Below are 57118 nucleotides of genomic sequence, written 5' to 3' on the forward strand. Positions count from 1 at the left end.
CTTTTAGGGGTCACTTCACAATTAAGCAGCTCTTTTTTATAACTCATAAATTTCTTTATACTTCGCTTCTAAATAATCTGCTAAGTAGTTTGCATTTAATCCTTCGCCTGTCACATCTTCTAAAATTTCAAGTGGCTTTTTCGTTTTACCGTATTGGTGAATATTTTCTGTTAACCATTCACGAATTGGTGTTACGTTTCCTTCTTCTAATAATGCGTCAAAGTTCGGAATGTCTTTTAACATTCTTTGCTTAAACTGTGCTGCATACATGTAACCAAGCGCATAAGATGGGAAGTATCCAAATGAACCACCAGCCCAGTGAACATCTTGCAATACACCTTGTGCATTATTTTCCGGACGAATGCCTAAATATGCTTCCATCTTATCATTCCAAGCTGCTGGTAAGTCCTTCACTTGTAATGTACCATCAAATAATTCTTTCTCAAGCTCATAACGAACCATAACATGAAGCGGGTATGTAAGCTCATCTGCTTCTATACGAATGAATGACGGTTTCGATTCGTTAATTGCATCATAAAACTCATCAACTGACATATCATCAAATTGACCATTGCTATACTCTTTTAATAAATCATAATTCTTCTTCCAGAATGATTTATTACGGCCGATAAAGTTCTCAAAGAATAATGATTGTGATTCGTGAATACCCATAGATGTACCACTGCAAAGTGGTGTACCTTCAAATTGTTCTGCAATATTTTGTTCATATACTGCATGACCACATTCATGAATTGTTCCAAAAACAGCCATACGAAAATCTTTTTCATCATAGCGTGTCGTAATACGAACATCCCCTCTATTTAATGTAATTTCGAAAGGATGTACTGTTTCATCAAGACGACCTGCTTCAAAGTCATAATTCAATTGCTTCAATAATTCTAATGTAAAGTTCTTTTGTTTTTCTTTTGAAAATCGTTCCGATAAAGCACTTGTTTTTAATCCTTTTTTAGACTCAGAGATTTCTTTTACAAGCGGTACGATGCGCTCACGAAGTTGACCAAATACGTGATCTAAAACTTCCACTGTAATACCTGGCTCATACATATCTAATAATGTATTGTATTTATATGTTTCATAACCCCAATATGTAATAAATTTCTTTTTAAATTCCACAATTTTTTCTAAGTATGGGCGGAACATTTCGAAATCAGATTTTTCGCGAGCTTCTTCCCACACACTCTCCGCTTTCGCTTCTAATTTCACATAAGCCTCATATTCAACTTGTGGAATTTTTTTATTTCTATCATATTCTTTCCGGCACTCTTCAACCATTTTCTTCGTCGTTTCAGAAAGTTTATCTTCGCGTATTAAAGCTTCAAGCTCTGTTAAATAGTTTCCCATCTCATCTGAAGTCGACATAGCAAACACTTCTGACGAAAGCATACCAATTACTTCAGAACGCTGATCCACACCTTTTTTTGGTGCACCTGTTCTTAAATCCCAAAACATTAAACTTAATGCTTCTCCATAATTCTGTATCTTCTTCACGTATGTTAAAAATTGTTTTTCTACTTCATATGTAGCAACTGTCATCGTATAAAAGCCTCCTTTTTCTACCTCAAACTTAATTCGACACGGAAACATAAATTCCTTTTATAATAGAAAAAAGCTTGGCAAGCGCCAAGCTTTTTCCTTATAATTCTTTACCTTCTACTGGCAGTACATTTTTCACAGCTGCAACTACTTTCTCATCTTCTGAATCAGATAAGAAGATTGATATAGCACCTTTATCGTCGCTCGTACGAATTAAACGTCCGATCCCTTGACGAAGTCGTAAAATCATATACGGTACATCTACATCCCAGAATGGATCATTTACGTGCTTACGTTTCGCTTCAAACACAGGATCGTTTGGAGGGAATGGTAATGACCAAATGATAACATGTGATAATGATGAACCTGGAATATCTAAACCTTCCCATAAATGAACGGCACAAAGTACAGTCTCTTCTTCATTTTGGAAACGAGAAACGAGCTGACTAATTTCCTGATCTCCTTCATATAGGAACGGAACTGACATTTGTTCTTTACTTACATATTCTTTAAACGCTGCAAGTTCTTGTGTTGTACGGAATAATACAAGCGTACGTCCATTTGTTTTTTGTATATTTTCAAGTGTATATTGACACTTTCTTTCCCATTCATTTTCTTTCGTATGCGATAGTAAGTTTACCGCCATTTGCTCCTCATAATCAAACGGTGAGGCAACTGAGAATGATAAGTAATCTTTTACCCCTAGACTATTTGCTGTAAATGCGAATGAATCGTTGTTCGATAATGTCGCAGAAGAGAAAATATACGGGATTTTCTTCGAGAATACTTTCTCTTGTAACACCTCTTCAACTGCACGCGGCATAATAACTAACGTGAAGGCACCATCACCTTCTTCACCCCATGTAATTACATTTTTCTCGTGCATAAACAGACGAAGTGAATGTTCTAACACATCTAAATGCTCATCAACGATATTTAAGTCATACGTGTTTACTGTATGCATTTCACTTTCAAATACTAATGCATCACCGACTTCACCAATTTTTGCATAAAGTCGCTTCGCTTCAGCTGTTACTTTTTCTGTCACAGTAATTTCTAAACGATCAGAACCGGCAATTTCCTTTTTATTCTCTTGTAACACATCAAAGAATCGCTCTGTTTGCCAAATTGTTTCTTCTACTAAATGCGCAAACTCCTCGCGAATATCGTTTTGTAGCAATCTCGTTAAAAGTTGCTCCATCATCGTTTGCTTTAAACGGTATGTTAAAGCTTTTTGAGCTGCATATTCTACAAGATGTCCTTCATCGAATACAACGCAGCTACTTTCTGGTAATAACGGAATTTGCCCTTCACGCTTACGAGCATCGTACGTCCAAATATGATCCATATAGAAATCTTGAGAACAAATAATTAAATCTGCTGCTTTACGATAATGTTCACGAGAAAGAGTTTGTCCACAGCGATGACGAGAATCACAAGTAAAGCAATCTTGGAAGTAATCCCAATTTACTTTTGACCATTCTTCGTCATTTAAAAGTGGAAATTCTTTTCTGTCACCATAGTGAGTAAAGTTTTGCATCGTACCATGATCAAATACAAACTGTGGTAACTCATAATATACGTCTTCAATTACTTCTGGAGCTCGTCCACTCATAACATCTTCAAGTTTACGTAAGCATAAATAATTATCCATTGATTTTGCAAGCCTTACATCAACAGAGAGCCCTAATGCTTCAGATAACTTAGCAATGTCCCCTTCTTCTTTCACAAGTTGCTCAATTAACGTTTCATCTGCACAAGCAATAATAGCTGGTTTCCCAGTATAACGCGCGTAACAAATTGCATATAGAAGATATACAATTGTTTTCCCTGTTCCTACACCCGCTTCTGCGAACATAACTTTCTTTTCTTGGAAAGCGCGTTCTAACTGAAACGCCATAAAAATTTGTTCATCACGCTCTTCAAAGCCTTTTTCCGGAAGGATGTCGTAAAATACATCTCCAATCCACTCATTCAACTTATCATAAAAATTATCTTGTTTTCCTACTTCAAATGGTAATCTCTTCTCAGTAAACATCCTTAGCCTCCAACCAAAAAGTTTTTCTATAAAAAGATAATAGCAACTGCTACGCATATGTATGCATTTGCTTTCCCCTGTTGCCATACATAGAAATTCACGAAAAAAAATTTTCCTTTCGAAAAAGGAAAATTTTCTTCTATATTAATGACTTTAAATACCGTTTATCAATCGCTGTTTCATGTGAAAGAGCTGACAGATATTCTTCTTGTGCTTTTTGTATTTCATCTACAATCGCACCTTGACTATCCACTTCTTTTCCGAGCTCATCATACGTACGGTGAATAGCTTTTTGAATCATTGATAATTGGAAACTATCCATATCACTTCCTCCTTTACGCATTACATAATAGCCAGTATATGCGCGCTGGAGGAGTTTTATACTATGAATTACGCGGTGGACGTTTTCCGAAGTATTGGTAGTAATCTGTACGGATAAATCCGTTAAACAGTTTACGCTTCTTCGACGCATCTTTTCCGTAACACTTCTCAAATGCTTCGTAGCTTGTTAATACATACGCTGACCATGTATCTAACGGACGGAATACTTGTCCCATTTCTTTATACAGTTGTTCAACGAGTGCTTTTTCACTTAAACGTTCTCCGTATGGAGGATTCGTTACAACGTAGCCATAATCCTCTTTTGTTGTGAAATCTTTTACCTGCATTTGTTTAAATGTAATTAAATCACCTAAACCTACTTCTTCTGCGTTATCTTGAGCAACTCGAATCATACGATGATCAATATCTGATCCTATGATTTGTAATCGTTGATCATAGTTCGCTAAATCTTCAGCTTCTTGACGCGCTTCACGCCAGTTTTGTTTACCTACCCAGCCCCACTCATCTGATGCGAAACCACGGTTAAATCCTGGCGCAATGTTTTGCCCAATTAATGCCGCTTCAATCGGAATTGTACCTGATCCACAGAATGGATCAACAAATGGACGATCTGGCTTCCAGTTTGTTAATTTAATTAAAGACGCAGCTAATGTTTCTTTTAACGGAGCTTCCCCTTGATCCATACGGTATCCACGTTTATGAAGTCCAACACCACTCGCATCAATTGTTAATGTTGCAATATCCTTGAGCATTGCAATCTCGATACGGAATAACGGACCATCTTCTTCAAACCAAGTTGTACGTTTATATGTTGTTTTTAATTTTTCAACGACAGCCTTTTTAACAATACGTTGGCAATCCGAAACACTGAATAATTCAGATTTTAAAGATTTACCGATAACAGGGAACTCGCCATTCTCTGGAATATAATCTCCCCAGTTTAATGCTTTCGTTTTTTCAAATAGCTCATCAAATGTTGTTGCTTTAAATTCGCCAACTTTAATTTTTACACGATCCGCAGTACGTAACCATAAATTCGTGCGACAAATCGCCTTTTCATCTGCTTCAAATGTTACTTTGCTGTTTTCTACTTGACATTCATAACCAAGATCGCGAACTTCTCGGGCAACTAACGCTTCAATACCCATTGCCGCTGTTGCAATTAAAGTAACTTTTCCCATTTGCATTCACCTCTTATGTATATTCAAACAATAATTAATAGCAATTGTTCCTATTAATCATTACATTTTACGAAAAATTTTCTCATTAACCATTTTAACTCATACTTTATAACTTCATACAAATAAAAAGCCCTCCTCTAACAAAGGAGAGCTGAGTTATTTCATAGTTGGTTCATAACGTTCTGTAAGCCATGTTCTGTTCCTTTGTACTACAAACGGCCCACGCCTCGTACTCCGGTGGCAATCATCTATCTACAGGTTATAAAACCTGTCCTTTCCCGTCGTTCATTTCCTTGGAAAAGATTCCCCTACCATTATTTGGGTTTCTCGCTCGTGGGGTTTACCTCGTTCCACTCCTATCATTTCTTCAAGGACTTCGTCACTGTGGCACTTTAAAGGTAGTCAAACCATATCCGAAAGGACTTAGGTTTTTTCCCTGCCGTTAAACCAGCCTTACAGCCAGAATACCCTAGCTTATGAATTGGCTAGGCACGAACACTACAGCCATCTCAGGCCGTGCGAGCATGGACTTTCCTCTACAACGTTGGCGTTGCAGCGATTACCCAAACGTTATGACATCCATTAGTATAGTGGAAACAAAAAGATTTTGCAACGTTTTTTTCTATGTAAAATGCTTAAACCTTTTCCCACCTTACATCATTCGTATAACTTACTTCCAAATACAGCTTTTTCTAAGTTAGATAAGCGTTTTAAAATATCCGTATTCGTGTTGTTATAAACCGGTTGTGCAACTGGTGTTTGTACAGGTTGTTGTGGAACTTGCGTTACTGCTAGTTTTTGTTCCTCTAATTCACGCTTTAAACGAGCATTTTGTTGCTTTAATTGCTCAAACTCTTTGTGGAAAGCTTCATAGTCTTTAATGATCATATCAAGAAACTTATCTACTTCTTCTTGCTGATAACCTCTCATACCTGTTTTAAATTCTTTTTCTAAAATATCTTTCGCTGTTAATTTAATTTTATCCGAAATCATTTTCTTCACCTCAAATTTTTACCAAAACTTTCATTAACTAAATTTTTTCAGAAACAATGCTTTTTGTCAATCATATATACGAGTACTATATTACATATTACTCTGCATTATTCCACTGTTCCTCTTCTATTATATCTTGTAACTCAGAAAAAAGAATGAAATAACTGTGATAATTTTCTATTTCCCCTTTTTTCTTTGCTGTTTCTACAATATATTTGGGACTTCCTGGTTTTTCTTCATCGTATACCGCTAAAAGTGCATCACTTTTTTCAATAAAAAATTGATTTTTTAATTTAAATTGCTCTGGGCTTTCATACTTCCGTTTCGTGATACTATCAACATGGTCTGCTTGAGAAAGAATAAATTCGTAATATTCACGATTATCTTCTTTCCAATTTTCTTCTTGTTCTAAAAACGGAGTGAATACCGCTAATTTTAAATCTGGATATTCTACTTGAATTTCAAAAACAACTTCAGCAGCCCATAATTCTACACCTAACTGGCCGCTTATTATAACCCATTCTAAACCATCTTCTACAAAAGTGGTTAATTTACGGTGTAATGCCTTTTTTATACACCCCACCCCTGGATGATCATTTTTAAATATTCCAAGTTCAAATGGCTTATATCCTGTTACTGCAATAACTTTCATATCAACACTCCAATTACAAAAAAAGAACTAGCATTTCGCTAGTTCTAACATATCATTTACTTTTTAAATATTCCACCAACGTTTGGTCCGATATTTGGACCTACTGGTGATACATTGTTTGGTAAAAACGGTGATACATTTGGTCCTGGTCCAAACGGTGATACATTCGGTCCTGGCCCAAATGGAGATATTTGATGACCGTGGTGATGATGACCATGGCCACACGGTCCACATCCACCGCCGAATCCTGGGTCGATTGGGTCCACAACATTTACATTTGAATTTGTTTGTGGGAAGAAGTTTTGGTTTTTAATTTGTTGATGATGTACATGTGTTGTATGTGTTGGGAAAATGTGTGGCACCACCGTTGTTGAAAAAGAGTGTGTTACGCATTGTTTCGTCGGATGAACGACAGGAGCAGTTGTACAAATAGGTCCTACAGGCTTATGCCCTCCAAAACAAGGATGACAATGATGCATAGTTTTTTCTCTCCTCTCTCGTTAAAAAAATCTGATTACACTTTACAGTATGAGAAAAGAGAGAAAGCCGTTTGTTATATATACCCATTTATTACAAGGAAATTTGTCTAGTCCTTTATTTCATATACCATACTTTCATAGACAACTCTTCAACATTACTTACCAAAAAAGCCTCCAACTTGCTTTACAATACCTGTCACCTGATTCATCGCATTCATCATTTGTCCAGCTGTATTCATCATTTTATTTACATCATAGTTACCATCGGATGTTTTAAATTGAGAAACAAAACTAGAAAACTGACTTGGCTGTTGTTGCTTTTGTTTACTCTGCGTCGGGTACGGCTGTTTTGGTGGATAAAACATCGCTTGTTGATTAGCATAGGGCGATGGTGGTGGCATATAATATTGCGAATTCATATAAGGCTGCTGCTGTTGTTGATTCATGTATGGTTGCTGAGCTTGTGATTGTTGAGCTTGATTCACATAAGGTTGCTGCTGTTGTGATTGTTGAGCCTGATTCACATGAGGTTGCTGTTGTTGTGGTTGTTGAGCCTGATTCACATAAGGTTGCTGCTGCTGTTGTGGTTGTTGAGCTTGATTCATAAACGACACTTCAAACGGTTGATAATAATTTTGATTTCCATAATAAGGCTCGAAAGGATACATATTATACCGTAAATATGTATCCGTATTATATTGGTACATATTTTGCTGTGCATATGGATTTGTTTGCTGATATACGTTAGATTGTTGAAACATGCATTCTCTCCTCCTTCACATAAGTTTCTACATATATAATATGTACCTATAAAATAATATGTGTGATGGAGTATCTGTCTATTTTTGTCGGAAGTTTAAATTTTTAAAAAATTAAAAAAGAAAACCCTTCCATGCTATGATAATTAAGAAGAAGATTCTCATGGGGGAGGAATCAACATGGTATTAGGGGATTTAAAACAAGCGTTTTCTCAAAAAAAGGGGTATTGCACAGAGAATGCAAATGAATTATTAGACTTTGCGAGACATTGGTATCTCGAAGGAAAAATATGCATTTCAGATTATCGAACATTAATAAAAGAATTAGAAATAAACGGCGCAACAAAACCTACAACAATGACAGAAGCATAAAAATAACAAGAGGGTTCTCCCTCTTGTTATTTACATTGCTCAACTATATTTTGCAAAGTATACGAAATGGCTTGGTGTGTTTCAAAGAATCGTTTACCTTTACCTTTATTTACAAAGCATTGTAACACATTCGTTTGTAAATTATCGTATACTTGATCAATTTGCTGTACATGTATATACTTTGGCTTTTCTTCTTTAATCCACGTATAAGCTAATTCTTTCCACTTCTTTAATTCCTCATCTACCATGTCTACAAATGGTTTCATATCCTTATAAAAGTCGTATTCGATTAGTTCTCTTTTTTTTATATTCGCTTCATTATTATACTGCATGAGTTTTTCTGAAGACTGTATTAATGCTTCATTCTTCATCTCTTTCCCACCTTATTATGCACTCACTACGACGTTTTGAAATGTCTTTACCCAATTCCCTTTTTCTTCGTGATGCACTAATTTATTTTCCATATGTTCAATATGCATTTCTGTTATTTCTATCTTATTACATATTTTTTCACTCGCATCCTTTAATGCATGATTCATTCTAATCCCTATATTCATTTCCAGCAAATCGAGAGAACTTAACATTTGATCCATTTTTTTCATTACATCTTCCTTCTGAACCATCGCCATATACAAAACGCCTCCTTCTTTGCTTTTCCTTTGTCATGTAATTTCGCCGAACGATTCACCACTCCTGCCCACATGACAAAACTAGTTGTTATTCGTCAAAGAAATCATTTCGTATGTCATTTATAGAAATGGTAACAATACAAAAAGGAGGTGTAGTACAATGGCAAAGAACAAAAATGAAAAAAAGAAAAACCAAAACAAACAACAAAATAAACCCGAGACTGGCAATCCAAAGCTAGATGGTCCAAACTTCCCTGCTACATAAAGCGAGACTTTATTACGTACGGTTAAATTTCAAGTCACCCTTAATCTCCTACTAGCATTACGTTTTGAGATTAAAGTCGTAGCAAGCATAGCAGGATTATTTCAAATTAAGAAGTCCCGTCTTCAAAATGGAAGACGGGACTTCTTTTTCATTATATCATGAACTCATCCATCCTTTTAACGAAACGATTTACGATAGATATCCTATAGATTTGTTCCCTCTTTCTCCTATACCATTCTGTTATATTAACTTCCTCTTTAGGTTCTTCAAGTACAAATAGCACATTCATTTTCATATTTGCACAAAACCAATCTCTCATTTCTATTTCTTCATGTAAAACAACAGGATAACTATCTCTAAGTGCTGGCGTACACGATTTTCTAGTTTCCTTTGAGTAAAATTCATAATCTTCTCTAGACCCAGTATGTGTAGTTTGCACTGCAAACTTATAAAACGAACCATTATAAATTGGATGAAACAATAACCATGCTAATTTTTTTCCCAGTTCTATACGCTGTTGTAACGTTTCAAATTGATAAACCGAAAATCCATACATCCTCCCTTCAATTGTTGGGAAGATAACTGCACTAATATGAAATCTTTCTTGTACTTTAAAAAGTGCAGTATGGAATACATGTTTTTTAAAATATGTGCTCTCAATGACTGGTTTTTGAATTTTATTTTGTTCATTTATAATAAGGGCTGTTATAAGCCTATTCATATCTCTTTTCTCCCAGAAAAGTAACCATTCTTTTTCCATAAAAATTGATACGCTGAAATATTGCAACAAATGAAAGAGAGGTGTACGTCTCTTCTTACTTTCCTCATACAATAATAGCTGAGGAAAGGCATCTAAGAAAATAATCCAATTAGCTTGTTCGTACAGAAGAAATAAATGTTTTTTTACCGTTTTAGGTAAAACAGTAGCATAATATCTCCCTTCTAAATCGGTCATATTCCATCCCGCATTTCTCGAAACCATACTCGCTAAAAAGGCCCACCTGATTTCACTATTTCTTAAATAATATTCTTGATAAGATTGTGTCCGAGAAATATTGTCCACATTAGCTATTTCTGTTTTCTTTGTAATATTGCGAATGATTGCTTTTTCTTCCTCTGTACAAAACTTTTTTTCTCGATTTTGTTTAATTTTCATATAATCATTCCATGTCAACATAAATAAGTCATCATACCTTTCATCAAAAAGGTCACATCTTTTTTCATTTTTTGATATAATCACCTTTGTAAGTAATTCTTAGTAAGTTGGGAGTGGACACACTATGACCATTCGTTACCCAAATGGAAAAAGGTATAATCAAGCTTCACAACCTCAAAAAACACCTATAAAAACACATACTTATAGCAACAGAGGTATGTCCCTTGAAGAGGAATTGAATGAAACAAATCAATATTACTTAACCCATAATATTGCATGTGTACATAAAAAACCTACACCTCTTCAAATTGTAAAAGTAGATTACCCCGCTCGAAGTGCTGCAGTGGTAAAAGAAGCGTATTTTAAACAACCTTCTACAACAGATTACAACGGTGTATACAAAGGGAAATACATCGATTTTGAAGCAAAGGAAACAAAAAATAAAACTAGTTTCCCACTTCAAAACTTCCACCTTCATCAAATAGAACATATGAAGCAAGTGGTTGCTCATAATGGAATTGCATTTGTCATTATTAAATTTACACTTTTTGATGAATTTTATTTATTAGATGCAAAACATATTATTGCATTTTGGAATCGTCAAAATACTGGTGGACGCAAGTCGATTACGAAAGAAGAAATAGAAGAGCATGGATCCTTATTATCATGCGGTTATCACCCTCGGATTGACTATATCCGTGTACTAGACACGGTTTATTTTTCGTGATAGAGTCATCACTAAGGCTCTTTTTTCGACTTTTGGGGGAGAGAATGAAAGGTAGGAGAAAGTATAATGTCAGATAATTATCGTTCTCGTACAGAACGAAATCATGTGAAAAATCAAGAGAAAAAAACACATAAAGAAGAAAAACCAAAGAAAAAAGGCTCCTTTTTCAAGAAATTCCTTATAGGTTGTCTGCTTCTTGGTATCGTTGGTCTCGTAGCCGGCGTTTCCGCTTTCTTTGTTATGGTAAAGGACGCTCCAAAATTAGACAAATCCAAACTTGTTAATCCTTTATCAACAAAGTTTCTTGATAAAAACGGGAATTTCTTCTATGAATACGGTGCTGAAAAACGAACGCATGTTACTTATGATCAAATTCCAAAAGTAGTTGAAAATGCATTCCTTGCAACTGAGGATTCGCGTTTCTATGATCATAATGGAATTGATTTTAAACGAACTACAAAAGCAGTTATGGAAAATGTCACTGGTGGTTTCGGTTCCCAAGGTGGTAGTACGATTACACAGCAAGTCGTTAAAAACTATTTTCTAACGATGGACAAAACTGCTAAGAGAAAAGTACAAGAGTGGTACTTATCTTATAAATTAGAGCAACAATACTCTAAACATGAGATTTTAGAAATGTACTTAAATAAGATTAATTTAGGTAACCGTTCATATGGTATTGCGACAGCAGCGCAAAAATATTATGGTAAAGATTTAAAAGACTTGCAATTACATGAAGCTGCTATGCTCGCTGGTTTACCCCAAGGTCCAAACATTTATGATCCAACAAAAAAGGAAAATGTTGAACGAGCAACAAATCGTCGTAATGTTGTATTATCATTAATGAATCGACATGGTTATATAACAAAAGAAGAAATGAATAACGCCGTTAAGATCCCAGTAACAGAGGGCCTTCAACCGTCTTCAGAAGTAACTGAGATGAAGTATCAAGCATTTTTAGATGCGGTTGTAAAAGAAGTTGAAAAAGAATATCCTGATGTAAATATCGGTTCAGATGGTTTAACGATTCATACAACACTTGATCAAGATGCTCAAGATTACGCTGACAAAATTATGGATGGCAATCTTATTAAGTATCCAGACGATCAATTCCAAGGGTCATTCGTATTTATGGATACACAGTCTGGAGAAGTTCGAGCAATTGGTGCTGGACGTAAAGAAAGTAAGTCTACTTTCAAAGGTCATAATATGGCAACTGATTTAAAACGCCAAGTTGGTTCAACAATGAAACCAATTTTCGACTACGGTCCGGCAATTGAAAATTTACAATGGTCTACATACCATCAATTAAACGATTCAGAGTATACGTATTCCAATGGTAAAAAAATACAAAATGCAACAAAGAGCTACAAAGGTGACGTTTCACTACGTGAAGCTTTGAAAAAGTCATTAAACATTCCAGCTTTAAAGACAGCACAAACAGTTGGTCTTAATAAGTCAAAAGAATTCGCTGAAGGTTTAGGCATGACCTTTAAAGAAGGAAAAGTCTACGAATCAACAGCAATCGGTAGTAACGAGGGGTCTCCATTGGAAGTAGCAGGTGCATATGCAACCTTCGGTAATAGTGGTAACTATAATAAACCACACTTCGTAAAAGAAGTAACCTTCCCGGACGGGAAAAAGAAAAGCTTTAAACCTAAGGAACAACGCGCAATGCAAGACTATACAGCTTACATGGTTACTGACGTTCTTCGTGACGTAGTAAAACCTGGTTCTGGTGGTACAGGTCCAACAGCATACGTTTCAGGTGTTGACGTAGCAGGTAAAACAGGAACACAAAACTTTGATGCATCAGTTCTTCAAAAATATGATATCCCAGCTGATGCAAACAGAGATAGCTGGTTTGCTGGATATACACCACAATACACAATGGCTGTTTGGACTGGTTACGAAAAAGATGGTCCAAAAAATTATGTTAGTGATCGCTCCACTAGAATTGCACAGCAAATGTTCCAAATAATGATGAGCAAATTCGCTACAGATAAATCACGCTTTGAACGTCCTTCTTCTGTACAAGAAATAAACGGAGAGTTATACGTTAAAGGTGCGAAAAAAGATGCAATTAAACAAATTAAAGTAGATGCCCCTAGTGGTCTGAATGTCACTTTTGATGGCGCTAGCACAGTTACACTAAACTGGTCTGGACCAGCAGAAGTTGACGCATATGCAGCCAGCTATAAAGCAACTGACGGTTCAAGTGGTAGCCTATCAATAAGTGGTACGACAGCTACTCTTGGTGGTATTAAACCAGGTGTTACTTACAGCTTCTCTGTAGTAGCGAAAAAAGGTACTGGAACAAGCCCAGCAATTGGTGCATCCTTCACTGCGCCTGGCGGAACTCCAGATGCGAAAAAAGCTGATGAAGAGGCTAAGAAAAAGGCCGATGAAGAAGCTAAGAAAAAAGCTGATGAGGAAGCCCAGAAAAAAGCTAATGAAGATAAAGTAAAACAAGACGAAGCTAAGAAAAAAGCTGATGAAGAGGCTAAGAAACAACAAGAACAGCAGCAACAACAAGAACAACAACGTAAACAGCAAGAAGAAGCTCAAAAGAAAGCTGATGAGGAAGCTAGAAGAAAAGCTGAAGACGAAGCTAAGAAAAAAGCTGAAGACGAAGCTAAGAAGAAAGCTGAAGAAGAGGCCAAGAAAAAAGCTGAAGACGAAGCTAAGAAACAACAAGAACAGCAACACCAAAATACCGGAGGAGATACACCTCAGGCAGACGGTGCTGTTGTTACAACAGAGTCCTAATAAACAAAAAAAGAAGTCCGTTTCTCTTAACGAGAAGCAGACTTCTTTTTTGTTATCATTTTCTTTACAAACAGCTTTTCTATTTCGATATATAACTGCGCTAATTGAATATAAGAATGATAATTACTCGGTTTCTTTATAATGAATGAATACCTTTCCATAAAATTAACAGGTTGCACTTTTAATTTATTCGTATTTATTTGCATTTCATTCAAACTATGAACAGGTTGCTCATTTAACCAATAGACAACCGATAACAAGTGAGCTGCAAAAAGAATCATTGGCCCCTCAGCCTCTTGCTTATCTCTATTTCGAAACAGTATAGCAATGTCTTCATGCTTATTTTTCCATACATTCAACACTGCTGGAATACTGTTTTCAATTTCCTTCCATGGCTCATACTGTCTTTCAATATCAAATATAAAGTAAGTATTTTGTATTATTTCTTCAAAAGACTCGTCTGTATGATACTCAATTGAATTTACGCTTTCTTTAAAAAATGGTAAGCAATGAAATTCTTTCGGTATTTCTATAACTCGCTCCATCCTTTATTTCACCTTCATTCGCTTCTTTCCTTCACGACATACTTCTAACAGCCTGCACTCCTCACATTGCGGTCGTTGTGCTTTACAGTGATAACGTCCAAAGAAAATCATACGATGATGCGTAACCCCCCACTCATCCATCGGTACTTTCTTCATTAACGTTTTTTCTACTTCTAACACAGAGTCTTTCCATCTACAAATCGCTAATCGTTTACTCACTCGCTCCACATGTGTATCAACAGCAATTGCCGGAATCCCAAACGCTACGGAAACTACAACATTCGCTGTTTTCCTTCCTACACCTGGTAATTTCGTAAGTTCATCTCGATCGCTCGGTACCTCCCCATTATAGTCATCTAATAACATTCGGCATAATTTTTGAATGTTTTTTGCTTTATTTCTATACAATCCGATAGAGCGTATATCTTGTTGTAATTCTTCTAGAGAAACACTTAAATAATCTTCTGGTGTTTTATATTTTTGAAATAAATTTCTTGTCACTTTATTTACAAGTACATCTGTACATTGTGCAGATAACGCCACCGCGATTACAAGTTCAAATGGATTGTCATGAACCAATTCACAATGTGCTTCTGGATACATATCCGCCATTGTGTCTAAACAATAACGGATTTGCGTTTTGTTAAGCATATTTCCCCTCCTATATTACTGCTCCAACCAATTATAAAAAGGCACTTTTCCAGTAAATTTCGTCTCTTGTTTTGTCATTTGTTGTGCTCTTTGTTGATTCGCTCTAAATTTTTGACCTTGATTTTGAGCCTGATCTACCGTTTTAATTCCATTCTTTTTCCACTCAAATAAAATACGATCAATATATCGGAAATTTAGTTTTCCACTCATTACAGCTTCTCTAAGAGCCGCTTGAATTAAATTTGGATGATGTTGATCTTGGTCCTCCCACATTCCTAACGTTTCACATTCGAACGGCGAAAGTGGTCTTCCAAATTCTTTTTCGAATACTGTATATAAATTTACTTGCAGCTGTTTTTTTTCTTTTTGCTCTTCCTCTATTGATTCATCCATTAAGAAATGTAATATTTTTTCCCATAACGGTTGTAAAGAATAACTTTCGCACATCATCGCTTCTGATCTTTGTCCACCTTCTAGTGATAAAAAACCTTTTTGAATCAACGCTTGAATTATTTCCATACATTTCATTTCTGTTATCGTCATCCGTTCAGAAATCTCTGAAGGAGTCGGAAACGAATTACCTGATTCTAAAAATGTATGTATATGAAGTACAACCATAAATTCCGTCTCATTTAAACCTAATTTTTTATAATGCATCATAAGCAATTTTGGAATTGCAATGCTTCCCTGCTCAAACCACTGTAACATCATTTTCTTTTTCATCACCAAACACCTCGCTCTCTAGTATAACACACCTTTAGCTATTTCTTTTTGCCACAATTCGTCAAAAAAACCTCCCCATTAATAGGGAGGTTTTGTATATTACATAAATGAAATATACAATTAAGCTTGCACTTTACTTTTCATAAATGTATGGATGCGTTCCAATGCTTTCTCTACTTGTTCAAGAGATGTCGCATATGATAAACGAACATTATTTGGAGCACCAAATCCTGTACCTGGTACAAGAGCCACTTTTTCCTCTTCTAATAGAGCTTTTGCCCAATCATCAACTGTTGCATATCCTGATAAAGCTACAGCTTCTTTTACGTTAGGGAATAAGTAAAATGCACCTTGCGGTTTAATACAAGTAAAGCCAGGGATTTGAATTAATTTATCATAAATGATGTTTAATCTCTCTTCAAAGGCTTGACGCATTGTTTCCACAGGTTCTTGTGAGCCTGCATATGCCGCAATTGCGCCGTATTGAGCGATTGAAGTAGGGTTTGACGTACTATGACTCGCTAAGTTCGTCATCGCTTTAATAAGCTGCTTATTTCCTGCAGCATATCCAATACGCCATCCTGTCATAGAATGAGATTTAGATACACCATTAATAATAAGTGTTTGTTCTTTTAATTCATTAGAAAGCTGGGCAATTGAAATATATTCTACGCCACCATAAATTAATTTTTCATAAATTTCATCAGAAACGATTAAAATATCATGTTCTAAACATACTTCTCCAAGCTGTTGTAATTCTTCTTTGCTATAAATCATTCCTGTTGGATTGCTCGGTGAATTAATAATAACTGCTTTCGTTTTCTCTGTAATTGCCTCACGCAGCTGCTTTGCTGTAATTTTGTACTCATTGTCTTCTAAACCTTCTACATAAACCGGCTTACCGCCAGCAAGCTTTACTTGCTCTGGATAGCTTACCCAGTAAGGAGTTGGGATGATAACTTCATCTCCCTCATCAAGTAATACTTGGAATAATGTATATAATGCATGCTTTGCGCCATTACATACAATAATTTCAGATGGATCATACGCAATACCTTGATCGCGAGTAAATTTCTTCACAATTTCTTGTTTTAACGATTGTAATCCACCTGTTGGTGTATACTTCGTATGCCCTTCTAACATCGCTTTATGTGCAGCATCCATAATATGCTCTGGTGTATTAAAGTCAGGTTCCCCTGCCCCTAATGCAATTACATCATGACCCTCTGCTTTTAATGCTTGTGCCTTTGCTGTAATTTCTAAAGTTGAAGACGGTGTTAAAGCAGCTACTCGCTTTGCTAATTTCATTTGTAGTTCCCCCTACATCTATTTTTCAATGCTATATCGTCTTAAAAATTTTCCATCTTTAAATTCAAGATAGTAATAACTATAACGATTGTCATCATCAATATATGTAACTTCCCATAGTGGTACATCATTTTCAAAGCCTAATTTCACTTTCATAATCTCTTTCGGCTTACTTTTTGATTCCTTACTTTCATTGCCGACTTGCTCTATTGTTCTTTGTATAGCCTCTTTTTCAGAAATACCTTCGCTCTTTTTCCTTACTACAGTATCCCCTTTTTTCTCAGGCACCCAAACGATAAGTTGTTCTCCCTTTTCATCTGTACCTTGCACGACTATATATGCAGATTTTCCGTTGTAATAATCAACAGATTTCACCTTTGTAAGCTTTGCTTTTTCTTTAGCAATTTCTACAAATTTCGACTCTTTTGGAATTTTCTTTCCCATCGCTTTATTATAAACATACGCCCCATATATTCCGCTAGCAACGATAACAATAATGATTGCAAAAATCCACTTTTTCATTGTATCGCTACGTTCTGTAAATCGTAAATACAGCTGTTTCTTTATCTTTTTCGTCTAATGCTAGTCCGAACATGAGGTCCTGCTCTTTTAACGTACGATTCAAACTATCAACAATTTTATACAAATCAGACGAATATTTAATACGCGTCGTTGATAGTACTTCGATTTTCTTCTCCATGAAAAAACTCCTCCGTTACACAAAAATTTCTAATTATAGAAGAACGCAATGCGGTTACAATAAGAGTACATTCTTTACAACCCCTGCTTCATCACCCATCTATTATAGCAGGACATGTACAGCAAAAAAAGGTTTCAAGTCGAAAACCAACACATTTTGTATACAAGAAGTAAGAAAAATAAAATTCCTCCTACCCACATTTTTTACGCCTGAAGTTTATAAGTACTTCAGGCGTATTTTTCTTCCATTTTTATTCATTTAATGGTTCTTCTAATTGTACTAATAATTCTTCTAATGGCCCTTCATAAAGAGGTACGTTAGGGATCGATTGTAGAAATCGTTTTCCATAGGAAGAACTCGTCAAACGACGATCTAACACTACTACCGTTCCTGTATCTGTATTCGTTCGAATTAAGCGGCCGAATCCTTGTTTGAAACGTAATATTGCTTGTGGCAACGCTAATTTAGCGAATACATCCTCACCTTGATTTTTTAGCCACTCACCTTTCGCTTCCATCATAGGTTGATGAGGAGGCGTAAATGGTAGACGGACAATAACAAGACAACTTAAGGCATCTCCTGGAATATCTATCCCTTCCCAGAAACTACTCGTCCCTAATAAAATTGATTTGTCGAACTCTTGAAACTTTCGAATTAAGCGGCTTCGACTTCTATTATTCACACTTTGTGTGAGTAATAAATAACCCTCTAATTCATCATTATTTTTTAAATTCGCATACGCTTCTTTTAACATTTCATACGAAGTGAATAAAACAAGCATTCTGCCTTTTGTGGCTTTCGCTATCTTTGCAATATGTTCCGATACAGATTCAATATATCGCTCATTACTTACTTGCTTAATAAAAGGTACATCCGTTGAAACCATTAATTTCATTTGTTCATCATAACGAAATGGCGACGGAACCTTTAAAGTATTTGGAGCGAAATCATGTAAACCAAGTTCCTCTTTTATATAATCAAACGTATCGTTAACTGTTAGTGTTGCGGATGTAAAAATAACACTCTTTTTTTCTGTTAAAAATTTATCAGCAAATCTTTCACCAATATGAACAGGCTGTGCATATAGAACTGTTGAATGAATCGTCCCTTTCGTTTCAGTCTCCATCCAAGTTACATACGAATTCTTTTCTAATACGAGTAACTGTAATGATTCTGCCATCTTTCTCAGCAACTCAATTAAATGCATAAATTCACCTGTTACAACATGCATCTCCCATTCTAACTTACTTTGCAATATATCCACTTGCTTCTCAAGAGCAGTTACTACCCTTCTTAATTCATATATAAAACGATTTGTTAATTCGACGATACTATCCCACAACTTACCTTTTTCTAGTTCTGCGTTATACCTATAGATGAGCGGCATATTATTTGTTCCTTGTTCTTGCTTTGTTTGTTTAAATATAAAAGTACGTAACATTTGGAAGAGTTCATCCGCATCAAACTTAAGTTCCTTCAAACTATAACTTATCATACGGAAAGTTGAACGAGATGCTTGCTCTGATTTTTTCATCATTTTATATACTTTGGAGAGTACATCTTCTGTTTCTAGCGTCCCAAGACGAGATATAACCAATTGAAAATACATACAAGAGAACTGTTCACCCAATGTTCTACTCGCAGCTTCTTCAATATGGTGAGCTTCATCAAAAATAATATGTTCGCATGAAGCAAACAGCGGTTCTTCACTTGAAAAATCTTGAAATAATAACGCATGATTTGTAATAACGATATCTGCAAATAAAGCTTTATTCTTCGCTCGCTGGTAAAAACAACGACTAAACCAATTACTTTGCATACCGCCTGGACTATACGCATCACTACAAATACGATTCCAAAGTAACTTTCCGCCCTCAGGAATATTTAATTCGTCTCGATCACCCGTTTCAGTTTGCAATAGCCAAACTAAAATCTTCGCTTTCGTAAGTGCCATATCATAATTTTTTTCTTCCTCTTGTAAAGCATACTCAAATTTGTGTAAGCAAAGATAATGCTTTCTTCCTTTTAGAAGAGCTGCATCAAATGAAAATGGCATTATTTTTTGTAATAACGGAATTTCTTTTTCTAATATTTGTTGTTGGAGTTGTACCGTTTGTGTACTTATAATGACAGGTTCTTCTTTTCTCTTTGCAAAATAAAGACTAGGAAGCAAATACGCAAGAGTCTTTCCTGTTCCTGTACCGGCTTCAATTAGTGAAAAACGAGAATCTCTTAACGCCGTATATATCTCTTTCATCATCAGTTGTTGACTTTCTCTTCTTTCAAACTTTGGCATATGTGATTCCAATTTATCCATCGTTTTATTCAAGAAAGCATCAAACTTTGATGAACACGTTTCTCCAAGGTTTAAGGAATAGTTCCGCTTTTTCAGCGCAATATTTCGATGTATTTCATACTCCGCTATATCTTCTTTACCATGCATTACTTTCTTTAAAATATTTTCAGAAAGCACATCAGCTATATCACTTTGAAACACGTCGCTTAATTCATAAAGCGATTGCAACGTGACAAGTGGTAACTTTTCAATTTCATTTAAAAATTGTAAAAATAATTCCGCTGTTGCAAGAGCATCACTATCCGCACGATGTGGTTGATCATGTTCTAGTTCGTGCTTCTTAGCTAAATCACGTAATTTATAACTATCAGCTGTCGGTAAAAGAATTTGAGCCAATTCAACCGTGTCGATTTTAGGACAATGTATTTCTGTATATCCAGCCTGCCTTAATTCTTCATTTAAAAAATTCCAATCAAAGTGAACATTATGCGCAACGAAAGCCGCACCTTGTAATAGCTCAACAATCATCGGGGCTACATCTTGAAATAACGGGGCTTGTTTTACAAGACTTTCATCAATCCCTGTTAATTCTGTAATAAATGGTGGGATCTCTCTCTTTGGGTTAACAAAAGACGAAAAAATCTCCAATATCTCTCCATCTTCTACTACAACAGCTGCAATTTGGGTAATTTTATCCTTCCCATCTTTCCAGGAGTTCCCTGTCGTCTCTAAATCAACAACGACATAACGCTTACTCATATATGTAACACCTCAATTTCTTACCGTTCAAACAACAATAATTTATATAATGTTACTATACCACGTTTTATCTCATCTTAATGAAAAGATGCACAAAAAAGCTATCTCCGCAATGGAGATAGCTTTTCTACTTATAATATCGTACCCGCTTTTTCAGCACCTAACATTTCAATAATTTGATTATTGTCGTCTAGTACTGCAATTTTTGGTTCTTGTTTATGAACCTCTTCTTCCGTAACTAGCCCATAACAAATAATAATTACTTTGTCCCCTGGTTGTACAAGCCTTGCCGCAGCACCGTTTAAACAAACAACACCACTACCGCGTTCCCCTTTAATAACGTATGTCTCTAAGCGAGCACCATTATTATTATTTACAATTTGGACTTTTTCATTTTCTACAATATTTACTGCATCCATTAAATCTTCATCAATTGTAATACTACCTACATAATTTAAATTTGCCTCCGTTACAGTTGCACGATGTAACTTTGCTCTCATCATTGTGCGAAACATAGATGCTCCCCCTTATTTAACCGTTAATGTTATATTGTCAATTAATCTTACATTTTCAAATTTAACTGCAATAGCTAAAATGATTCGTCCTTCGACTTTCTCTACCATTGTTAATGACGGATATGCATATAAATCCGCATAATCTACAGTGCCTTTCGTATGCGTCTCAATATACTCTTTCACAAGATTTGTAATGATTTCTGGATTACGTTCACCTGCCTCAATTCTTTCTTTCGCTATACATAGACTGCGGTATAAATGAAGAGCCTCTTCACGTTCATCTTGTGATAGGTACACGTTACGAGAACTTTTCGCTAATCCATCTTCTTCCCTTACAATATCAACTGGTACGATTGTAACTGGAATATTGAAATCAGTTACAAATCCTTCAATTACTGCAACTTGTTGAGCATCTTTCATACCGAAATAAGCACGCGTTGGCAGCGTAATATTAAATAGTTTCATTAGTACAGTTGCAACACCAGCAAAATGACCAGGTCTTTGTTTACCGCATAATACGTCCGTGCGTTTCACAACTTCTACTGTTGTTGTTTGTTCTGATGGATACATTTCTTCTACACTCGGATAAAATAAATAATCTACACCGTTTTCTTTTGCTACATTTTCATCTCTATCAATATCACGAGGATATCGATCTAAATCTTCATTTGGGCCAAATTGCAGCGGGTTTACAAATACACTTAAAACTACAATTTCATTTTCTTCTCTTGCCTTACGTAATAAGGTAGCATGCCCTTCATGTAAATAACCCATCGTTGGAACAAAACCAATACTTTTTCCACTTGCATGCAGTTCGTTTGTAATTTGCTGCATCTCTTGCACTGTAGTTACGATTTTCATTATTGTTTTCCCCCGTATAACGCTAAGCGGTCTTCTTCTTTCATTGTGAACGAATGTTTTTCTTCAGGAAATTGCCTTGTCTTTACTTCAGTAACGTATTGTGAAATCCCGCGCACAATCTCCTCTTGAACAGAAGTATATTGCTTCACAAATTTTGGAACACGATTTACGCCATATGAGATAAGATCATGATAAACAAGCACTTGCCCATCTACTTTTTGTCCTGCACCAATCCCGATTGTTGGTATTGTTAGTTGTTCTGAAATAAGTTCTGCTAACTGCATTGGTACACATTCTAACACAAGCGCTATTGCACCAGCTTCTTCACATTTCTTTGCATCTTCTATTAATTTTTTTGCACTCTCCGCATCTTTTCCTTGCACTTTATATCCACCCAACACTCCTACAGATTGAGGTGTTAAACCTAAATGCGCTACAACAGGAATTCCTGCGTTCGTCAAATATTGAATCGTTGATATAACTTCTCCAGCACCTTCTACCTTCAATGCGTGCGCCCCGCTCTCTTGAACGATGCGGCGTGCATTCATCATCGTTTCTTGTAATGATACGTGATACGACATAAATGGCATATCAGTTACAATAAACGTCTCTTTCGCTCCGCGGCGTACAGCTTTCGTATGATGAATCATATCCTCTACTGTTACAGGTACTGTTGAATCGTATCCGAGTACAACCATTCCAAGAGAATCTCCAACTAAAATCATATCAACTTCAGCTTCTTCTGCTAATTTAGCAGATGGATAATCATACGCCGTTAGCATTGTAATCGGCTCACCTTGCTCTTTCATCTTCAAAAAATCTGTTTTTGTTTTCAAAAACTACTCCTCCTTTATGCAGGAGAGAGGAGATGGCCGAAATCATATAAAAAACCCCTCTGGCCATAAAAGGGCAGAAGGGTTGTGTGTTAGTCGGCATTATTCATCCCTCTGTCCCAGTCCGTTATTGGATCAAGGCAGAATCCAAGTTATTATTTTTCATATTACTTCGAATCATGGTGCAGTTCACTCTGATACTGCCCACATTCGAACTAATTATAGCAAACTACAAAAAGGAATTACTACATTTTTTTGAAAAAATAATTTTTTATTCTTATTACGGTATATGAAATTTAACAAGAGAGTATATATGCTATAAAGTGAAAATTTAATCAGCCCGACAAATAGCGGGATAAAGTTTTTATAGATAATTCAATCTTGAAAAGATACATGTTTTTTCAACGCATGTTAAAAAAATCTAAGTTAATTTCTTCTATAATCAATTGAACTGTATAGTATAACTCTTAAACTAATGATGCAGGTTAATTGAGGAAAAGTACTTAACAAAGGAGAATTGCAGATGTCTATGAACAGGTGGTTATTTCGATTCAGCAGTTTGCTTGTAATGATTGTATGGTGGATGTCTTTAGGATCCTTTCATGTATTTGCCTCAGTTAATGTCGTAACACAACCCACCGATTTAACGAACGTGATTGAGGTTGAACTAAATGATGATTACTTTAATCCAAATGTCATCACGATTCCGCTTGAAGGATCTACAACATTACTATTGAAAAATAAAGGTAAAAACGAGCACACCTTTACAGTGAAAAAACTCGGCATTGACGTCGTAGTCGAGTCAGGAAAAGAAAAGAATATTACCGTGAAACCTAAAAATACTGGTACATATGAATTAATATGTCGATACCATCTTCTTAAAGGAATGGAAGGCAAAGTAATCGTCAAATAACATGCCAGGCCAACTAGACGGAAGATATTTTGAAGTGAACTTTAAATATGAAAAGAATTTATTATCATGTTACAAATTCAACTCAAAAATATTGAAATAAAAAGAAGTTCCAAAAGAGGAACTTCTTTTACTTAATTTCGATATCTGCAGAATGAATATGATGTACTTTCCCCTCATGATCCTCCAGAAGTAATACACCATCCTCTGTGATTCCTTTCGCTAACCCCGTAATCGTCTCTCTCATCGTTCGAGCAGTAATTTCTTTCCCGATGCTCACAGCGTAACTTTCCCAAAGAATTTTAATGACAGAGAAACCATTTTGTAAATACTCTTCATATAATTTTTCTAGTTGTAAATAGATTTGTTGCATAAGTTCTGCACGAACAATCGGCTTACCTGATTCAATCGCTAATGAAGTAGCAATGTGCTGAATTTCTTCATCAAAATGTTCTTGCTTTTGATTCGCATTAATACCGATGCCCATAATGACAGCATTAATTTTATCAGGATCCGCTTGCATTTCTGTTAATATACCTACAGCCTTTTTACCTTGAATTAAAATATCATTTGGCCATTTTATTCCCACGCCTACACCTGTACATTTTTCAATTGCCTGTGCAACACTAACAGCCGCTAACAAAGTAAGTTGCGGTGCATGATGAACTGGAATCGATGGGCGTAAAATAATACTCATCCAAATTCCTGTTCCTTTTGGTGAATGCCATTTTCTGCTTAAACGACCTCTTCCCGCTGTTTGTTCTTCTGCTACAACGATAGTTCCTTCTTCTGCACCTTCATAAGCCAGTTTTGCTGCAATGTGCTGCGTTGATTCAACAGTTTCTTCAAAATACACTGTTCTACCAATTCGCTTCGTTTGTAGCCCTAACTGAATTTCATTAGCAGTCACTTTGTCTGGCTTACTTGCAATTCGGTAACCTAATCGACGCACAGCTTCAAGTTCATATCCCTCACTCCGGAGATCTTCCATATGTTTCCATACAGCAGTTCTTGAACAACCAAGTTTATCACTAATCGTTTGGCCGGATACAAACTCGCCATCCGCTTCAGAAAAAACTTGTAATAACTGCTTTCTTATAGTAGATTGCATCCTTGCAGCCACTCCCTTATACGCTCTTTCTCATTAACTATGTTCCCTTGTACGATTGCTTCCTCGATTTTCTGAAGCATTTCAGCAACCCACGGACCAGGCTTTTTGTTTGCCCAGTTTAATAAATCATTACCAGTCACATTCATTTCTTGACGCTCCTGGATTGGCAATACATGAAACATTGATTGTACTCGTTTAACAGATGTAGGGTCATAGCTTTCAATCATCGCTTCATATACTCTCTCTGCCATTTCAGCGATATGAATTCCCGTTTTATAAAGAAGGACTGTATCCCAACCCCTCTCCTTTCTAGTACGGATTGCCAATAAAACTGCAACAATATCTTTTATTTTTTTATTCGAAAACTTCCATTGACGTAAAAAGACAGATGGATGTTCTTCTCCGATACAATATAAGAAAAATGCCCACGCCTCAATATCCGTTTCGAAAGAATCCCATTTATACCGCGTAGCTGTTAAGAGTCTTTCTTCTGACATTTGTAAATATGGCAAATGAGAAAATAGCTTCGTCTCTACTAATTCTTTGAGACCTTTCACACAATATGTACCAGTTAACAGTTTCTCAAACTCTACTGTAATGCGCTCAATTGCTATATGTTCTAGCAAATGCCCATACGTTTCAATCGCTTGCTTCGTTTTCGTTTCTATTGAAAAACCTAACGTGCTTACAAACCGAATACCACGTATCATTCGCAGGGCATCTTCTTGAAAACGATCCGCAGCATTTCCAACTGTCACGATTTCTCTCTGTTGAATGGCTTCCTGTCCAGCGAATAAATCAACCATTTCGCCTTCTTCTGTCATAGCAATTGCATTCATAGTGAAATCACGACGTTTTAAATCCTCTTCTAATGAACGAACAAATTGAACACTACTAGGTCTTCGAAAATCTTCATATTCGCTTTCTGTTCGAAAAGTAGTTACCTCATAAGGCTCACCATTTTCTAAAACAATTACAGTTCCATGCTCAAGACCAACAGGAACATTTCTTGGAAATATAGCCATCACTTCTTCTGGTAAAGCAGATGTCGCAATATCAATATCTCCAATCGGCCTATCGATAATAAGATCTCGTACGCTCCCACCAACAAAGTAAGCCTCATGTCCTTGTTGCTTTAATGTCTCAATAATAGAACTAGCTTTTTTAAATCTTTCCATTTTTGTCATCCCTTAGTACGTCATAGTAAATCGTTTCATATTGTGAAACAATTTTTTCTGAGCGAAATTGCTCATAAACACTTTCTCTTGCTCGTTCTCCCATATTACGATGAAGTTCCTCGTCCTTTAATAGCTGAGTAGCTTGATTTGCCACTCCTGTTGTATCGCCAACTTCACATAAATATCCTGTTCCCCCGTGTTGAATAACCTCTGGAATACCTCCGACCCGTGTTCCGATACAAGGTACACCACACGCCATTGCTTCTAATAAAACAAGACCAAAACTTTCCTTCTCTGATAGAAGCAACATTAAATCACTCATCGCAAGTAGTTCTGCAACATTATCTTGCTTGCCTAGGAATAAAACGCGATCTTCAATATGTAAATTCTTCACTATCTGTAAAATCGTACAGAATTCTGGTCCGTCTCCAACAAGAAGCAACTTCGCATCTACTTCTTTAACAATTTTAGCAAATGCCTGAACAACATCCTGCACACGTTTCACTTTACGGAAATTCGAAATATGAATAAGTACTTTTTCGCTCTCACTTATACCGTATTCTTTCTTTAATTGAGACATATTACGCTTGAAATATACACGTTCGTCTATAAAGTTATATACCGTTTGAATTTCTTTACTTGGTTTTACAAGCTCATGCGTTTCGTTAATTAATGAATGCGAGACAGCAGTTACAACATCCGATTGCTCAATACCAAAACGAATTAAATTATTTAACGAAGGGTCGGAACCTAACACAGTAATATCTGTTCCATGCAAGGTTGTAACAATTTTAATACGCTCTCCGATCATTTGTTTTGCTAAATATGCACAAATCGCATGTGGTATTGCGTAATGCACATGTAAAATGTCTAGATTTTCTCTTTGTGCAACCTCTGCCATTTTACTTGCTAACGCTAAATCGTATGGTGGATATTGAAATACAGAGTATTGGTTTACCGTCACTTCATGAAAATAAATGTTTGGATATACTTTATTTAACCGGAATGGTAAACCCGATGTAATAAAGTGAATTTCATGCCCGCGTTCCGCCAATTGCTTTCCTAATTCTGTTCCAACAACTCCAGAACCACCTACAGAAGGATAACATGTAATACCTATTTTTAATTTCATTTACATCCCCCTAATAAATCAGCATGTAATAAAACCGGTTTCTTACTCATAAATCCCTCGGCATACAAGACTCCAACTTCTTTTCCAAACATCTTCTCACGAGCAATCACCGTTTCAACGTATCCTTCTGTTAACGGTGTCTTAACCCCATCACTCCCTGTTGAAAACTGACTTTCATACGATTCTAATGCTTCCACCTTTATAGAGAGGTGCTCACTTATATCTATACAAAAATTCGGTTTATGAAAACCATTAATCATATAATTATAAAAAGACTCCACACGATGTGGTGCAAGTTCCGGCATATATTTACGGATTCCTGCTGAAAAAATAGCCTCTTCCACAAGCTTTGCACAATTTGCATGATCTGGATGGCGATCTTCATAGTACGGCGCAAAAACTAGTTTTGGTTTATATGTACGGATCACCTTGACAATTTCACGTATATACTCTTCTTTCATATACAAACCACGGTCTGGCATCGCTAAATTCAGTCTCGTTTTTACTCCCATTATACGAGCTGCAACCTTTGCTTCTTCTTTTCTCAACTCTATCGTTCCATTTGAAGAAAGATCAGCTTCTGTTAAATCACAAATACCTACTTCATACCCTTGCTTTGTATATTTAGCGATGGTACCAGCCATGCCGATTTCAACATCATCGGCATGAGCACCAAACGCTAATATATGTAATCCACTCATAATTGTTCCCCTCATTTTCTTAACTTACGATAATCTAAATCTCCTCGCTCTAATGCGTGCATTAACATTTCAGCACTTGCCATATTCGTTGCAAGTGGAATCGCATATACATCACATAAACGAAGCAATGCATTCACATCCGGTTCATGCGGCTGTGCTGTTAATGGATCGCGGAAGAAAATCACCATATCTAAATCATTTTTTGCAATCATTGCACCAATTTCTTGATCTCCACCAAGAGGGCCAGATTGATATCTTGTTACAACTAATCCAGTCGCTTCCATAATGCGAAGCCCTGTCGTTCCTGTTGCAAATAATTCATGTTGTTCAAAAATTGGTTTATATGCGTATGCAAACGAAACCATATCATTTTTCTTTTTGTCATGTGCGATTAAGGCAATTTTCATCCGTTGTCTCCCCTTTAGTCGATAATATTTTCTAAACCGTACACAAGATGATCCAGGTTCATTACTGTCTCAATTGATAGTTTTACACCTGACATAAATGATGCACGATTGAATGAATCATGACGAACTGTTAACATTTGTCCATCTCCACCGAACATTACTTCTTGGTGTGCAATAAGCCCTGGCAAACGTACACTATGAATGTGAATACCGTCTACATTTGCACCACGTGCACCTGCTAGTTGCTCTACTTCATTTGGATGACCTTGCTGCTTTGATTCACGATTTTGACGAATTAATTCTACCGTTTTTACAGCTGTACCAGATGGTGCGTCTAATTTTTGATCATGATGTAATTCAATTACCTCAACATCTTGGAAATATTTCGCTGCCATTTGTGAGAATTTCATCATAAGAACTGCACCAATTGCAAAGTTTGGAGCAATAATTGTTCCTACTGCTTTTTCTTTTGCATTCTCTGTTAAACGTGCCAATTCTTCTTCTGTAAATCCAGTTGTACCAATAACAGAACGAAGTCCACGCTCAACTGCAAGTGTAACGTGTTGTTTCCCAACTTCTGGTGTTGTTAAATCTAACAACACGTCTGCTTCTACTTCATCTAAACAAGTATGTAAATCAGCGTAAATCGGTGCATGTAATGCTGGCATGCCAGGTAAATCAGAAATCTTCTCACCACCATGCTTATAATCCACTGCTGCTACTAAATTTAAATGTTCCGTTCTTTCCATAAGAAGGACTGCTTCATGTCCCATACGTCCTCTTGGTCCGGCGATAATTACTTTAATTTCTTTCATTATTCTTTCTCTCCCTCATCAATACGTGTCCAGCGATCTTTATCACGTGTATTAAATTTGTTCATTACAATGTTATGTGCTGTCTCTAAATCAATATTTAAACTATTTGCCATACAAATCATAACAAATAATACATCTCCAAGCTCTTCTTCAATACTATTTTCTTTTTCAGTTGTTTTCTTCGGTTTCTCACCATAATAATGATTTACCTCTCTTGCAAGCTCTCCCATTTCTTCCGTTAAACGAGCCATCATTGCAAGCGGACTGAAATAACCTTCTTTAAACTGACCAATATATGCATCTACTTCTTTCTGCATATCTTTCATCGTTTTTGCTTCCATACTATTCACCTCTAATCCTTCCTCTTTCATGTTAGCCAATTCATCGCGATTTGACAAATATTATTCCCCGCCAAACACCTATTTGCGACCCTTTTTTGGATAGACTATAATAAAGTGAAACTTCTTTTGCGATTTTTGCAAAAGATCAGCCCGAACTAATCGGGTTCCTACGGCTGGTTCGCCTTTCTTCAGAACTTTATCTCCTACAAGCCGTTGGTACGGGGTAAAGTGAAACTTCTTTTATGTGCTTTTCGCAAAAAATCAGCGCACACCAATCGGGTTGCAACTAGAAATTACTTATTATTATGTTTTACTGTTTCAGCGGAGCAATGCAATCATTACATAATTAGGGGGATTTCTATATGACATCAAAATTGAAGATGCGAAATATTATTTTTATTTTAATCGGTTCCGCTATATTTTCTTTCGGTATTGTCAATATCAATATTGAAAACCACCTTGCAGAGGGTGGGTTTACTGGTATTACACTATTATTGTATTTTTTATTTAAGTTTGATCCTTCCTACTCAAACTTAATTTTAAATATCCCTATATTTTTTATTGGTTGGAGGTTACTTGGCAGAACGACATTTTTATATACATTAATCGGCACCTTTAGCGTATCTTTATTTCTATGGATTTTCCAGCGTTACGAAGTGCTAAACTTACATTTAAACTTGCAAAATGATATGACACTCGCAGCTTTATTCGCTGGGGCATTTATAGGTATCGGCCTTGGAATAATATTTAAATATGGCGGGACTACTGGCGGTGTAGATATTATCGCACGACTAGCTCACAAATATGTTGGCTGGAGTATGGGAAAAACAATGTTTATGTTTGATGCTGTCGTTATCGTAGTCTCTATTCTTACCTATTTATCATACCGCGAGGGCATGTATACGCTAGTTGCTGTTTTTATCGGTGCTAAAGTCATTGATTTTATGCAAGAAGGGGCTTATGCTGCAAAAGGAGCGACTATTATCTCAGAGAAAAACGATGAAATTGCTGCCAAAATTTTATCTGAAATGGAGCGCGGAGCAACCTTTTTAAAAGCCGTTGGATCGTATACAAAAGTGGAACGTAACGTATTGTATTGCGTTGTTGCTAAAAATGAAATCGTGAAATTAAAAAATATTATTACGTCTGTAGATCCTCATGCTTTTGTCGCTGTAAGTGATGTACATGATGTAGTTGGTGAAGGATTTACGTTAGATGAAAATAAAAACCCTTTACATAATTAAATGTAACTAGAAAAGCACCTTAGCTTTTCTAGTTTTTTATTACAAGTCTTTTAAGCTTCTCCAAATCCTCATAAATAAGCTCCAATAAACTCCGATTATAAAAAATAGAAGCTGGATGAAAAGTTGGAAAAACATGATATTCATTCTCTGACCATATAAACTCTGCACTTTGCATATCCTTTAATTTTTGAATGGGCTGTTTTAATAATTGCCCATGTACATCTGTGATTTTTTTATTTTTTCCTGTTAAACGTTGAAGACCGATATTTCCAAGCGTGACGATAAGCTTCGGATTTATTTTCTCTAATTCATAATCTAATAAAGGCGCATGGGCAACTATTTCTCCTTGATTTGGCGTTCTATTATACTTTTTTTGTATGATTTCACCATTTCGTTCTTTTTTCTCTCGCCATTTATAAGGTCTACTCCGAACAGCGCTCGTAATATATACTTCTTCCCTTGTAACGTGAATACGCTCTAAAAAACCCATTAATTGTTTTCCCGCCCTCCCGCTAAACGGAATCCCATTATGAATTTCTGTTTCACCAGGCGCTTCTCCTAACAACATAAATTTGGGATTTTCAGGGCCTTGTCCACTTAAAAAACCTTCTAGTTGATAAGGAGCACTACGCTCTTTCACTTGTTTTACTAAATGGTCTGGATATTTCATTTCCCCCCACCGCCTTTCCGCATTACTTCTATTATTTCTATTTGCAATACATTATATAATTCAAGCCACACAACAAAAAAAGACTATCAAAATTGATAGTCTTTAGTCGTCGCTACGCTGCATACCAGTATACATTAATACGAGACGTAATAATTCAAATACCGCTACAGCTGCAGCTGCTACATATGTTAATGCTGCCGCATTTAATACTTTACGAGCTTGGCCATATTCATCTGTTGATACAATACCTAACGCTTCAATTTGTTGCATCGCACGCTTTGACGCATCAAACTCAACTGGTAATGTAACGAGCTGGAACACAACACCTGCTGCCATTAGAATGATACCTAATAACAACAAACCAGACATTTGTGCAAATATACCGATTAGGACGAAAACCCAAGACATATTCGAACCAAAGTTTGCAACTGGCACTAACGAATGACGAACGCGCATAAATTTGTAATCTTTTGCATCTTGAATTGCGTGTCCTACTTCATGTGCTGCAACTGCCGTACCAGCAACTGAATGTCCATAATAGTTATCTGTTGATAATCGAACCGTCTTAGCGGTTGGATCATAATGATCTGATAAATGACCTGGTGTTTCTTCTACAGCTACGTTGTATAATCCATTTTCATCTAAAATTTTTCGAGCCACTTCCGCTCCTGTCATACCTGATGTTGAATAAACTTGTGAATACTTGCTATAGGCACTACGTACTCTTGACTGTGCATACAACGGTATGATCATTATGATCGCGAAGTAAATTAAATAAAACATCATGAACCTCCATTGAAGTTTTAATTATAGTACTTCTCATTCTATTTTCTTCTGCCACTATTGTCAATAAATAAACCTTACAATCCATATCTTTACTTATTACATTATCTATTTTTAGAATGTACATTACTTTTTCTTTTCTCTCTCTCTCCTTTATACTTTCTCCATCCAACATAAGTTAATGTGAATAAAATAAGTCCCCCAGTAATTGTCATAAACCAAATGAGAGAGGGTGCAATTTCATCCTTTTTTACTGTGTGAAATATCTTTTGCAAATCCCCTTTAATAATCCCTAATTGCATTTGGCCGCCTTTCGTTTTTAACATAACGTTACGAAATTCATCCAAATAAGATAAATGAGCATTTACACGCTGTACCTCGTTTTCTGGCAAAGCAATCATTAAGCTTGGATAAATAATATTGAATTCATTTAAAAATGTATTTAACGTTTGTTGAAACTGCCCAACATCTTCTTTTTCCATCGCTTTTTCCATTTGAGAAAAGGCATCCATTACTTTTCTTTCTCTTTCCATCCAAAGCGGTTGATATTTCGATACTTGCGCATCAACAGCAAGTTGTAATGCCAGCACATTATCCATTTTAGCTTGCTTACCTAAACCTTCTTCAAAGAGCGATTGTTGCGCCTTGTCGTAAGCTAAAGAAATAACTCTAACTTGATCTGGTGTTACTTCCTGCTTCTTTTCATTCCCCTTGATTAAAAATTGCTCTGAGAAAAGTTGTAATACTTGTACTGCTTTTTCATCTTCATTACGCTTCACTAACTGTAACGAGTCATCTAACAACCCTGTTAGCTCATTCCACTCTTCAGCATATATACGTAATGGAAACATTATAATTAGAAATGCTATCAATCCAATTAATGTTCTCTTCATCCCGGTCCCCCCTATAACTACTAGTACAAAATATGTTAATTGGGACAAGAATAGAACAGAACTGAACCGAAAAATATATTATCGTTTTACAAAGAAAAAATTCTCTTTAAGCAGAGAATTTTTTCTTTGACATCCTTTTCTTTTTTACGAAATATCTATATAAACTATAACAAAGTATACTACCACCTAAAATGAATAATAAAATAGCACACGCAGCATGCATAAAGAACTCCTCTGGTAGCATTAATATAACTGGATCCGTTTCAATATCAAACATCCAATAATCATTACTGAATAAAAGCTTATGGAATAATACAAAGCTCTTTTCAAAATTAATAGCGATTGGTAACATAAGCGCTATCGGAAAAATGATTGTTAAAATCGATCCGTGCAGTAAAAACTTTTCATTTTTCTTTTTTAATAAATAAATTCCGCCTATCACTGCAATCATAATTGTCGCATACATCACATATTGAATCTTTACTAAAATATTTTTAACATCTACAAAATGAATACGGCCATTTGTAGACATATCTAATGTTGGCAAATGTAATGCTCCGTCATAAAACGGGGATAAATATGTAATAAGCACATCGTAATTTCTTTTAATTTCATCCTTCGTCATATCCGCTAAATCAGGAATATTTAAAAAATCAATTTCAAAATAATACAGCCATTTTCCATACACAACTGCCGTTGTTGCAAGTGCAAAAATAGAAAATGCTATGCTATATGAAACAATTAAAGTAATCAATCGATCCAATATTTTTGTACCACTCTTATTTTTCTCCATGTTCTCCCCCTAAATGTTCTAACCATCATAAAGAAAATTGTTTCCTGTGCTCACGTAAGCAACAATAATATGTAATACATAGTACAGCAACGCTTAACCAAAACGTAAAATAACCAATTTCCTCTACAAACAAATGCATAATTCCATATCGCGGCATTTGCCAAAATAAATAATCAATTGCATCGTTATGCAACGTCCACACACCCGCTACTATAAAATGCCATTTTTTTATACGGTAAAATGGAGCATATAAAACACCTTGCACCGCCATCGCAAAGTGCGAAAGCATTAACATGTAGCCCATAAGGCCAATAGAACCTTTTACGTAAATCATAATCGCATTTACAACAACAGCCCAAATACCATATTTTATTAAAGTAACAATCGCTAGTGCTTCTATTAATCCCCAGTTTCTCTTTGTCAAAAAAGCAATTAAAACAAAGAAAAAAAAGAGACTCGCCATAGGACTATCTGGTACAAACGGCCAAAATATAGGTGACGTTTCTTTCAATTGATTTCCGTACCATATAAACCCGTAAATTGTACCTAATATGTTAACAACCAATAAAAATAATAATACCGAGCGTTGTCTTAACATTGCATACAAGTACACCAATCTGTATGTCCAACACCTTTCAAGCAAAGTAATTCATTCACTAAATCCTACTCTATTATAACAAACTTCATCCAACTAAATATAAAAGCTGACTACAAATTTTGTAGTCAGCTTTTTATTATTTTTTATTATACTTTGCAACGAATTCCGAAAGCTTCTTCAGTTCCTCATCTGTACCTTTAAATACACCTTTAGGCATGGAACCTTTTCCATCTTTCGCAATTTTAGCAATTTCTTCTGGCTTTAAAGTTAAGTTTTGCAGTGCTGGTGCTGCCGCCCCGCCCTGTAAGTTGTCACCATGACATGTTAAACAAGTATTTTTTTGCATTAATTTATAGCCATCATCATTTTTATCAACTGGCGCTGTTTTTACAATTGCTCCTTGTTTCTTTGCAGCTTCCCAGTCGTGGTGTGCTACAGATTCCCAAGTTAAAAAGATAATCGATGCAATTGCTAAAAGCATAAATCCAGTTGCTACAGGACGCTTCAATGGACGTCTTTCTGGACCTCGATCAAGAAATGGAGCTAACAGTAATGCACCAAACGCAATCCCTGGCATAATAAACGCTCCAATTACAGTAAATGAACCGGAAGCATAAGAATACTTTAATAACTGATACAAGAATAAGAAATACCAATCTGGAAGTGGTATATATCCAGCATCTGTTGGATCCGCCATTCTCTCAAGTGGCGACGGATGCGCCACTGTTAAACATAAATAACCGATTAAAAAAACTGCACCAACCATCCATTCTTTTAACAAGAAGTTCGGCCAAAATGCTTCTGTTTTCCCTGGGTATTCAGAATAGTCTTTTGGAATATTTGGTTTCCGAGCTACTGGTACCCGAGAATCTCCTACAAACTTCATCCCTTTGCCGCGATGCATAATCTCCCTCCTTTAGTTCTTTCCCCTTTAATTTAGCAATCTCTTATAGTGGACCGGAAATACCTTGTTTGCGAATCATGATGAAGTGGAAGGCCATTAAACCTAGAAGTGCTGCTGGTAAGAAGAAGACGTGAATAGCAAAGAAGCGAGTTAATGTTTGAGCGCCAACAATTTCGGAATGACCAGCGAGTAATGTTTTAATATAAGGACCAATGAGCGGTGTTTGCTCTGCAATTTGAATCCCTACTTTTGTAGCAAATAAAGCTTTCATATCCCACGGTAATAAATATCCGGTAAAACCAAGACCTAACATAACAAAGAAAATAAGAACACCAACAATCCAATTTAACTCACGGGGCTTTTTATACGCACCTTGGAAGAAAACTCTGAGTGTATGTAAAAACATCATTACAATTACGAGACTAGCACCCCAGTGGTGCATACCACGAACAATTTGCCCATAAGCAACTTCATTTTGTAAATAGTAAACGGATTCCCAAGCATTTTTAATATCAGGCACATAATACATCGTCAAAAACATTCCAGATAAAATTTGAATTACAGTAACGAAAAAGGTAAGTCCTCCAAAGCAATAGACGAATGCAGAAAAGTGATGTGCCGGGTTTACATGTTCAGGTACTTCATGATCAGCGATATCACGCCATATTGGTGTAATATCTAATCTTTCATCTACCCAATCATAAATTTTATTTAACATCTACTTTGCACCCCCTCTTGGCTTTGCTTTTCCTAGATACAGCGTTCCATCTTTCACTTTAGACTCGTACACATCAAGCGGAGCAAGGGGTGGCGTACCCTTAATGTTCATCCCATCTTTTGTATAACGCCCCCCGTGACATGGGCAAAAGAATTGATTCGGATGTGCTTTGTCCGAATTCCAGTTAACTGTACATCCTAAATGTTTACATACTGGAGAGAACGCAACAATGTCTCCGCTTTCATCTTTATGAACCCAAGCCGATTTTGGTTCTTCAGACTTGTACCAACCATCAACCTGCTTCACTTTAAAATCGAAACGCTTCGGCTCTGTTGTAATATCCTTTACTTGCGCAACAGCAACCATATCTGTTCCGGCTTCTTTTCTTAACACCGGATCAAGCGCAAATCGCGTCATCGGCATTAAAATACCGGCAGCCATAAAGCCTCCTACCCCTGTGAGTGTGTAATTTAAAAATTGTCTTCTTGACACGCGATGTTCTTTCTCGCTCACGAAAATTTCCCCCCTCTATCAGAAATTGTCCCCTCGTGATAAATTATATAAAAAATAAAAACTAGGACACTATCATGATATAATACGCTCATGCACAGGTCAATATCATACTACTCATAATAATAAGAACTTTCTGTTTATTGCGAGTTTCCCCACTTCTCTTCCAACATCACCATTATATTTTTTATATGTGCATGAATAACTTCTCTCTTTGCTTGATCACTAAATTGTTCTAATGCTAATGAAGGAAACCAAAATAAATCTCCCTGTAACTCTTGTATATCCTCTTTCCATGAAAAATCACTTGTAACATAAGCAATATGCTTAAAACCTTCTCTTCGTAAATGATTTGTCCATTCTTGCAAACGACCTTTTTCATTCTTTTGACTTTCTACTAAATACGTAAAAGCAGGCAGTAAAAGCACTCTTCCTTTATACTCTCTTTCCAATTCCATACTCAACAATTCGATAAATTCACCTTGTTCTACAACCATTTTTATTTCTTTCGCTGCCGAAATTGATAAAAGCGGTATTACTCCTGTATCAACATACTCTCTTGCTTGCTCAAACTGTTCCACATCTTTTACAATCCATTTCAAATTTCTTCCCCCCTTCATTTACAAATGACAGAACTTTCACTTTATATATATTAAACCATACTAAAAGAGGTAAAAAAAGAAAAACTACCCAATATAGGTAGTTTTTCTTGATAAAAGTCTGAAATTTGTAAAAATATTAATCCAAATACATTCTATAAAGTTTTTAACTCTGCCGTTAATCTATGAAACGCTTCCTTATCTTGCTTATCTAACGCTTCATCAATTTGTTTCAAAAGGCGTTCTCTTCTAAACGAAAATACACTTTCTTCCAAAAACCTTTCTGCAAGTAAACGATCTTTTTCATTTACTTCAATATGCTTTGGTAGATATGGGTTTTCTTCTAATACAGCTACATAATTCGCATTTTGAAACGATGATTTAAAGTTGAGTTGAATATAAATATCCTCATCTCGATTTAAACGAATATCATGAAACGATTTTTCAGCATCTGTTGTCATAACATTTTGTTTAAAAAAGTGAAACGGTGTGTCTTTCACACAATTCGCTGACATCACTAAGCCACGCGGACAATATTTTGCATGCTCTACGAAGTGGACTTTATGCATCAATTGGTCGTGACTCATTAAATAATTCAGAATCCATACACATTCACGCTGTTTCAGTTGGTAATTATTCAAAAACCATTTTACAAAATCCTTCTTCTCGTTTACAGAAACAGGGGTATTCATAGCAATTAAGTCCCTCCTCTGTCTTTCTCTTTTCTTTTTAGATTCAAGAAGCGGCATTCAGTTTCCTTCCAACTTATGAAAAATCCTCTAAATTATATAACAACTCTTCAATATGAATTTGTGTCGGGTCTAGTTGTAATAACTGGGTAAATACTTCTTTCGCCTCTTTTCGCTTTCCTTCTTCCAATAAGAAATAACCGTATTCTTCTAAGAAGTCTGGATGATTCTTAAAAGAAGTATATGCACTTTCATAGTGTTTTAATGCATCCGAATACATTTCTAATTGTTTTTTTGCATACGCAAGGTCCCAAAGTAGTTGTGTATCTGGTTCTCCACTATCAATAGCACGCTCTACAATTGCAATTAAATCTTCGTACTTTTCTTGTTCTTTTAAGATATACGCATATTTTAATGTTGCGCCTAAATGCCCTGGATCTAACTCAAGTGCTTTTTGAAGAACTTCCTCTGCTTCTACTATTTTTCCTAATTTCGCCGCAATGTTCGCTAACTCTACATAAAACGGAACTGAAAGCTCATCTACTTTAATTCCTTCATGAAGCGTTTCATAGCTTTCTTGAAGCATTCCTTCTTTTTCATAGCTTTTCGCTAAATACATGTACAGTGATGCGTACTCAGGGTCTAATTCTTTTAGTTCTTGCCAAGCACCGATTGCTCTCTGATATTCTTCACCTTGGTATAATGTGAAGGCATATCCAAATAATGAGTGAATATCTTTTTGTTCCTCTAGGCCTGCTTCATAATAAGAAATCGCCTCTTCCCAGTTTCCAATCGCACTTAACGTTTCTGCAAGACGAAGTGCGATTACAACACCACCCATTACTTTATGTTCCGCTAATAGCGATTCATAATAAGTAATTGCCTTTTGTTCTTCACCTTTACTACTATATAATTCTGCTAACCCAAACGTAATAACAGGTTCATCAGGCATCATTTCTTTCGCCTTTAATAGTTTTTGCTCTGCTACATCATCAAAACCTTGCATTTGGAATAAATCTGCAACAAGTAATAAAGATTGAACATATAAATCGTCATTTTCTGGAATATCATGAAGTACTTCAATCGCTTCATCTTCTTTATCTAGATCAATATATAATTCTGCTAAAAATACAGTGAATTCACTTTCTTCCGGATACAGTAAACGTAAGTCTTCAGTAATCGCTAATGCCTCATCTGTAAATCCAAGTGTATGATAGTAACGAGCGATATCATACTTCTCTTCATCATTTGCAATTTTTAATTGTTCTTTTAATAATTGTAATCCTTTTTCCGCTTCACCATTTTCAATATATGAAACAACTTGTTCAAACTTTTGCATAAACGTCTCCTTTAATTCTAAAAAATATTCTCTTCTGTTCATTTACCCCGCTATTAACGGGCAGTAAGACCCCCACCTCAAAATTCAGCTAAGGCAAAGAAGTTAGTTTGGGGATCAACTGCCCGTAAAAGCCCGATTGGTTCAACTAATAATCAGCGGGGGATAAACATCCCCCCACTGATTAAAGTTTCACTTTATCATAAGCAACTCACTGTTAGAACGCAACCTTTAGAATGAGCATGCTTCTTCTTATACTTCTTCTTACAGAGTAGGTAATTGTTCAAAAGGTTCGGATATGACACCGATACCTTATCATCATCTTCTATTGTACCGCTTTCTTTTATGACCGTGCAAATAACTTCTCTCACTAATTATCAAGCCATACAAACCGTGATTTACAGAACAACTTAATTACCAGTCTTCAACCTTTATTTTTAATACGATAAAAAAGGCTCCTATAATAGGAGCCTTCACAATCTCTTAAGAATATGTTTCTTCTTTCTGTACTTGCTCATTTACAAGCTCTTTCAGCAACTCTATAATTTCATCATTTTCTTCTTTCAAACCGACAGTAATACGAATACCATCATCGATACCAAATGCAGCACCAGAACGAACGATATATCCTTTTTTCATTAATCGTTCGAAAGCTTCATTACCCGGTATACCAAGTTTTAAGAAAATGAAATTTGTTTGAGATGGATAATAGAATACGTTATATTCTTTACAAAATGCATAATACTGATTTAGACCTTCAGCATTCTTTTTCACACAATCTTGTAAAAAGGCTTGATCTTCTAATGCAGCGAGTGCTACAGATTGCGCTACAGTTGATGTATTGAATGGTAACCTTGCTACTTCTAGCTGTCCGATTAACTTCGCATCCCCAATCGCATATCCAATACGAAAAGCAGCTAAACCATATGCTTTTGAAAACGTGCGTAAAACCATAAGATTTTCATACTTTTCAAGAAGTGGTAATGTTTGCGGATAGTCTTCTGCTTCCGCGTATTCATAATATGCTTCGTCCATAATAACGAGAGCCGACTTAGGAACCGATTCTAAAAATGAAAGTAATTTTTGTTTCTCAACATATGTACCTGTCGGATTATTCGGATTACAAATCCATACAATTTTCGTTTTATCATCTACTTGCTCTAGCATTGCATCTAAATCGTGAATACCATCTTTAAGTGATACTTCACGAACTTCTGCTCCTTCAATAACAGCATGGTGATGATATTGTGAAAACGTAGGATTCGCCATTACAACGTTTGTTCCTTCATGTAGTAACGCTCGGCTAATCATTTGAATGACTTCATCTAATCCACTACCAAATAGTAGTTGTTCTGCTTTTACACCTAAATGTTCCGCTACTTTTGTCCGAAGTTCAAAGGCATATCCATCTGGATAAAGGGCATATTGGCTCGCTAAAGAAGTTAATGCTTCTGTCACACGCGCTGAGCAACCGAATGGATTTTCGTTCGATGCTAATTTCACAATTTTCGATAATCCATATTCCCTTTTTACTTCTTCAATGTTTTTCCCAGGTACATACGCTCTCAAAGTTAACAATTGCTCTTTCACTCTCATTTTTCTTCCCCCAGTCATTTCATTCAATTTGATTACAATACAGTTATAGCCCCTTACTGTAATCTTTTATCATAACCGTCACTATTACGAGAATACCTCTAAATGAGCACTTCACAACACTTCGCTATCATTTTAAACCATATCTTTTTGAAATGCCTCTAACGCAATATGAACAGTCTCATCTGAAATAGATACGACATTCACTACCCCATATTCCTGCATAAGCACCATATGAATTGCTCCTGCATTTGCTTTCTTATCTTGTTTCATCAATTGAACGAGGCGCTCTACATTCAAATCTCTTGGCATTTTTGGATAGCCGTATTTCAAGAACCACTGCTTCATATCTTCATAAGCAAGATTAACCTTGTACACTTGCTCACTTAAAAATATGGCGAATAACATTCCAACCGCTACGCCGTCACCGTGAGTAATATTTCCATACCCTAGCTCTTTTTCAAGAGCATGTCCTAACGTATGTCCAAAGTTCAAATGGGCACGTACACCCTTCTCTGTTTCATCTTGTGATACAACATTTGCCTTTACAGGAATCGCCTTCGTTAATATATGGATTAACTTCTCATCACGAAGATCCGCTAATGTTTGCACTTCTTCTTTTAACCAATGATATAGCTCCACATCACCAATAAGAGCATGCTTTATCACCTCTGCATAACCTGAACGCCACTCTTTTTTAGGAAGAGACTGTAAAAACGGTGTATGATATACAACTGCTTCTGGCTGATGGAATGCACCAATCATATTTTTACCTAACGGATGATTAATCGCTACTTTCCCACCTACTGCGCTATCGTGCGCTAATAAAGTCGTCGGAACCTGCACAAAGCGAATACCACGCATAAACGATGCAGCAACAAAACCAGCTAAATCTCCAATCATTCCGCCTCCCAGTGCAAGAATTAAAGAATTTCTATCTAATTTATTTTCAAGAGCTGACGTATGAGCCGCATAGAAATTTTCGAAAGACTTCTCTTTTTCGCCACTTGGTACAACAAACGAAAACACGTCCTGCTCCACTTGTAATGCATCGATAACTGTCTGTAAATGTAGTGATGCAACAGCTTCATCTGAAATGATCATTACGTTAGATACAGCTGGCTGCATATTTTGAACGATCATTGTTAAGTGTGACAACGCTTCTTTACCAACATGTACATCATATTCTTTTGATTTCGTTTGAATATGTATGTTTCCCATTAAAATCCCCTCGCATATTCATTATGTTTCTCAATATTTTCACGAATCAGTTCCATACGATCTAATCCGAATTGTTCTATTAAAGCTGTTGCTAATTCCCAAGCCACAACCGCTTCTGCAACGACACTAGCTGCTGGTACTGCACAACTATCTGAACGTTCAATGCTCGCTGTAAAAGGCTCTTTCGTATCAATATCTACACTTTGAAGAGGTTTATAAAGTGTAGGTATCGGTTTCATCACACCGCGCACAACAATTGGCATTCCAGTCGTCATACCACCTTCCAATCCACCTGCATTATTTGTTCTTTTTGTATATCCATGCTCCTCATTCCATAGAATTTCATCATGAACTTCACTTCCCGGTCTATGCGCTGCTTCAAAACCAATTCCAATCTCGACACCTTTAAAAGCATTAATACTCATAATTGCAGCTGCTAATTTCGCATCCAGTTTTCGATCATAATGCACGTAGCTACCTACTCCAATTGGCATTCCTTCCACAATTACTTCAACGATTCCACCAATTGAATCACCATTTGCTTTCGCATCATCAATCGCTTTCATCATTTGGTTACCAGCTTCGTCATCTAAGCAACGTACAGGAGATGCTTCTGTAATACTCTTTAATTCTTCAATTGAACTATACGTAACCTCCTTAGCTTGTACACCGCCAATTTCAATTACATGGCCCGCCACTTTAATACCAAGTTCTGCTAACACCTTTTTAGCAACCGCACCAGCAGCAACACGCACCGTCGTTTCGCGCGCTGACGAACGTTCCAGTACATTCCTCATATCTCTATGACCATATTTAATTGCACCATTTAAATCAGCATGCCCAGGCCTTGGTTTTGTCACTTTCCTTTTCATCTCTTTTTCTTCTTGTTTCGTTAAAGGTTCTGCACCCATAACTTTTATCCAATGGGCAAAATCACGATTTTCAACAACGAGTGCAATAGGGGAACCTAATGTTTCTCCATGTCTAACACCACTTAAAATTTGCACTTGATCCGTTTCAATTTGCATGCGTCTACCACGCCCATACCCCTTTTGCCTTCTAGCTAACTCTTCGTTTATATCATCCGCTACTAAAGACAATCCTGCTGGAACACCCTCTATAATTGTTGTAAGTTGCGGACCATGAGATTCACCAGCTGTAATATATCGCATACGTTATTCCTCTTTTCGTATATGTATTTATCTCACTATATTAACTTTTATCATTCTAAAAATATTAAAGAAATTATATCATATATCGACCATTTTCTTATTCTATATTTCCGATAGGCCTAATTTAAATATCAATATATCATAACAGCTCAAACTTCGTAACTAATTGAAAATAAAAAAAGTGCAAGAAGAATACCCCTATTCTTCTTGCACTTTTTACTATTATCACAGTGATTAAAGCGTTTACAAATTATTTCAAAATAATTAGTAAATCCATTCATTCATTAATTTTGAGTAGTCAACTAATTCTTCTTCTTTAAAGAAAATAGCAATCTCGCGCTCTGCGCTTTCTAAAGAATCAGAACCATGGATAATGTTTTTCGCAACAGTTACACCGAAATCTCCACGAATTGTTCCAGGAGCTGCTTCATGTGGTCTTGTTTTCCCCATCATGTTACGCGCTGTATCTACTACACCTTCACCTTGCCATACCATTGCGAACACAGGTCCAGATGTAATAAAGTCTACTAACTCACCAAAGAAAGGTTTTTCCTTATGCTCAGCGTAGTGTTGTCCAGCAATTTCCGGAGTGACTTGCATTAATTTTGCACCAACTAATTGAAAGCCTTTTTTCTCAAAACGAGCTACAATTTCCCCAATGAAGGCACGTTGTACACCGTCTGGTTTTACCATTAGAAATGTTTTTTCCATAAAAAATCTCTCCACTTCTGAATTATGTATGTAATTGTATATCCCCACACACATATTATCACCCTTATCACAATTGTGCAATAGTTTTGAAATAGAGAGATTATTTTATTTTTTAGAATAAACATTAAAATTTTCGTTTTCCAATATACTTTGCAACATTTTGTAATGCGTACTTTGCTTGTCCACGTGGGAGTGGTTTTATTATTTCTAAAGCTTTATGTAAATAACGTTCACTAAACGCAAATGCTTGATCAATTGCTGTACTATTTTTTACAGCATCAATAATTTCTTGCATTTCACTTGCTGTTGAATTTTCATGTACAGATGTGATTTTCTGACGAAGTACGGGATCTTCCATCGCATATAAAGCAGGAAGTGTAATATTCCCTTGTAGTAAATCTCCACCAGCAGGTTTTCCAAGTTTCTCTTCTGTAGAAACGAAGTCTAAAATGTCATCAATAATTTGATAAGACATTCCTACAAAATACCCATACCAAAATAGACGATTTACCGTATCACGATTAGCACCAGCAGCAATCGCTCCCAATTGACAACTCGCGGCAATTAATAATGCTGTTTTTCGCTTTATTCTTCTTAAATACGTTCTTAAATTTTGGTCATAATTGTATTTATCTTTAATTTGTTCAATTTCACCTTTACAGACTTCTAAAATAGTATGCGATAACGCTTGATGTGCCTCTGGAATTTCGATATTTGTTATACATTCAAGAGACTTAGCGAACAGATAGTCCCCTGTATACATCGCAATACGATCTCCCCATTTTGCATTCACAGTCGCACTGCCGCGTCGTAAAAATGCAGCATCAATAACATCATCGTGAACAAGAGAAGCCATATGAATAAGTTCTAACGCAACAGCAACATGCTTAATTGCATCTAACTTATAATCTCCAAATTTCCCTGCAAGCAACACAAATACAGGACGAATTCGCTTCCCACCAGCTTCAATAAGCTGTAATGCTGCCTCTTCTACTAATGGCTGTTCAGAAGCGACTGTCTTTTTTAATTCTTTTTCTATCACATTAATATCCGATCGTAAAAAAGAGTACATAAGTTGTAACTTCATATTGTTCACCTTAACCTAAAACTTCTTTTTTCTATTTTGATTCTGGTTTAATACCTAAATGCATCGCTGCTACCCCAAAAGTAAATGGTTTTACTTGCACACGTTCAAGTCCAGCTTGCTCAAACATTTGAGCCAGTTCTTTCATCCCTGGGAACGTACTAGCAGATTCTTGAAGCCATGAATATTCTTTATAACTTTTCGCAAACATCTTTCCAAATAACGGCATGATATATTTAAAGTATAAAATATACCCTTGTCGAAAACCAATCATTGTTGGTTGAGATGTTTCTAAACAGATTACTTTTCCACCTGGTTTTACTACACGTGTCATTTCTTTTAATACGTGCATATAATCCGGTACGTTACGTAAACCAAACCCAATCGTCACATAATCAAACGTATTATCTTCAAATGGAAGTTCCATTGCATTCCCATGTAGAAGTTCTACTTGTTTTAATTGTAACGCCTCTACCTTTTGCTTACCGACAGATAACATATTTTCACTGAAGTCTAAGCCAACAACCTTTCCTTGTTCACCTACCGCTCCAGCTAGCGCAATTGTCCAATCTGCGGTTCCACAGCATACATCAAGCGCTTGACTGCCTGGTTGTACATCCATAATTCGCATCGTTTCTTTACGCCACGCTTTATGTCTTTGAAAACTAATTACAGAATTCATCACATCGTATTTATCAGAAATCTTTTCAAATACGTCATGTACTCTTTCTTCTTTTGATTGTTGCATGCTCGTACCTTCTTCCAATGTAAAATTGCTTATGTCTTCTATTTATCCCTTAACACAGAATTTATTTCATTAATGTCTATGTGATTTTCTAAAAATTGTTTTTCTTTCTTTCTCAATTCCATCATCCAACTATTAATCACTACTTCTGCTTTATCCCCTAAAGCATCTTGCATCGCTTGAAAAACAGGTGAATGTTGTTTATCAGCATACAATTGAATTTCTTTTTGAAGACGATTTCCACCTAATACGTATGTGATAAATGGCTTCCAATGTGATAAATGAAAATGATCACATGTTTTTTGAAGGAGCGCAGACTCAATCGTTACTACGCTTTTCATTATGTCATCCGTCGTTTCATGCGCTTTTTGGTATAACATAATTTTGTGTTCATTTATCTCTTTAATTCCTTCAGCAAGTGCACGAATTAAAACAATATCACGATTCATAGACAATAAATAATAATATAGTCCACTATAGTAATCGCCTGCAAGTACTGTTAATTGACGACATTTATGCGATTCAATCGCTTCCTCGCCTGCTTTATTTGATACCTTTTCATGCGTATCAAGCGCAATTTGCACAAGCATAATCGTTACTACGTAATGCTCAATTTGTTCTATATGTAAGTTTGCACTCTTTAAAGCACCATATAACAATGCTATCTTTTCTTCATCAATAAATGGTTCTTCAATATAGTTTATAAAATAAGGATGGCGTAATTTCTCCATCAATTTCTCTTTTATACCCGCATACCCTCCGTAGATGTCACACACAAAAAATCACCCTTGTTTTCTAATTCATAAAACTTATTATAACACATACACTCTATTTTCTATAACCAAAACTTGGCTACACCTACCATTCATGTAAGCAATTTTTCTAATCTCACTCTGTCTAGCTAAAACTATATCATTTATTTACTAAAAAAAAAAAGAAAAGCAGTTTCCCGCTTTTCTTTACTTCGTTTTAATAAACGATAAAATTTCACTGCGCGCTGCAGCATCATTTTCAAGCACACCACGCACTGCTGTCGTTACTGTTTTCGCACCTGGTTTTTTCACACCACGCATCGTCATACACATATGTTCTGCTTCTACTACTACCATTACACCATGAGGCTCTAATACTTCCATAATAGAGTTCGCTACTGTTGATGTAATACGTTCTTGCAGTTGTGGACGACGTGCAATTGTATCTACAGTACGAGCTAATTTACTTAACCCTGTCACCTTTCCACCTTGCGGAATATATGCAACGTGAGCAACTCCATAGAATGGAACTAAATGATGCTCACACATCGAATAAAATGGTATATCTTTTACTAGTACAAGCTCTTCGTGATCTTCTCCGAATACTTTATGCAAATGCTCTTTCGGATCTTCATGCATACCTGAGAACACTTCTGCGTACATTTTTGCAACACGTTTTGGTGTATCAAGTACTCCCTCACGATTTGGATCATCCCCAATCGCCTCTAAAATAAGGCGTACTGCATGTTCAATTTGTTCTAAATTAACTTTTGCCATCCGCTAGCCCTCCCGAAAACCTAAAAGTGATACGAACACATTCTAGCATATTTATGTTTTTAAAAGCAAAAAGAAGAGTTCCCAAAAAGGAAACTCTTCTTCCCTGTTAATATGTAAGGATTATTTAACCGCATCTTTTAACGCTTTACCAGGTTTGAATGCAGGTACTTTACTTGCAGCGATTTCAATCTCCTCACCTGTTTGTGGGTTACGACCTTTACGAGCCGCACGCTCACGAACTTCGAAGTTACCGAATCCGATCAGTTGTACTTTATCACCTTGTTTTAAAGCTTCTAAGATAGAATCAAAAACAGCGTCTACTGCTTTTGTTGCGTCCTTTTTAGAAAGGGAACTTGCTTCTGCAACAGCATTGATTAAATCTGTCTTGTTCATGCCATTCACCTCCTCCCAAAGATAAGACTGTATAATGATCATAAAATGAGTCTTACTTTCATTTGTAGGCAATTTTTACAAATTCTATACTACAAAGATGTAGATAAATCATTATCAACGCCTATATTATACGATTCTCCTTTATAATTCAATATTTTTAAGGAAATTGTTACTGTGAAAATGTGAAAATCTGATGAAACTTGACAATTTACAACAATGTATTAGATAATGACTGTTTATTTTTCTATTTTATAATCAAAAAAAAACAAAAAATCCCTCTACAATGAGAGGGATTTTTCTTATAGTATAATCGCAATTAATCCGCCAGATCCTTCATTAATAATTCTTTCTAGCGTTTCTTTTAATTTATATCTAGCGTTTTCTGGCATTAAGGATAATTTCGCTTGAATTCCTTCTCGAACAATTGAGCTAAGCGAACGTCCAAATATATCAGAATTCCAAATTGATAACGGGTCATCTTCAAAATCTTGCATTAAATAACGAACTAATTCTTCACTTTGCTTTTCAGTACCAATGATCGGTTCAAACGTTGACTCTACATCTACTTTAATCATATGAATGGATGGCGCTACCGCTTTTAACTTCACACCAAACCTTGAACCGTGACGAATAATTTCTGGCTCATCTAAGCTCATATCTGCTAGCGCAGGCGCTGCTACACCATATCCTGTTTGTTTAACCATACGCAGTGCGTCTGCGACTTGGTCGTATTCTGTTTTCGCATGAGATAAATCGAGCATAAGCTTCAATAAATGATCTTTCCCCCGAATTTCTACCCCTACTACTTCTTTTAAAATCTGATCATATAATTCATCTGGCGCATATAAATCAATCTCCGCCACACCTTGCCCCATATCAATGCCAGCTAAGCTCGCTCGATCAATAAATTCATATTGACTAAACTGCCAAACAACCCGATCCACATCACGAAGACGTTTTATATCCTTCACAGTTTCTTGAACTGCTTCTTGATAACTTTGACGCAACCAATGCCCTTCATTTAGCACCATTACCCAGCTCGGAAGGTTCACATTCACTTCTAATACAGGGAATTCAAATAGCGCTTCACGAAGTACATTATATACATCTGTTTCTCTTAAACTCTCCACACTCATTGCAATAACCGGGATATCATATTCTTCTGATAAACTTTGGCGTAATTGCTCTGTATCTGGATGATACGGCTGTACCGTATTAATTATCATAATGAAAGGTTTTCCTACTTCTTTCAATTCATTTACAACGCGTTCTTCTGCCTCTATATAATCTCTTCTTGGAATTTCACCAATTGTTCCATCTGTTGTAATTACAACACCAATTGTTGAATGTTCTTGAATTACTTTACGCGTGCCGATTTCTGCAGCTTCATGGAATGGAATAGGTTCTTCATACCAAGGGGTATTAATCATGCGCGGGCCATTCTCATCTTCATAGCCCTTCGCTCCTGGAACCGTATATCCAACACAATCTACTAATCGAATATTCACTTCAAGTCCTTCATCTACTTCGATAGAAACCGCTTGGTTTGGAACAAACTTCGGTTCCGTCGTCATAATTGTACGACCAGCAGCACTTTGAGGCAATTCATCCTGCGCTCTTTGACGGTCAGACTCATTCTCAATATTTGGAATAACTACAAGTTCCATAAATTTTTTAATGAATGTTGATTTCCCTGTTCGAACAGCTCCTACAACTCCAAAATAAATATCACCGCCTGTTCGTTCTGCAATATCTTTAAAAATATCTACCTTTTCCAAGTGATTCCCTCCCTCAAAATTTTTGGGAATAATTCCGCGTTTATAGTCAACTAATACCTTCTCTAACGTTGCCTATAATATCTGATATAATATAATGGTATTCTAGAAGTTCGGACAATATATCATATAATTTTGTCCAATTTCATATGACTATTAAAAAATATCTTTTGTTTGCATCGTAAGTTGTATAACATAAAAAACCTTTCTTCTAGAACTTATTCACTAAAAGAAAGGTTCATGACTTATGATTTTAAAAAAATTGGTTCTCCGTCCTTTACTGTGTACGGTAAAGAATAAGCTGGTACAAACGGGGAACCTTTCGAAAGTATATTTCGAATATCTTCTCCCTCCGTAAACTGCCCTTCATTTTTTTTCAAAGCGTCATATAAGTCGATTCTATAATCAACAAAAACTTCTCCTTTTTCATTAATTACAAAAGGAAGTCCTTTACCAGAATATGGACTTGTCACTTGTGGCACATCTTTATATCCTAGTTTTTTAAAATCCAATTCATATACACCATCTGAAATTACTTTTTTAAAAGGTGGATATTGATGTTCATCACGATACATCCTAAGCTTTAAAGATAGTTCCTGAATTTGTTCAGCCATCCTAACATCAATTAACTTTACTGTTGGATTTGTTTCAACGTCTATTAATACGTATTGATATACTCCTCCACTTTCATATGCATTCCCTGGTGCTTCTTGTATGTAACGCGGGGCAATCTGTTGAAAGTCGATTGGATACTTTTGATAAATAGGTGTACTCATATCCCTCGTCTTAATTGGCAATATCCCATCATTTTGCTCCTTAAATGTCACAACAGCTTTTTGAACAACCTGTAGCTGATCTTCATAAGGAACCGCATTTTGCTTCATATTTTCTTTCGGATACAGACACCCCGTTAAAAGGCTCATACAACAAAATATTAAAATAATATGGACTTTTTTCACTAGCATCACCTTTTCATACTAATATAACTTGCTCCGTATGTAGTATTTTCGAGACCATTCCATTTACTGCTGTACAGGTCCACTAAATACAACAAGAAAAATAACAATTCCTGACACAACCATAAGGGTGTACGCTACTAACGCTGTAATCCCTTTCAAAAATTTATTCTGTATTTTATGTCTACTTAATAAAATAAAACTTACTGCAAAAAACATAAATCCAATTGCCCCTAAAGCCAACCACATTTTCATAAGCCCTTCTGACATATACACACCCCTTTTTATTAATCTATTTTTATACTATTTTAACAAATTAAAATCTTTAAACAAATACAAAAAGAACATTTTACTACAAATTACGAATATGTAACTTTAATCAATAGGTTTTTCAGCATTTTCCACTAATCTAGATAAAAATAAAACCGAAGCGATTGTATCTCTCGCTTCGGTTGACCAAATATGCCCAAAAACAGCTCTATTCCCATTCTTTCATGGCTATCATATGCAATCTACAAACTCTTTGTTTCTCATAATTTATTTTTTAAACATTTTGCTTAACGAGCCAAAATCTGCTGGCATATTATTATTAATAATCGCTTTTACAATTTGATCCTCTTGCTCTTTCGGCACTTCACGTCCCGCCATAAGAGCCACTTGATGAATTAATTGACGAAGTACAGTTTCATCACGTAAATTCGCATTTTGCACGGATGACGCTAATTTAAAAATATCCTCTTTATTTACTTTCGCTTCCTTCTCAATATTATTAAAAATGTTATTATCCATTCTTTTCACCCTCTCCTCAAGTTACTCTTCATCCTATGCAAAAATAAAAAAATGGTGAAAAGACCCATAAAATAAAAAAGCGACAGAAGTACAAATGTACTTCTGTCGCTTTTCTTTACAGTAAGTCAGGTATAGCTTCCACTTCATGTTTTCGAACACGTCCCATCAATGAGCCTACCGCATCTTTTACGTTATTCCCATTGAACAGCACGTCATATAAAGCAGCTGTAATCGGCATTTCAACTTCCATTTTCTCTGCCAATTCATGAGCAGCTTTCGTTGTTCTTACACCTTCTACAACCATACCCATGCTTTCTAACACTTCTTCTAAAGAATGTCCTTTTCCAAGCATATTTCCAGCGCGCCAATTTCGGCTATGAACACTTGTACAAGTTACAATTAAGTCTCCCATACCGGTTAGACCAGCAAACGTTAACGGATTCCCGCCCATTTTTCTTCCTAAACGAGCAATCTCTGTTAAACCACGTGTCATCAATGCCGCTTTTGCATTATCACCTAATCCAAGACCATCAGTTATACCAGCAGCTAATGCGATAATATTTTTTAACGCACCACCAAGTTCAACTCCAACGATATCTGGATTTGTGTATACACGGAAATAACTATTCATAAATAAATCTTGTACTTCCTCAGCCGCTTCCATACGCTTTGCTGCAGACGTAACTGTTGTCGCTTGTCGTAAACCAACTTCTTCAGCATGACTCGGTCCAGACAATACAACAACATCTTTAATTAAGTTCTCTGGAATTTCTTCCTCGATCACTTCCGAAATACGTTTTGACGTACCAGGTTCAATCCCTTTACTCGCATGAATCCAAGTAATCGGTTCTGTAACAATTTCTTTCATCTCTTGTAATACATCTCTGTACGCTTTCGTCGGTACTACTAGCAGTACTGTATTTACATCTACTAATGCTTCTTCTAAAGAAGAGTAGGCTACGATTGTGCTTGGCAATGTAATGCCTGGGAGATATCGACTATTCTCATGTTTCGTATTCATTTCATCCATAAGTTCTGAGCGATTTCCCCAAATACGTACATCATGTCCATTGTCAGCTAATACCATCGCTAACGCTGTTCCCCAGCTACCTGCTCCTACTACTGTGATTTTTGTCATAAAATCACATCCTCTCCATTAGTCTCTTGCTCGAGCAATAATGTGAATCGGCGTTCCTACAAAACCGAACGCTTCACGTAAACGATTCTTTAAGAAGCGCTCATATGAAAAGTGCATTAATTCTGTATCGTTTACAAACACAACAAATGTCGGTGGTTTTACCGCAACCTGTGTCGCATAGAAGATTTTCAGACGGCTACCATTATGAGTCGGTGTTGGATTCATCGCTACCGCATCCATAATTACATCGTTTAATACGTTTGTTTGTACACGGATACTATGGCTTTCATTTACCTCATTGATAACCGGTAATAACGTTTGTGTACGTTTTTTCGTTTTTGCAGATAAGAATACAATCGGTGCATAATCCAAGAATTGGAAATGAGCACGAATATTTTCTTCAAATGCTTTCATTGTTTTTTCATCTTTTTTCACTGCATCCCATTTGTTTACAACGATAATAACAGCTCGTCCTGAATCATGAGCATATCCAGCGATTTTTTTATCTTGCTCAATAATTCCTTCTTCTCCGTCTAAAACAACTAAAACAACGTCAGAACGTTCAATCGCTCTAAGTGCACGAAGTACACTATACTTTTCTGTACTTTCATATACTTTTCCTTTTTTACGCATACCAGCTGTATCAATGATTACATAATCTTGATCATCTTTACTATATGGTGTATCGACAGCATCACGCGTCGTTCCTGCGATATTACTTACAATTACACGTTCTTGACCAAGAAGTGCATTTACAAGCGATGATTTCCCTACATTTGGACGTCCAATTAAAGAGAAACGGATTGTTTCATCGTCATACGCCTCTTCTTCAATCTTTGGAAAATGATTTGCAGCTTCATCTAACAAATCACCAAGTCCTAAACCGTGTGTACCTGAAATCGGGAATGGCTCGCCAAATCCTAATGAATAAAAATCATAAATATCACTACGCATTTCTGGATTATCAACCTTATTTACCGCAAGTACAATTGGTTTTTTAGAACGATACAAAATTTTAGCAACTTCTTCATCCGCTGCAGTTACACCATCGCGACCATTCGTCATAAAAATGATAACATCTGCTTCATCAATCGCAACTTCCGCCTGTTGACGAATTTGTGTCAAGAACGGCTCGTCTCCAATATCAATTCCACCTGTATCAATAATGTTAAACTCATGATTTAACCATTCTCCCGCACTATAAATACGGTCTCGAGTTATACCTGGGATATCTTCTACGATTGAAACTCTTTCTCCAACTATTCTATTGAAAATAGTAGATTTTCCTACGTTCGGGCGGCCTACTATTGCTATTACTGGTTTCGGCATATACTTTCATCCTTTCAACTTGCTTCTGTTTATTATGTAAAAAACCCTTCTTTGTGCAAGAAGGGATTTGCATTCCAGAATATTTCTCAACGTATCAAAACACCTCACATTATAACACACGTTCCTAATGTTTCACAATAATATATACATTCTCTTGTAAGCGATGCGCAATACCATCTAAAATTGCCTCTAAATTATTTGCAACAAATTCTAGTTCCTCCATCGACTCACAAACAAATAAAGGAGCACCACCTGCAAATTTTTCTGGCGCTGTTGTAATAACTGCCAGGATAACGCTTTCTAACATCATCTCTTATCTCCCCTTCCTTTCGGGGCTTCCGATGACATATGGACGGCACTTTCTAACGTTGGTACATTTCCTATAACACTTATCGCTTTCTCTGCATCTTGATCTTGCGGTAAGACAAAAATTCCAACCCTACCATCCTCTAAATCACGCTTTGCTAACGGTACAAGCGCTGGTGTACCAGAATCTCTATAAATCCCTAGCGCCACCGAAACATCGTGTAAAACAGCTTGCCGTTGCCCTAAATTTGAGATTGTCACCATCGCATCAATTGATTTCGGTTTTAAAATAAACCCCATGCCATATTTCATAATCTCTTCTTGCCTCGCCGGCAATCCAATATTCATAATATAAATATTATCAATATACAGTCCTGCCCCTTCAAAACGAAGGGGCACGTGCTCAATTTCAACAAGATCATGTAGCCTTTTTCCAGACATTAATTTTTTCGCAATAAAAAATGCGATTATAGCCATAATTACTCCCGCAATCCATGAACGGAACCCTATATACGCAAATGTCGTTGCAAACGACGTTAACATCGCCAAATAGTTGCGACTTTCAAAAACCAATGCAATTCCTTCAATATATGTATTTCCACGCGGTACGAGCTCATATCCATCTAATTGTTGAAGCGTGTTTCTTTCCATATTACGTACATCACGAAATTGTGTTGCCGCTAACGTAAGAAATGTAATGGCAGAAAAATCTTTTTTCAAAATAGACGGGATTGCAATCGCTCCTAAAGCAGCTGCAATTAACCCCATTGCAATATGAATAATTTTCCCATGCAGCCTCGTCGGATATTGCCGCGTATCCGTCCGAAGCATTAACACTCTTGTAACTGTCCCCGCTATTACGCCGCATAAAATGGCTGATGTATATTCAGTCATGCATTACCCTCGCCTTTCTTTTACGTGTTTTTCTCTTAAACTGTTCCATGTATACTGATGCTTTTGCAATCCAAAACAATACTGCCATGAATAATGTAGAAACGGCGACGATATCAAAAAATGCTAAACTACCGTAATCATATGGAAAATTCAATTTCCGAAAAATAAATGTCACTAGCAACTCTCCTTGTAACATCCCTACATATAGGGAACATAATCGTAATATGCGATCCCCATGCAATAACACCGATGCATACACAAGAGCACTACTTAGCAGAAACACTCTATCCACCACAATCCAAATCGGATCATATATTTCTAACAAATGAAAACTTGTATATAACATTGCAATAATAAGTGCCGAAAGTAAGCTATATAATTTTTTCCAAACAGAATATAGCGTAATTCCTATAAAAGAAATAATACAAAGTAGAAGAGCATTTACTGATACCACGAATGAGGCAATCGTTACATGTAACGGAGAGCAAATTATAAAAATCATTATACAAGCGCCTAACTTCCACCGAATAGGGTCCTTTTTCATAAAAAAGGTTACGATGATCCACCCTATCCAAGCTACAAAATAAAAAGTACTTCCATCCATCAACTTCACCTCCTATGTTTTCCATTATGGGAACTTTTTATGAAAGTTAATCCACTTTATTTACGCATAGTTTTTTCTTATAACAGCAACACTTTTAACAAGGAGGTGTTATTTATTATGGGTAAAGATCGCCAAGAACGAAAACTACGAGAATCACGCCGCGTTGAATCTGATCGTAATCAATCACTACAATATCCAGGTGCAACTGGACTTGATACACCAGAGCAGGCTCGAAAACAAAACCAGCACTAATTAATACAAAAAGACGGTTTCGATGTTGTACGAAACCGTCTTTTGCATAATCATTTTAATGATTTTTATTTATATTGAAATAATATTTTGTGTACTATATCCTCCTATCACTTCTTTTACCCCCACCTATTTCCCTTATAAAAGCAAGTCCTCTCAAAAATCCAGTAACTAATCATCTTCATTTTTTAACCTTTTTTCAATTACAATTTTTATAAAATACCAATTCCATTCTCCACTTTATATTACGAGAAAGAAAAGAAAACAAAAAATCAACCGAACGGTTGATTTTTTATCTCCTACTATAATGCGCAGTATCAATACCACGCTGCATTAACCAATGATATGTTTCACCTTTTACAACAAGAGGTACAGATTGCAACTCTTCTATCGTCTTCGCACCAAGAGCTGTCATAATAAATTTCAAATCTGTATGTAGAAGCTCAATTTCATCCACTAATTTCTCGATACCATCTTGCATTAAAATACGTAAAAAGTAACCAGCAAACGCAGTTGTATTCGCCCCTAATGCGATTGCTTTCGCTACGTCAAGCGCTGTCTGTATACCCCCTGATGCAATAAAAGAGAGGTTATTATTTGTAGAGGTTGCTTCAATAATCGAGGTTGCTGTTTGTATGCCCCAGTTATTAAAATAAGAAAGCATTCGCTGTCTTCTTTCATTTTCAACAGCAGCAAAATTCGTACCACCTTGCCCACCAATATCAATTGCCGTTACACCTACGTTCGCTAACTGTTGCATTGTTTCCTTACTCATCCCAAATCCAACTTCTTTTACAATGACAGGAACTTTACTATTTAAAACAATTTTCTCAATACGCTGAAGTACGCCAGTAAAATCACGGTCTCCTTCTGGCATTGTTAACTCTTGTATGACATTTAAATGAATTTGCAATGCATTCGCTTCAATCATATCAACGGCACGCTCTGCCTGCTCGATAGTTGCCTCACTACCTAAATTAGCAAAGAAAATACCATTTGGGTTTACCTTTCTGATCACCTTATAAGAAGCAGCCTCACTTTCATCTTTTAACGCCGCCATTTGCGAACCTACAGCCATAGCAAGGTTATGTTGTTTCGCTACATATGCTAATTGCTCATTGATATGTAACGTTTTCTCTCCTCCACCACCAGTCATCGCATTGATAAAAATCGGCGAACTTAGTGAAAGTTC

Annotated in this window: 65 protein-coding genes and 1 other RNA gene (1 of these 66 cut by a window edge); 7 read left to right on the forward strand and 59 right to left on the reverse strand. The window is 36.2% G+C overall.

Annotated elements, in window-relative coordinates; translation table 11 throughout:
- Positions 1-36: 36 nt before the first annotated feature.
- The 9 genes from ypwA to DN403_RS16935 all read right to left on the reverse strand — a co-directional run bounded on the left by ypwA (position 37) and on the right by DN403_RS16935 (position 8000).
- Positions 37-1554 carry a carboxypeptidase gene (ypwA, locus tag DN403_RS16895; protein ID WP_000215085.1) on the reverse strand — a complete coding sequence of 506 codons (1518 nt, stop codon included), beginning with the start codon at positions 1552-1554 and terminating at the stop codon, positions 37-39.
- Between the two features lie 100 nt (positions 1555-1654).
- Entirely contained in the window at positions 1655-3592 is a 1938-nt protein-coding gene (locus tag DN403_RS16900; protein ID WP_000493696.1) for an ATP-dependent DNA helicase, read from the reverse strand.
- Positions 3593-3731: 139 nt separating this feature from the next.
- A complete protein-coding gene (locus DN403_RS16905) occupies positions 3732-3914 on the reverse strand; it encodes a DUF3921 domain-containing protein (protein WP_000376895.1) in 183 nt (60 codons plus the stop codon).
- Positions 3915-3975: 61 nt separating this feature from the next.
- Positions 3976-5115 (reverse strand): THUMP domain-containing class I SAM-dependent RNA methyltransferase, encoded by a 1140-nt coding sequence (locus tag DN403_RS16910; RefSeq protein ID WP_000521224.1) that lies wholly within the window; start codon positions 5113-5115, stop codon positions 3976-3978.
- Positions 5116-5295: 180 nt separating this feature from the next.
- Positions 5296-5686: RNase P RNA component class B (rnpB, locus tag DN403_RS16915), an RNA gene on the reverse strand.
- Positions 5687-5772: 86 nt separating this feature from the next.
- Entirely contained in the window at positions 5773-6108 is a 336-nt protein-coding gene (gpsB, locus tag DN403_RS16920) for a cell division regulator GpsB (protein ID WP_000622431.1), read from the reverse strand.
- A 97-nt stretch (positions 6109-6205) separates the two neighbouring features.
- The gene (locus DN403_RS16925; RefSeq protein WP_000862927.1) at positions 6206-6760 is read right to left on the reverse strand and encodes an SLOG family protein; all 555 of its coding nucleotides are present in this window, start codon (positions 6758-6760) and stop codon (positions 6206-6208) included.
- Positions 6761-6816: 56 nt separating this feature from the next.
- On the reverse strand, positions 6817-7239 hold the full coding sequence (locus DN403_RS16930; RefSeq protein WP_000546292.1) for a CotD family spore coat protein: 423 nt from the start codon (positions 7237-7239) through the stop codon (positions 6817-6819).
- A gap of 155 nt (positions 7240-7394) precedes the next feature.
- The gene (locus DN403_RS16935; protein WP_000487717.1) at positions 7395-8000 is read right to left on the reverse strand and encodes a YppG family protein; all 606 of its coding nucleotides are present in this window, start codon (positions 7998-8000) and stop codon (positions 7395-7397) included.
- Positions 8001-8177: 177 nt separating this feature from the next.
- Between DN403_RS16935 and DN403_RS16940 the strand changes: the two genes are divergently transcribed.
- Complete coding sequence (locus tag DN403_RS16940) at positions 8178-8369, forward strand: YppF family protein (protein WP_000242652.1); 192 nt, start codon at positions 8178-8180, stop codon at positions 8367-8369.
- 26 nt (positions 8370-8395) lie between these two features.
- Here DN403_RS16940 and DN403_RS16945 read toward each other — a convergent pair whose 3' ends face one another.
- Both DN403_RS16945 and DN403_RS16950 read right to left on the reverse strand, forming a co-directional pair.
- Positions 8396-8740, reverse strand: coding sequence for a YppE family protein (locus DN403_RS16945; RefSeq protein WP_000786936.1), 345 nt, complete (start codon positions 8738-8740; stop codon positions 8396-8398).
- Between the two features lie 15 nt (positions 8741-8755).
- Entirely contained in the window at positions 8756-8998 is a 243-nt protein-coding gene (locus tag DN403_RS16950; protein WP_001252036.1) for a hypothetical protein, read from the reverse strand.
- An 85-nt stretch (positions 8999-9083) separates the two neighbouring features.
- Here DN403_RS16950 and DN403_RS32205 point away from each other — a divergent pair, with 85 nt between their 5' ends.
- The gene (locus tag DN403_RS32205) at positions 9084-9263 is read left to right on the forward strand and encodes a hypothetical protein (protein ID WP_003277508.1); all 180 of its coding nucleotides are present in this window, start codon (positions 9084-9086) and stop codon (positions 9261-9263) included.
- 151 nt (positions 9264-9414) lie between these two features.
- Here DN403_RS32205 and DN403_RS16955 read toward each other — a convergent pair whose 3' ends face one another.
- Complete coding sequence (locus DN403_RS16955) at positions 9415-10440, reverse strand: DUF2515 domain-containing protein (RefSeq protein ID WP_003277507.1); 1026 nt, start codon at positions 10438-10440, stop codon at positions 9415-9417.
- A 103-nt stretch (positions 10441-10543) separates the two neighbouring features.
- Here DN403_RS16955 and recU point away from each other — a divergent pair, with 103 nt between their 5' ends.
- Entirely contained in the window at positions 10544-11146 is a 603-nt protein-coding gene (gene recU / locus DN403_RS16960; RefSeq protein ID WP_000155599.1) for a Holliday junction resolvase RecU, read from the forward strand.
- Between the two features lie 66 nt (positions 11147-11212).
- Positions 11213-13915 carry a PBP1A family penicillin-binding protein gene (locus tag DN403_RS16965; RefSeq protein WP_001283103.1) on the forward strand — a complete coding sequence of 901 codons (2703 nt, stop codon included), beginning with the start codon at positions 11213-11215 and terminating at the stop codon, positions 13913-13915.
- A 26-nt stretch (positions 13916-13941) separates the two neighbouring features.
- On the opposite strand, the gene DN403_RS16970 is transcribed toward DN403_RS16965, so the two are convergent.
- The 10 genes from DN403_RS16970 to panB form a co-directional block, all read right to left on the reverse strand.
- Positions 13942-14460 carry a YpoC family protein gene (locus tag DN403_RS16970; protein WP_000442661.1) on the reverse strand — a complete coding sequence of 173 codons (519 nt, stop codon included), beginning with the start codon at positions 14458-14460 and terminating at the stop codon, positions 13942-13944.
- 3 nt (positions 14461-14463) lie between these two features.
- A complete protein-coding gene (gene nth, locus DN403_RS16975; RefSeq protein ID WP_000933035.1) occupies positions 14464-15111 on the reverse strand; it encodes an endonuclease III in 648 nt (215 codons plus the stop codon).
- 15 nt (positions 15112-15126) lie between these two features.
- On the reverse strand, positions 15127-15834 hold the full coding sequence (gene dnaD / locus DN403_RS16980) for a DNA replication protein DnaD (protein WP_000728537.1): 708 nt from the start codon (positions 15832-15834) through the stop codon (positions 15127-15129).
- A 120-nt stretch (positions 15835-15954) separates the two neighbouring features.
- Positions 15955-17142: an aspartate transaminase AspB gene (gene aspB, locus DN403_RS16985; protein WP_000761559.1), complete on the reverse strand. Its 1188-nt coding sequence runs from the start codon at positions 17140-17142 to the stop codon at positions 15955-15957.
- An 18-nt stretch (positions 17143-17160) separates the two neighbouring features.
- On the reverse strand, positions 17161-17664 hold the full coding sequence (locus DN403_RS16990) for a cell wall elongation regulator TseB-like domain-containing protein (RefSeq protein WP_000758739.1): 504 nt from the start codon (positions 17662-17664) through the stop codon (positions 17161-17163).
- A gap of 7 nt (positions 17665-17671) precedes the next feature.
- Positions 17672-17842 carry a YpmA family protein gene (locus tag DN403_RS16995; RefSeq protein ID WP_000412179.1) on the reverse strand — a complete coding sequence of 57 codons (171 nt, stop codon included), beginning with the start codon at positions 17840-17842 and terminating at the stop codon, positions 17672-17674.
- Between the two features lie 250 nt (positions 17843-18092).
- Entirely contained in the window at positions 18093-20897 is a 2805-nt protein-coding gene (gene dinG, locus DN403_RS17000) for an ATP-dependent DNA helicase DinG (RefSeq protein WP_000044952.1), read from the reverse strand.
- A 131-nt stretch (positions 20898-21028) separates the two neighbouring features.
- Positions 21029-21412: an aspartate 1-decarboxylase gene (gene panD, locus DN403_RS17005; RefSeq protein WP_000490186.1), complete on the reverse strand. Its 384-nt coding sequence runs from the start codon at positions 21410-21412 to the stop codon at positions 21029-21031.
- 12 nt (positions 21413-21424) lie between these two features.
- Complete coding sequence (gene panC, locus DN403_RS17010; RefSeq protein WP_000707008.1) at positions 21425-22273, reverse strand: pantoate--beta-alanine ligase; 849 nt, start codon at positions 22271-22273, stop codon at positions 21425-21427.
- Positions 22273-23109: a 3-methyl-2-oxobutanoate hydroxymethyltransferase gene (gene panB / locus DN403_RS17015; protein ID WP_000851105.1), complete on the reverse strand. Its 837-nt coding sequence runs from the start codon at positions 23107-23109 to the stop codon at positions 22273-22275. Before panB ends, panC begins: the two co-directional genes overlap by 1 nt.
- Positions 23110-23629: 520 nt before the next feature.
- On the opposite strand from panB, the gene DN403_RS17020 reads away from it, so the two are divergent.
- Positions 23630-24019, forward strand: coding sequence for a cupredoxin domain-containing protein (locus DN403_RS17020; protein WP_000062380.1), 390 nt, complete (start codon positions 23630-23632; stop codon positions 24017-24019).
- Between the two features lie 127 nt (positions 24020-24146).
- Here the strand turns inward: DN403_RS17020 and DN403_RS17025 are convergent, their stop codons facing one another.
- Genes DN403_RS17025 through DN403_RS17055 form a run of 7 tightly spaced genes read right to left on the reverse strand, consistent with a single transcriptional unit; the run spans position 24147 to position 29701 of the window.
- Positions 24147-25127 carry a biotin--[acetyl-CoA-carboxylase] ligase gene (locus tag DN403_RS17025; protein ID WP_001192058.1) on the reverse strand — a complete coding sequence of 327 codons (981 nt, stop codon included), beginning with the start codon at positions 25125-25127 and terminating at the stop codon, positions 24147-24149.
- Positions 25112-26305, reverse strand: a complete 1194-nt coding sequence (locus tag DN403_RS17030) for a CCA tRNA nucleotidyltransferase (protein WP_000439309.1) — start codon at positions 26303-26305, stop codon at positions 25112-25114. Before DN403_RS17030 ends, DN403_RS17025 begins: the two co-directional genes overlap by 16 nt.
- Entirely contained in the window at positions 26292-27437 is a 1146-nt protein-coding gene (bshA, locus tag DN403_RS17035; protein WP_042597476.1) for an N-acetyl-alpha-D-glucosaminyl L-malate synthase BshA, read from the reverse strand. The genes DN403_RS17030 and bshA overlap by 14 nt, the downstream gene beginning before the upstream one ends.
- The gene (bshB1, locus tag DN403_RS17040) at positions 27434-28138 is read right to left on the reverse strand and encodes a bacillithiol biosynthesis deacetylase BshB1 (RefSeq protein ID WP_000015671.1); all 705 of its coding nucleotides are present in this window, start codon (positions 28136-28138) and stop codon (positions 27434-27436) included. The genes bshA and bshB1 overlap by 4 nt, the downstream gene beginning before the upstream one ends.
- Positions 28139-28149: 11 nt before the next feature.
- Complete coding sequence (gene mgsA, locus DN403_RS17045) at positions 28150-28545, reverse strand: methylglyoxal synthase (RefSeq protein ID WP_000684765.1); 396 nt, start codon at positions 28543-28545, stop codon at positions 28150-28152.
- Positions 28546-28559: 14 nt separating this feature from the next.
- On the reverse strand, positions 28560-29360 hold the full coding sequence (gene dapB, locus DN403_RS17050) for a dihydrodipicolinate reductase (RefSeq protein WP_000658818.1): 801 nt from the start codon (positions 29358-29360) through the stop codon (positions 28560-28562).
- Positions 29360-29701, reverse strand: coding sequence for a nucleotide pyrophosphohydrolase (locus tag DN403_RS17055; protein WP_014894810.1), 342 nt, complete (start codon positions 29699-29701; stop codon positions 29360-29362). Before DN403_RS17055 ends, dapB begins: the two co-directional genes overlap by 1 nt.
- 362 nt (positions 29702-30063) lie before the next feature.
- Between DN403_RS17055 and DN403_RS17060 the strand changes: the two genes are divergently transcribed.
- Positions 30064-30945, forward strand: a complete 882-nt coding sequence (locus tag DN403_RS17060; RefSeq protein ID WP_000202121.1) for a YitT family protein — start codon at positions 30064-30066, stop codon at positions 30943-30945.
- A 28-nt stretch (positions 30946-30973) separates the two neighbouring features.
- On the opposite strand, the gene DN403_RS17065 is transcribed toward DN403_RS17060, so the two are convergent.
- The 29 genes from DN403_RS17065 to DN403_RS17210 all read right to left on the reverse strand — a co-directional run bounded on the left by DN403_RS17065 (position 30974) and on the right by DN403_RS17210 (position 55677).
- Positions 30974-31615, reverse strand: a complete 642-nt coding sequence (locus DN403_RS17065; RefSeq protein ID WP_000876853.1) for a uracil-DNA glycosylase — start codon at positions 31613-31615, stop codon at positions 30974-30976.
- A gap of 102 nt (positions 31616-31717) precedes the next feature.
- Positions 31718-32401: a zinc metallopeptidase gene (locus DN403_RS17070; RefSeq protein ID WP_003258828.1), complete on the reverse strand. Its 684-nt coding sequence runs from the start codon at positions 32399-32401 to the stop codon at positions 31718-31720.
- A 101-nt stretch (positions 32402-32502) separates the two neighbouring features.
- Complete coding sequence (ypjB, locus tag DN403_RS17075) at positions 32503-33291, reverse strand: sporulation protein YpjB (RefSeq protein WP_000831587.1); 789 nt, start codon at positions 33289-33291, stop codon at positions 32503-32505.
- A gap of 106 nt (positions 33292-33397) precedes the next feature.
- Positions 33398-34084 (reverse strand): lipoprotein intramolecular transacylase Lit, encoded by a 687-nt coding sequence (gene lit, locus DN403_RS17080; protein WP_000414366.1) that lies wholly within the window; start codon positions 34082-34084, stop codon positions 33398-33400.
- A 25-nt stretch (positions 34085-34109) separates the two neighbouring features.
- Complete coding sequence (gene lhaT / locus DN403_RS17085) at positions 34110-34700, reverse strand: lipoprotein heptaprenylglyceryl N-acetyltransferase LhaT (RefSeq protein ID WP_000262822.1); 591 nt, start codon at positions 34698-34700, stop codon at positions 34110-34112.
- A gap of 118 nt (positions 34701-34818) precedes the next feature.
- A complete protein-coding gene (gene qcrC / locus DN403_RS17090) occupies positions 34819-35586 on the reverse strand; it encodes a menaquinol-cytochrome c reductase cytochrome b/c subunit (RefSeq protein ID WP_000554601.1) in 768 nt (255 codons plus the stop codon).
- A 43-nt stretch (positions 35587-35629) separates the two neighbouring features.
- Positions 35630-36304, reverse strand: a complete 675-nt coding sequence (gene qcrB, locus DN403_RS17095) for a menaquinol-cytochrome c reductase cytochrome b subunit (protein WP_000932700.1) — start codon at positions 36302-36304, stop codon at positions 35630-35632.
- The gene (qcrA, locus tag DN403_RS17100) at positions 36305-36817 is read right to left on the reverse strand and encodes a menaquinol-cytochrome c reductase iron-sulfur subunit (RefSeq protein WP_001290420.1); all 513 of its coding nucleotides are present in this window, start codon (positions 36815-36817) and stop codon (positions 36305-36307) included.
- Between the two features lie 137 nt (positions 36818-36954).
- Complete coding sequence (locus tag DN403_RS17105) at positions 36955-37434, reverse strand: YpiF family protein (RefSeq protein ID WP_003258820.1); 480 nt, start codon at positions 37432-37434, stop codon at positions 36955-36957.
- A gap of 134 nt (positions 37435-37568) precedes the next feature.
- Positions 37569-38105, reverse strand: coding sequence for a ReoY family proteolytic degradation factor (locus DN403_RS17110; RefSeq protein WP_001095925.1), 537 nt, complete (start codon positions 38103-38105; stop codon positions 37569-37571).
- A gap of 73 nt (positions 38106-38178) precedes the next feature.
- A complete protein-coding gene (locus tag DN403_RS17115; protein WP_001168695.1) occupies positions 38179-39441 on the reverse strand; it encodes a tetratricopeptide repeat protein in 1263 nt (420 codons plus the stop codon).
- 480 nt (positions 39442-39921) lie between these two features.
- A complete protein-coding gene (hisC, locus tag DN403_RS17125) occupies positions 39922-41034 on the reverse strand; it encodes a histidinol-phosphate transaminase (protein WP_001264022.1) in 1113 nt (370 codons plus the stop codon).
- Between the two features lie 132 nt (positions 41035-41166).
- Positions 41167-42252 carry a 3-dehydroquinate synthase gene (aroB, locus tag DN403_RS17130; protein WP_000526805.1) on the reverse strand — a complete coding sequence of 362 codons (1086 nt, stop codon included), beginning with the start codon at positions 42250-42252 and terminating at the stop codon, positions 41167-41169.
- Positions 42252-43424 carry a chorismate synthase gene (gene aroC, locus DN403_RS17135; RefSeq protein WP_001269378.1) on the reverse strand — a complete coding sequence of 391 codons (1173 nt, stop codon included), beginning with the start codon at positions 43422-43424 and terminating at the stop codon, positions 42252-42254. Before aroC ends, aroB begins: the two co-directional genes overlap by 1 nt.
- Positions 43425-43688: 264 nt before the next feature.
- A complete protein-coding gene (ndk, locus tag DN403_RS17140) occupies positions 43689-44135 on the reverse strand; it encodes a nucleoside-diphosphate kinase (protein WP_000415883.1) in 447 nt (148 codons plus the stop codon).
- Positions 44136-44259: 124 nt separating this feature from the next.
- Positions 44260-45222, reverse strand: a complete 963-nt coding sequence (hepT, locus tag DN403_RS17145) for a heptaprenyl diphosphate synthase component II (RefSeq protein WP_000776078.1) — start codon at positions 45220-45222, stop codon at positions 44260-44262.
- A 31-nt stretch (positions 45223-45253) separates the two neighbouring features.
- Positions 45254-45967, reverse strand: coding sequence for a 2-heptaprenyl-1,4-naphthoquinone methyltransferase (gene menG, locus DN403_RS17150; protein WP_001187674.1), 714 nt, complete (start codon positions 45965-45967; stop codon positions 45254-45256).
- 38 nt (positions 45968-46005) lie between these two features.
- Positions 46006-46740, reverse strand: a complete 735-nt coding sequence (locus tag DN403_RS17155; RefSeq protein ID WP_000332840.1) for a heptaprenyl diphosphate synthase component 1 — start codon at positions 46738-46740, stop codon at positions 46006-46008.
- 183 nt (positions 46741-46923) lie between these two features.
- A complete protein-coding gene (gene folE / locus DN403_RS17160) occupies positions 46924-47493 on the reverse strand; it encodes a GTP cyclohydrolase I FolE (protein WP_001151482.1) in 570 nt (189 codons plus the stop codon).
- Positions 47494-47613: 120 nt separating this feature from the next.
- Positions 47614-47886, reverse strand: coding sequence for an HU family DNA-binding protein (locus tag DN403_RS17165; protein WP_001043860.1), 273 nt, complete (start codon positions 47884-47886; stop codon positions 47614-47616).
- A 299-nt stretch (positions 47887-48185) separates the two neighbouring features.
- Positions 48186-49664, reverse strand: a complete 1479-nt coding sequence (gene spoIVA, locus DN403_RS17170) for a stage IV sporulation protein A (RefSeq protein ID WP_000416521.1) — start codon at positions 49662-49664, stop codon at positions 48186-48188.
- A gap of 242 nt (positions 49665-49906) precedes the next feature.
- Positions 49907-50620 carry a hypothetical protein gene (locus tag DN403_RS17175; protein WP_000755479.1) on the reverse strand — a complete coding sequence of 238 codons (714 nt, stop codon included), beginning with the start codon at positions 50618-50620 and terminating at the stop codon, positions 49907-49909.
- Between the two features lie 63 nt (positions 50621-50683).
- Complete coding sequence (locus tag DN403_RS17180; protein ID WP_001289006.1) at positions 50684-50887, reverse strand: DUF2768 domain-containing protein; 204 nt, start codon at positions 50885-50887, stop codon at positions 50684-50686.
- A gap of 267 nt (positions 50888-51154) precedes the next feature.
- Positions 51155-51406 (reverse strand): stage VI sporulation protein F, encoded by a 252-nt coding sequence (locus tag DN403_RS17185; RefSeq protein ID WP_000369753.1) that lies wholly within the window; start codon positions 51404-51406, stop codon positions 51155-51157.
- Between the two features lie 115 nt (positions 51407-51521).
- Positions 51522-52544, reverse strand: a complete 1023-nt coding sequence (locus DN403_RS17190; RefSeq protein ID WP_000161783.1) for an NAD(P)H-dependent glycerol-3-phosphate dehydrogenase — start codon at positions 52542-52544, stop codon at positions 51522-51524.
- A gap of 18 nt (positions 52545-52562) precedes the next feature.
- Positions 52563-53873: a ribosome biogenesis GTPase Der gene (der, locus tag DN403_RS17195; RefSeq protein ID WP_001125890.1), complete on the reverse strand. Its 1311-nt coding sequence runs from the start codon at positions 53871-53873 to the stop codon at positions 52563-52565.
- Positions 53874-53997: 124 nt separating this feature from the next.
- On the reverse strand, positions 53998-54183 hold the full coding sequence (locus DN403_RS17200) for a capping complex subunit for YIEGIA (protein ID WP_000979048.1): 186 nt from the start codon (positions 54181-54183) through the stop codon (positions 53998-54000).
- Positions 54180-55073, reverse strand: a complete 894-nt coding sequence (locus tag DN403_RS17205) for a YIEGIA family protein (RefSeq protein WP_000141605.1) — start codon at positions 55071-55073, stop codon at positions 54180-54182. The genes DN403_RS17200 and DN403_RS17205 overlap by 4 nt, the downstream gene beginning before the upstream one ends.
- Positions 55066-55677, reverse strand: a complete 612-nt coding sequence (locus DN403_RS17210; RefSeq protein ID WP_000349104.1) for a YphA family membrane protein — start codon at positions 55675-55677, stop codon at positions 55066-55068. The genes DN403_RS17205 and DN403_RS17210 overlap by 8 nt, the downstream gene beginning before the upstream one ends.
- A 117-nt stretch (positions 55678-55794) precedes the next feature.
- Between DN403_RS17210 and DN403_RS17215 the strand changes: the two genes are divergently transcribed.
- The gene (locus tag DN403_RS17215) at positions 55795-55929 is read left to right on the forward strand and encodes a YpzI family protein (protein WP_000513902.1); all 135 of its coding nucleotides are present in this window, start codon (positions 55795-55797) and stop codon (positions 55927-55929) included.
- A gap of 289 nt (positions 55930-56218) precedes the next feature.
- On the opposite strand, the gene DN403_RS17220 is transcribed toward DN403_RS17215, so the two are convergent.
- Positions 56219-57118 carry the 3' portion of a type 2 isopentenyl-diphosphate Delta-isomerase gene (locus tag DN403_RS17220; RefSeq protein ID WP_000251041.1) on the reverse strand. The gene runs 150 nt beyond the window's last position, so 900 of the gene's 1050 nt are visible here — the last part of the coding sequence; its start codon lies off the right edge, out of view; the stop codon is at positions 56219-56221.

It is taken from the genome of Bacillus sp. AY2-1 (genome assembly GCF_008368965.1).
GTDB classification, from domain to species: domain Bacteria; phylum Bacillota; class Bacilli; order Bacillales; family Bacillaceae_G; genus Bacillus_A; species Bacillus_A thuringiensis_S.

What these genes read in the sequence shown, in the direction of transcription:
- DN403_RS16905 (WP_000376895.1), bottom strand. Translation starts at nt 3,914, where the DNA reads ATGGATAGTTTCCAATTATCAATGATTCAAAAAGCTATTCACCGTACG.
- aspB (WP_000761559.1), bottom strand. Translation starts at nt 17,142, where the DNA reads ATGAAATTAGCAAAGCGAGTAGCTGCTTTAACACCGTCTTCAACTTTA.
- DN403_RS16950 (WP_001252036.1), bottom strand. Translation starts at nt 8,998, where the DNA reads ATGGCGATGGTTCAGAAGGAAGATGTAATGAAAAAAATGGATCAAATG.
- gpsB (WP_000622431.1), bottom strand. Translation starts at nt 6,108, where the DNA reads ATGATTTCGGATAAAATTAAATTAACAGCGAAAGATATTTTAGAAAAA.
- DN403_RS17200 (WP_000979048.1), bottom strand. Translation starts at nt 54,183, where the DNA reads ATGATGTTAGAAAGCGTTATCCTGGCAGTTATTACAACAGCGCCAGAA.
- DN403_RS16970 (WP_000442661.1), bottom strand. Translation starts at nt 14,460, where the DNA reads ATGGAGCGAGTTATAGAAATACCGAAAGAATTTCATTGCTTACCATTT.
- DN403_RS17070 (WP_003258828.1), bottom strand. Translation starts at nt 32,401, where the DNA reads ATGATGTTTTATTTAATTTACTTCGCGATCATAATGATCATACCGTTG.
- DN403_RS17190 (WP_000161783.1), bottom strand. Translation starts at nt 52,544, where the DNA reads ATGACAAAAATCACAGTAGTAGGAGCAGGTAGCTGGGGAACAGCGTTA.
- DN403_RS16990 (WP_000758739.1), bottom strand. Translation starts at nt 17,664, where the DNA reads ATGAAAAAGTGGATTTTTGCAATCATTATTGTTATCGTTGCTAGCGGA.
- DN403_RS17205 (WP_000141605.1), bottom strand. Translation starts at nt 55,073, where the DNA reads ATGACTGAATATACATCAGCCATTTTATGCGGCGTAATAGCGGGGACA.
- panD (WP_000490186.1), bottom strand. Translation starts at nt 21,412, where the DNA reads ATGTTTCGCACAATGATGAGAGCAAAGTTACATCGTGCAACTGTAACG.
- DN403_RS16945 (WP_000786936.1), bottom strand. Translation starts at nt 8,740, where the DNA reads ATGAAGAATGAAGCATTAATACAGTCTTCAGAAAAACTCATGCAGTAT.
- DN403_RS17165 (WP_001043860.1), bottom strand. Translation starts at nt 47,886, where the DNA reads ATGAACAAGACAGATTTAATCAATGCTGTTGCAGAAGCAAGTTCCCTT.
- qcrB (WP_000932700.1), bottom strand. Translation starts at nt 36,304, where the DNA reads ATGTTAAATAAAATTTATGATTGGGTAGATGAAAGATTAGATATTACA.
- recU (WP_000155599.1), top strand. Translation starts at nt 10,544, where the DNA reads ATGACCATTCGTTACCCAAATGGAAAAAGGTATAATCAAGCTTCACAA.
- DN403_RS17065 (WP_000876853.1), bottom strand. Translation starts at nt 31,615, where the DNA reads ATGAAATATCCAGACCATTTAGTAAAACAAGTGAAAGAGCGTAGTGCT.
- menG (WP_001187674.1), bottom strand. Translation starts at nt 45,967, where the DNA reads ATGCAACAATCAAAAGAAGAAAGAGTACATGACGTATTTGAAAAGATT.
- lit (WP_000414366.1), bottom strand. Translation starts at nt 34,084, where the DNA reads ATGGAGAAAAATAAGAGTGGTACAAAAATATTGGATCGATTGATTACT.
- DN403_RS17060 (WP_000202121.1), top strand. Translation starts at nt 30,064, where the DNA reads ATGACATCAAAATTGAAGATGCGAAATATTATTTTTATTTTAATCGGT.
- ypjB (WP_000831587.1), bottom strand. Translation starts at nt 33,291, where the DNA reads ATGAAGAGAACATTAATTGGATTGATAGCATTTCTAATTATAATGTTT.
- DN403_RS16930 (WP_000546292.1), bottom strand. Translation starts at nt 7,239, where the DNA reads ATGCATCATTGTCATCCTTGTTTTGGAGGGCATAAGCCTGTAGGACCT.
- bshA (WP_042597476.1), bottom strand. Translation starts at nt 27,437, where the DNA reads ATGAAATTAAAAATAGGTATTACATGTTATCCTTCTGTAGGTGGTTCT.
- DN403_RS16900 (WP_000493696.1), bottom strand. Translation starts at nt 3,592, where the DNA reads ATGTTTACTGAGAAGAGATTACCATTTGAAGTAGGAAAACAAGATAAT.
- DN403_RS17020 (WP_000062380.1), top strand. Translation starts at nt 23,630, where the DNA reads ATGTCTATGAACAGGTGGTTATTTCGATTCAGCAGTTTGCTTGTAATG.
- dnaD (WP_000728537.1), bottom strand. Translation starts at nt 15,834, where the DNA reads ATGAAAAAGAAAATGATGTTACAGTGGTTTGAGCAGGGAAGCATTGCA.
- DN403_RS16940 (WP_000242652.1), top strand. Translation starts at nt 8,178, where the DNA reads ATGGTATTAGGGGATTTAAAACAAGCGTTTTCTCAAAAAAAGGGGTAT.
- ndk (WP_000415883.1), bottom strand. Translation starts at nt 44,135, where the DNA reads ATGGAAAAAACATTTCTAATGGTAAAACCAGACGGTGTACAACGTGCC.
- nth (WP_000933035.1), bottom strand. Translation starts at nt 15,111, where the DNA reads ATGCTTAACAAAACGCAAATCCGTTATTGTTTAGACACAATGGCGGAT.
- DN403_RS17185 (WP_000369753.1), bottom strand. Translation starts at nt 51,406, where the DNA reads ATGGATAATAACATTTTTAATAATATTGAGAAGGAAGCGAAAGTAAAT.
- dapB (WP_000658818.1), bottom strand. Translation starts at nt 29,360, where the DNA reads ATGAAAGAAATTAAAGTAATTATCGCCGGACCAAGAGGACGTATGGGA.
- ypwA (WP_000215085.1), bottom strand. Translation starts at nt 1,554, where the DNA reads ATGACAGTTGCTACATATGAAGTAGAAAAACAATTTTTAACATACGTG.
- dinG (WP_000044952.1), bottom strand. Translation starts at nt 20,897, where the DNA reads ATGAGTAAGCGTTATGTCGTTGTTGATTTAGAGACGACAGGGAACTCC.
- panC (WP_000707008.1), bottom strand. Translation starts at nt 22,273, where the DNA reads ATGAAAATCGTAACTACAGTGCAAGAGATGCAGCAAATTACAAACGAA.
- DN403_RS16955 (WP_003277507.1), bottom strand. Translation starts at nt 10,440, where the DNA reads ATGTTGACATGGAATGATTATATGAAAATTAAACAAAATCGAGAAAAA.
- DN403_RS16910 (WP_000521224.1), bottom strand. Translation starts at nt 5,115, where the DNA reads ATGGGAAAAGTTACTTTAATTGCAACAGCGGCAATGGGTATTGAAGCG.
- DN403_RS17180 (WP_001289006.1), bottom strand. Translation starts at nt 50,887, where the DNA reads ATGTCAGAAGGGCTTATGAAAATGTGGTTGGCTTTAGGGGCAATTGGA.
- hisC (WP_001264022.1), bottom strand. Translation starts at nt 41,034, where the DNA reads ATGAGAGTGAAAGAGCAATTGTTAACTTTGAGAGCGTATGTACCTGGG.
- DN403_RS17110 (WP_001095925.1), bottom strand. Translation starts at nt 38,105, where the DNA reads ATGAATACCCCTGTTTCTGTAAACGAGAAGAAGGATTTTGTAAAATGG.
- DN403_RS17210 (WP_000349104.1), bottom strand. Translation starts at nt 55,677, where the DNA reads ATGGATGGAAGTACTTTTTATTTTGTAGCTTGGATAGGGTGGATCATC.
- DN403_RS16965 (WP_001283103.1), top strand. Translation starts at nt 11,213, where the DNA reads ATGTCAGATAATTATCGTTCTCGTACAGAACGAAATCATGTGAAAAAT.
- DN403_RS17030 (WP_000439309.1), bottom strand. Translation starts at nt 26,305, where the DNA reads ATGGAAAGATTTAAAAAAGCTAGTTCTATTATTGAGACATTAAAGCAA.
- aroB (WP_000526805.1), bottom strand. Translation starts at nt 42,252, where the DNA reads ATGGGAAACATACATATTCAAACGAAATCAAAAGAATATGATGTACAT.
- qcrC (WP_000554601.1), bottom strand. Translation starts at nt 35,586, where the DNA reads ATGCATCGCGGCAAAGGGATGAAGTTTGTAGGAGATTCTCGGGTACCA.
- aroC (WP_001269378.1), bottom strand. Translation starts at nt 43,424, where the DNA reads ATGCGATATATTACAGCTGGTGAATCTCATGGTCCGCAACTTACAACA.
- DN403_RS16925 (WP_000862927.1), bottom strand. Translation starts at nt 6,760, where the DNA reads ATGAAAGTTATTGCAGTAACAGGATATAAGCCATTTGAACTTGGAATA.
- DN403_RS17105 (WP_003258820.1), bottom strand. Translation starts at nt 37,434, where the DNA reads ATGAAGGGGGGAAGAAATTTGAAATGGATTGTAAAAGATGTGGAACAG.
- der (WP_001125890.1), bottom strand. Translation starts at nt 53,873, where the DNA reads ATGCCGAAACCAGTAATAGCAATAGTAGGCCGCCCGAACGTAGGAAAA.
- DN403_RS16935 (WP_000487717.1), bottom strand. Translation starts at nt 8,000, where the DNA reads ATGTTTCAACAATCTAACGTATATCAGCAAACAAATCCATATGCACAG.
- bshB1 (WP_000015671.1), bottom strand. Translation starts at nt 28,138, where the DNA reads ATGAGTGGATTACATATATTAGCGTTTGGTGCTCATGCCGATGATGTT.
- folE (WP_001151482.1), bottom strand. Translation starts at nt 47,493, where the DNA reads ATGGCAAAAGTTAATTTAGAACAAATTGAACATGCAGTACGCCTTATT.
- DN403_RS17215 (WP_000513902.1), top strand. Translation starts at nt 55,795, where the DNA reads ATGGGTAAAGATCGCCAAGAACGAAAACTACGAGAATCACGCCGCGTT.
- DN403_RS17115 (WP_001168695.1), bottom strand. Translation starts at nt 39,441, where the DNA reads ATGCAAAAGTTTGAACAAGTTGTTTCATATATTGAAAATGGTGAAGCG.
- DN403_RS17025 (WP_001192058.1), bottom strand. Translation starts at nt 25,127, where the DNA reads ATGCAATCTACTATAAGAAAGCAGTTATTACAAGTTTTTTCTGAAGCG.
- hepT (WP_000776078.1), bottom strand. Translation starts at nt 45,222, where the DNA reads ATGAAGTTACAACTTATGTACTCTTTTTTACGATCGGATATTAATGTG.
- DN403_RS17055 (WP_014894810.1), bottom strand. Translation starts at nt 29,701, where the DNA reads ATGGAAGCAAAAACGATGAAAGATATGCAGAAAGAAGTAGATGCATAT.
- mgsA (WP_000684765.1), bottom strand. Translation starts at nt 28,545, where the DNA reads ATGAAAATTGCCTTAATCGCACATGACAAAAAGAAAAATGATATGGTT.
- DN403_RS16995 (WP_000412179.1), bottom strand. Translation starts at nt 17,842, where the DNA reads ATGGAGAAGAAAATCGAAGTACTATCAACGACGCGTATTAAATATTCG.